The 57,671-nt window shown below is 28.7% G+C and carries 54 protein-coding genes, 1 pseudogene and 1 other annotated feature; of the genes and pseudogenes, 50 read left to right on the top strand and 5 right to left on the bottom strand.

What is annotated here, in order from left to right; translation table 11 throughout:
• Positions 1-5: 5 nt before the first annotated feature.
• From CLPUN_RS06490 to CLPUN_RS06475, 4 genes are all read left to right on the top strand, one after another.
• Entirely contained in the window at positions 6-1,712 is a 1,707-nt protein-coding gene (locus tag CLPUN_RS06490) for an adenylyl-sulfate reductase subunit alpha (protein WP_077846506.1), read from the top strand.
• The gene (locus CLPUN_RS06485; RefSeq protein WP_077846505.1) at positions 1,696-2,013 is read left to right on the top strand and encodes a 4Fe-4S dicluster domain-containing protein; all 318 of its coding nucleotides are present in this window, start codon (positions 1,696-1,698) and stop codon (positions 2,011-2,013) included. The genes CLPUN_RS06490 and CLPUN_RS06485 overlap by 17 nt, the downstream gene beginning before the upstream one ends.
• Positions 2,014-2,102: 89 nt before the next feature.
• Positions 2,103-3,002, top strand: a complete 900-nt coding sequence (gene cysD, locus CLPUN_RS06480) for a sulfate adenylyltransferase subunit CysD (RefSeq protein WP_077846504.1) — start codon at positions 2,103-2,105, stop codon at positions 3,000-3,002.
• A 1-nt stretch (position 3,003) separates the two neighbouring features.
• Positions 3,004-4,695, top strand: coding sequence for a sulfate adenylyltransferase subunit 1 (locus tag CLPUN_RS06475; RefSeq protein ID WP_077846503.1), 1,692 nt, complete (start codon positions 3,004-3,006; stop codon positions 4,693-4,695).
• Positions 4,696-4,852: 157 nt separating this feature from the next.
• On the opposite strand, the gene gdhA is transcribed toward CLPUN_RS06475, so the two are convergent.
• Positions 4,853-6,196 carry an NADP-specific glutamate dehydrogenase gene (gene gdhA, locus CLPUN_RS06470; RefSeq protein WP_077846502.1) on the bottom strand — a complete coding sequence of 448 codons (1,344 nt, stop codon included), beginning with the start codon at positions 6,194-6,196 and terminating at the stop codon, positions 4,853-4,855.
• 465 nt (positions 6,197-6,661) lie between these two features.
• Between gdhA and CLPUN_RS06465 the strand changes: the two genes are divergently transcribed.
• Both CLPUN_RS06465 and CLPUN_RS06460 read left to right on the top strand, forming a co-directional pair.
• Complete coding sequence (locus CLPUN_RS06465) at positions 6,662-9,232, top strand: MBL fold metallo-hydrolase (RefSeq protein ID WP_077846501.1); 2,571 nt, start codon at positions 6,662-6,664, stop codon at positions 9,230-9,232.
• Between the two features lie 102 nt (positions 9,233-9,334).
• Positions 9,335-9,700, top strand: coding sequence for a DUF1304 domain-containing protein (locus CLPUN_RS06460; protein ID WP_077846500.1), 366 nt, complete (start codon positions 9,335-9,337; stop codon positions 9,698-9,700).
• Here the strand turns inward: CLPUN_RS06460 and CLPUN_RS06455 are convergent.
• The gene (locus CLPUN_RS06455) at positions 9,692-10,243 is read right to left on the bottom strand and encodes a helix-turn-helix domain-containing protein (protein ID WP_077846499.1); all 552 of its coding nucleotides are present in this window, start codon (positions 10,241-10,243) and stop codon (positions 9,692-9,694) included. The genes CLPUN_RS06460 and CLPUN_RS06455 overlap by 9 nt on opposite strands.
• A 120-nt stretch (positions 10,244-10,363) precedes the next feature.
• Between CLPUN_RS06455 and CLPUN_RS06450 the strand changes: the two genes are divergently transcribed.
• The 7 genes from CLPUN_RS06450 to CLPUN_RS06420 all read left to right on the top strand — a co-directional run bounded on the left by CLPUN_RS06450 (position 10,364) and on the right by CLPUN_RS06420 (position 19,506).
• Positions 10,364-11,098, top strand: coding sequence for an AzlC family ABC transporter permease (locus CLPUN_RS06450; RefSeq protein ID WP_077846498.1), 735 nt, complete (start codon positions 10,364-10,366; stop codon positions 11,096-11,098).
• Positions 11,095-11,415, top strand: a complete 321-nt coding sequence (locus CLPUN_RS06445; RefSeq protein WP_077846497.1) for an AzlD domain-containing protein — start codon at positions 11,095-11,097, stop codon at positions 11,413-11,415. The genes CLPUN_RS06450 and CLPUN_RS06445 overlap by 4 nt, the downstream gene beginning before the upstream one ends.
• 729 nt (positions 11,416-12,144) lie before the next feature.
• Complete coding sequence (locus tag CLPUN_RS06440) at positions 12,145-14,835, top strand: sigma-54-dependent transcriptional regulator (RefSeq protein ID WP_077846496.1); 2,691 nt, start codon at positions 12,145-12,147, stop codon at positions 14,833-14,835.
• Between the two features lie 206 nt (positions 14,836-15,041).
• Positions 15,042-15,359, top strand: a complete 318-nt coding sequence (locus tag CLPUN_RS06435) for a PTS sugar transporter subunit IIA (protein ID WP_077846495.1) — start codon at positions 15,042-15,044, stop codon at positions 15,357-15,359.
• Positions 15,360-15,445: 86 nt separating this feature from the next.
• The gene (locus CLPUN_RS06430; protein WP_077846494.1) at positions 15,446-15,751 is read left to right on the top strand and encodes a PTS sugar transporter subunit IIB; all 306 of its coding nucleotides are present in this window, start codon (positions 15,446-15,448) and stop codon (positions 15,749-15,751) included.
• Positions 15,752-15,795: 44 nt separating this feature from the next.
• The gene (locus CLPUN_RS06425; protein WP_077846493.1) at positions 15,796-17,064 is read left to right on the top strand and encodes a PTS sugar transporter subunit IIC; all 1,269 of its coding nucleotides are present in this window, start codon (positions 15,796-15,798) and stop codon (positions 17,062-17,064) included.
• 156 nt (positions 17,065-17,220) lie between these two features.
• On the top strand, positions 17,221-19,506 hold the full coding sequence (locus tag CLPUN_RS06420) for a glycoside hydrolase family 2 protein (protein WP_077846492.1): 2,286 nt from the start codon (positions 17,221-17,223) through the stop codon (positions 19,504-19,506).
• 111 nt (positions 19,507-19,617) lie between these two features.
• Here the strand turns inward: CLPUN_RS06420 and CLPUN_RS06415 are convergent, their stop codons facing one another.
• Together CLPUN_RS06415 and uxuA are read right to left on the bottom strand one after the other, a co-directional pair.
• Positions 19,618-20,475: an SDR family oxidoreductase gene (locus CLPUN_RS06415; RefSeq protein ID WP_077846491.1), complete on the bottom strand. Its 858-nt coding sequence runs from the start codon at positions 20,473-20,475 to the stop codon at positions 19,618-19,620.
• 1 nt (position 20,476) lies between these two features.
• Positions 20,477-21,532: a mannonate dehydratase gene (gene uxuA, locus CLPUN_RS06410; RefSeq protein WP_077846490.1), complete on the bottom strand. Its 1,056-nt coding sequence runs from the start codon at positions 21,530-21,532 to the stop codon at positions 20,477-20,479.
• 523 nt (positions 21,533-22,055) lie between these two features.
• Here uxuA and CLPUN_RS06405 point away from each other — a divergent pair.
• From CLPUN_RS06405 to CLPUN_RS29130, 3 genes are all read left to right on the top strand, one after another.
• Complete coding sequence (locus CLPUN_RS06405; RefSeq protein WP_077846489.1) at positions 22,056-22,916, top strand: AraC family transcriptional regulator; 861 nt, start codon at positions 22,056-22,058, stop codon at positions 22,914-22,916.
• A gap of 400 nt (positions 22,917-23,316) precedes the next feature.
• Positions 23,317-23,547: a binding site (T-box leader), on the top strand.
• A 61-nt stretch (positions 23,548-23,608) separates the two neighbouring features.
• Entirely contained in the window at positions 23,609-25,516 is a 1,908-nt protein-coding gene (gene thrS / locus CLPUN_RS06400) for a threonine--tRNA ligase (protein ID WP_077846488.1), read from the top strand.
• A 60-nt stretch (positions 25,517-25,576) separates the two neighbouring features.
• The gene (locus CLPUN_RS29130) at positions 25,577-25,699 is read left to right on the top strand and encodes a hypothetical protein (protein WP_278281606.1); all 123 of its coding nucleotides are present in this window, start codon (positions 25,577-25,579) and stop codon (positions 25,697-25,699) included.
• A gap of 164 nt (positions 25,700-25,863) precedes the next feature.
• On the opposite strand, the gene CLPUN_RS06395 is transcribed toward CLPUN_RS29130, so the two are convergent.
• Positions 25,864-26,499 (bottom strand): glycosyltransferase, encoded by a 636-nt coding sequence (locus CLPUN_RS06395; RefSeq protein WP_077846487.1) that lies wholly within the window; start codon positions 26,497-26,499, stop codon positions 25,864-25,866.
• Between the two features lie 143 nt (positions 26,500-26,642).
• Between CLPUN_RS06395 and CLPUN_RS06390 the strand changes: the two genes are divergently transcribed.
• The 34 genes and pseudogenes from CLPUN_RS06390 to CLPUN_RS06230 all read left to right on the top strand — a co-directional run.
• Positions 26,643-27,026, top strand: a complete 384-nt coding sequence (locus CLPUN_RS06390; RefSeq protein ID WP_077846486.1) for a MerR family transcriptional regulator — start codon at positions 26,643-26,645, stop codon at positions 27,024-27,026.
• Positions 27,010-27,222 carry a carboxymuconolactone decarboxylase family protein gene (locus CLPUN_RS27995; RefSeq protein ID WP_077846485.1) on the top strand — a complete coding sequence of 71 codons (213 nt, stop codon included), beginning with the start codon at positions 27,010-27,012 and terminating at the stop codon, positions 27,220-27,222. The genes CLPUN_RS06390 and CLPUN_RS27995 overlap by 17 nt, the downstream gene beginning before the upstream one ends.
• Positions 27,219-28,484 (top strand): ATP-binding protein, encoded by a 1,266-nt coding sequence (locus CLPUN_RS06380; protein WP_077846484.1) that lies wholly within the window; start codon positions 27,219-27,221, stop codon positions 28,482-28,484. The genes CLPUN_RS27995 and CLPUN_RS06380 overlap by 4 nt, the downstream gene beginning before the upstream one ends.
• A 16-nt stretch (positions 28,485-28,500) precedes the next feature.
• Positions 28,501-29,379 (top strand): response regulator, encoded by an 879-nt coding sequence (locus tag CLPUN_RS06375; RefSeq protein WP_077846483.1) that lies wholly within the window; start codon positions 28,501-28,503, stop codon positions 29,377-29,379.
• Positions 29,380-29,665: 286 nt separating this feature from the next.
• On the top strand, positions 29,666-31,342 hold the full coding sequence (locus CLPUN_RS06370) for an acetolactate synthase large subunit (protein WP_077846482.1): 1,677 nt from the start codon (positions 29,666-29,668) through the stop codon (positions 31,340-31,342).
• 99 nt (positions 31,343-31,441) lie between these two features.
• Positions 31,442-32,164, top strand: a complete 723-nt coding sequence (locus CLPUN_RS06365) for an amino acid ABC transporter ATP-binding protein (protein WP_077846481.1) — start codon at positions 31,442-31,444, stop codon at positions 32,162-32,164.
• Positions 32,165-32,191: 27 nt separating this feature from the next.
• Positions 32,192-33,007, top strand: coding sequence for a transporter substrate-binding domain-containing protein (locus CLPUN_RS06360; protein ID WP_077846480.1), 816 nt, complete (start codon positions 32,192-32,194; stop codon positions 33,005-33,007).
• Positions 33,007-33,735 carry an amino acid ABC transporter permease gene (locus CLPUN_RS06355; RefSeq protein WP_077846479.1) on the top strand — a complete coding sequence of 243 codons (729 nt, stop codon included), beginning with the start codon at positions 33,007-33,009 and terminating at the stop codon, positions 33,733-33,735. Before CLPUN_RS06360 ends, CLPUN_RS06355 begins: the two co-directional genes overlap by 1 nt.
• A 2-nt stretch (positions 33,736-33,737) precedes the next feature.
• On the top strand, positions 33,738-34,370 hold the full coding sequence (locus CLPUN_RS06350) for an amino acid ABC transporter permease (RefSeq protein WP_077846478.1): 633 nt from the start codon (positions 33,738-33,740) through the stop codon (positions 34,368-34,370).
• A 344-nt stretch (positions 34,371-34,714) separates the two neighbouring features.
• Entirely contained in the window at positions 34,715-35,386 is a 672-nt protein-coding gene (locus CLPUN_RS06345; protein WP_077846477.1) for a response regulator transcription factor, read from the top strand.
• Positions 35,383-36,396: an ATP-binding protein gene (locus CLPUN_RS06340; RefSeq protein ID WP_077846476.1), complete on the top strand. Its 1,014-nt coding sequence runs from the start codon at positions 35,383-35,385 to the stop codon at positions 36,394-36,396. The genes CLPUN_RS06345 and CLPUN_RS06340 overlap by 4 nt, the downstream gene beginning before the upstream one ends.
• A 93-nt stretch (positions 36,397-36,489) precedes the next feature.
• Entirely contained in the window at positions 36,490-36,771 is a 282-nt protein-coding gene (locus CLPUN_RS06335) for a hypothetical protein (RefSeq protein WP_077846475.1), read from the top strand.
• 139 nt (positions 36,772-36,910) lie between these two features.
• Positions 36,911-37,066 carry a zinc-ribbon domain-containing protein gene (locus CLPUN_RS06330; protein WP_077846474.1) on the top strand — a complete coding sequence of 52 codons (156 nt, stop codon included), beginning with the start codon at positions 36,911-36,913 and terminating at the stop codon, positions 37,064-37,066.
• Positions 37,067-37,186: 120 nt separating this feature from the next.
• Positions 37,187-37,315 (top strand): hypothetical protein, encoded by a 129-nt coding sequence (locus CLPUN_RS29125; protein WP_278281605.1) that lies wholly within the window; start codon positions 37,187-37,189, stop codon positions 37,313-37,315.
• 463 nt (positions 37,316-37,778) lie between these two features.
• Positions 37,779-38,326: pseudogene (locus CLPUN_RS29565) on the top strand (class I tRNA ligase family protein); the annotation flags it as partial.
• Between the two features lie 413 nt (positions 38,327-38,739).
• Positions 38,740-39,618: a ComEC/Rec2 family competence protein gene (locus tag CLPUN_RS06320; RefSeq protein WP_077846473.1), complete on the top strand. Its 879-nt coding sequence runs from the start codon at positions 38,740-38,742 to the stop codon at positions 39,616-39,618.
• A gap of 231 nt (positions 39,619-39,849) precedes the next feature.
• Positions 39,850-40,617 carry an ABC transporter ATP-binding protein gene (locus CLPUN_RS06315; RefSeq protein WP_077846472.1) on the top strand — a complete coding sequence of 256 codons (768 nt, stop codon included), beginning with the start codon at positions 39,850-39,852 and terminating at the stop codon, positions 40,615-40,617.
• Positions 40,607-42,631 carry an ABC transporter permease gene (locus tag CLPUN_RS06310; RefSeq protein ID WP_077846471.1) on the top strand — a complete coding sequence of 675 codons (2,025 nt, stop codon included), beginning with the start codon at positions 40,607-40,609 and terminating at the stop codon, positions 42,629-42,631. Before CLPUN_RS06315 ends, CLPUN_RS06310 begins: the two co-directional genes overlap by 11 nt.
• Positions 42,632-43,412: 781 nt before the next feature.
• Positions 43,413-43,784: a hypothetical protein gene (locus CLPUN_RS06305; protein ID WP_077846470.1), complete on the top strand. Its 372-nt coding sequence runs from the start codon at positions 43,413-43,415 to the stop codon at positions 43,782-43,784.
• A 20-nt stretch (positions 43,785-43,804) separates the two neighbouring features.
• Positions 43,805-44,638 carry a hypothetical protein gene (locus tag CLPUN_RS06300; protein ID WP_077846469.1) on the top strand — a complete coding sequence of 278 codons (834 nt, stop codon included), beginning with the start codon at positions 43,805-43,807 and terminating at the stop codon, positions 44,636-44,638.
• A gap of 111 nt (positions 44,639-44,749) precedes the next feature.
• Positions 44,750-45,481, top strand: a complete 732-nt coding sequence (locus CLPUN_RS06295; RefSeq protein ID WP_077846532.1) for a helix-turn-helix domain-containing protein — start codon at positions 44,750-44,752, stop codon at positions 45,479-45,481.
• 21 nt (positions 45,482-45,502) lie between these two features.
• A complete protein-coding gene (cpaB, locus tag CLPUN_RS06290) occupies positions 45,503-46,228 on the top strand; it encodes a Flp pilus assembly protein CpaB (RefSeq protein WP_077846468.1) in 726 nt (241 codons plus the stop codon).
• An 83-nt stretch (positions 46,229-46,311) separates the two neighbouring features.
• Entirely contained in the window at positions 46,312-47,094 is a 783-nt protein-coding gene (locus tag CLPUN_RS06285; RefSeq protein WP_077846467.1) for a CpaE/TadZ family protein, read from the top strand.
• 14 nt (positions 47,095-47,108) lie between these two features.
• A complete protein-coding gene (locus CLPUN_RS06280; protein WP_077846466.1) occupies positions 47,109-48,494 on the top strand; it encodes a TadA family conjugal transfer-associated ATPase in 1,386 nt (461 codons plus the stop codon).
• A 16-nt stretch (positions 48,495-48,510) separates the two neighbouring features.
• Positions 48,511-48,708 carry a Flp family type IVb pilin gene (locus CLPUN_RS06275; protein ID WP_077846465.1) on the top strand — a complete coding sequence of 66 codons (198 nt, stop codon included), beginning with the start codon at positions 48,511-48,513 and terminating at the stop codon, positions 48,706-48,708.
• A 5-nt stretch (positions 48,709-48,713) separates the two neighbouring features.
• Complete coding sequence (locus CLPUN_RS06270; protein ID WP_242954061.1) at positions 48,714-49,154, top strand: TadE family protein; 441 nt, start codon at positions 48,714-48,716, stop codon at positions 49,152-49,154.
• A 14-nt stretch (positions 49,155-49,168) separates the two neighbouring features.
• Complete coding sequence (locus CLPUN_RS06265; protein WP_077846464.1) at positions 49,169-49,579, top strand: Tad domain-containing protein; 411 nt, start codon at positions 49,169-49,171, stop codon at positions 49,577-49,579.
• Between the two features lie 23 nt (positions 49,580-49,602).
• Positions 49,603-50,508, top strand: coding sequence for a type II secretion system F family protein (locus CLPUN_RS06260; protein WP_077846463.1), 906 nt, complete (start codon positions 49,603-49,605; stop codon positions 50,506-50,508).
• A gap of 23 nt (positions 50,509-50,531) precedes the next feature.
• Positions 50,532-51,446, top strand: coding sequence for a type II secretion system F family protein (locus tag CLPUN_RS06255; RefSeq protein WP_077846462.1), 915 nt, complete (start codon positions 50,532-50,534; stop codon positions 51,444-51,446).
• 129 nt (positions 51,447-51,575) lie between these two features.
• A complete protein-coding gene (locus tag CLPUN_RS06250) occupies positions 51,576-52,187 on the top strand; it encodes a prepilin peptidase (RefSeq protein ID WP_077846461.1) in 612 nt (203 codons plus the stop codon).
• Positions 52,188-52,218: 31 nt separating this feature from the next.
• Positions 52,219-52,563 (top strand): DUF192 domain-containing protein, encoded by a 345-nt coding sequence (locus CLPUN_RS06245; protein ID WP_077846460.1) that lies wholly within the window; start codon positions 52,219-52,221, stop codon positions 52,561-52,563.
• 140 nt (positions 52,564-52,703) lie between these two features.
• Positions 52,704-55,829, top strand: a complete 3,126-nt coding sequence (locus CLPUN_RS06240) for a hypothetical protein (protein WP_077846459.1) — start codon at positions 52,704-52,706, stop codon at positions 55,827-55,829.
• 12 nt (positions 55,830-55,841) lie between these two features.
• Positions 55,842-56,156: a hypothetical protein gene (locus CLPUN_RS06235; protein ID WP_077846458.1), complete on the top strand. Its 315-nt coding sequence runs from the start codon at positions 55,842-55,844 to the stop codon at positions 56,154-56,156.
• Positions 56,157-56,793: 637 nt separating this feature from the next.
• Positions 56,794-57,671 (top strand): tyrosine-type recombinase/integrase (locus CLPUN_RS06230; protein WP_242954060.1); only part of this gene is annotated, 878 nt, incomplete at its 3' end.

Below are 57,671 nucleotides of genomic sequence, written 5' to 3'. Positions count from 1 at the left end.
ATACTATGAGTAAGAAGGTTCAAGTAAAACAATTAGAGACAGACATATTAATTATTGGCGGAGGTACTGCTGGATGTTATGCAGCCTTAACAATACGAGAAAATTCTAATGCATCCGTACTTATCCTTGAAAAAGCTAATATTAAAAGAAGTGGCTGCTTGGCAGCAGGAGTAAATGCAATCAATGCATATATAGTAAAGGGAAGAACTCCAGAAGATTATGTGGATTATGCTAAAAAAGATGCAGATAATATTGTACGTGAAGATCTATTACTTACAATGTCACAAGGGTTAAATAAAGTAACAAAAAAGCTAGAAGACTTAGGACTTGTCATTTTAAAAGATGAAAATGGTGAATATGTATCTAGAGGAAATAGGAATATAAAAATTAATGGCGAAAATATTAAGCCTATTTTAGCAAATGCAGTCCAAAAGCTTCCAGAAGTAACAGTTATGAATCAAGTTAATGTTATTGATTATATTGTAAAAGATAATCATATACTTGGAGCCTTTGCTGTTTCAGCAGAAGAAGAAATTTTATATGAAATCAGAGCAAAGAAGGTAATATGTGCGACAGGTGGAGCAGCAGGTTTATATAAACCTAACAATCCAGGTTTTTCAAGACATAAAATGTGGTACCCTCCTTTTAATACTGGAGCAGGATATGCTATGGGAATAAAAGCAGGAGCTGAAATGACTACTTTTGAAATGAGATTCATTGCTCTAAGATGTAAAGACACTATAGCACCTACAGGCACAATTGCACAAGGTGTAGGAGCAAAGCAAGTAAATGCAAAAGGTGAAGTATATGAAACCAAATATGGATTAACTACCTCTGAAAGGGTTTATGGAACAGTAAAGGAAAACCAAGAGGGGAGAGGACCTTGTTATTTGAGAACAGAAGGTATTAATGCAGCTCAAGATGAGGAACTTAAAAAGGCATATTTAAACATGGCACCTAGTCAGACTTTAAAATGGATAGAATCAGGTAAAAATCCAAGTGAACAAAATGTAGAAATTGAAGGAACAGAACCATACATAGTAGGAGGACATACTGCTAGTGGATATTGGGTTGGTACTAAACGAGAAACAACAATAAAAGGTCTTTTCGCAGCTGGTGATGTGGCTGGTGGATGTCCACAAAAATATGTAACGGGTGCATTGGTAGAAGGTGAAATTGCAGGAAAAGCAGCAATAGAAGCAATAGATAGCGATAAGAAAAGTGATGTTATATTATCAAAAGCTGAAGAAGATTTACTTATAAAGAAAAAGAAAGAAGAAATTGAAAAAGTATTGAATATTGAAACGCAAATTTTTAATGAAGAACAGCTAGAAGAAGCTATGCAAAAAGTGATGGATACCTATGCAGGTGGAATAGGAAGTAATTATCAGTTTAATGAAAAGCAGCTAGAACTGGCAGCTGAAAAAATTGAACAGATTGAGAAATTAAGTGAGAGTTTACATGCAGAAGATATGCATGAACTGATGTTTGTATATGAATTAAAAGAGAGACTTACTATTTGTAAATCTGTGATTGCTCATTTAAAGGCAAGAAAAGAAACTAGATGGCATAGTTTTGCCGAGAATCTGGATTATCCAGAGAAAAGTGATAAATGGCTTAAATATGTGAATTCAAAGCTTGTAGATGGAAAACTTACAATTGTATATAGAGATTTAGTAGGAAGAGGTGAAGTCTATGAGCATAGCAATTAACAAAGAGAAATGCATTGGATGCAAAAAATGTTTATCTGTGTGTCCAGGAAGTTTAATCAAACCAAGTGAAAATGGGAAGAAAGTATATATTAAATATCCTAAAGATTGCTGGGGCTGTTCTTCTTGCATAAAAGAATGTCCTACAAGTTCAATTTCATTATATTTAGGAGCAGATATTGGCGGAAGAGGAAGTAAACTGACAGTTCAATTAGAAAATGATCTTGCGCATTGGAAAATTGAAGAAAGTAATGGAACACAACATTCAATTAATATAAATCGCAAGGATTCAAATCAATATTAATAAGCATAATGAAAAATAATATTATTTTCGTTCTAAATATTTTTAATGATTTTTAGAAATTTTTAATTAGGATAATAGGAGGATTAATTATGAGTGAATTATCACATCTTGATAAATTAGAAGCAGAAGCAATTTATATTATTAGAGAAGTAGCTGCAGAATGTGAAAAACCAGTAATGTTATATTCTATTGGTAAAGACAGTTCAGTTATGCTGCATCTTGCAATGAAGGCATTTTATCCTGAAAAGCCGCCATTCCCTTTCATGCATATTGATACAACATGGAAGTTTAGAGAAATGGTTGAATTTCGTGATAGAAAAGCAAAAGAATTAGGAATAGAAATGATTGTTCATTCAAATGAGGACGGTATAAGGCAAGGAATTAATCCTTTGGACCATGGTTCGGCGTATACTGATATTATGAAGACACAAGCTTTAAAACAAGGATTAAGTAAATATGGTTTTACAGCAGCCTTTGGTGGTGGACGTCGTGATGAAGAAAAATCTCGTGCAAAGGAAAGAATATTCTCTTTCAGAAATGAAGCACAATCATGGGATCCTAAAAATCAGAGACCAGAAATGTGGAAACTTTATAATACTAAAATAAATAAAGGTGAAAGTATGAGAGTTTTCCCAATTTCAAATTGGACTGAAAATGATATTTGGCAGTATATAAAACGTGAAAATATTGATATTGTTCCTTTGTATTTTGCAAAAGAAAGACCATGTATTTCTCGTGATGGCAATATTATTATGGTAGATGATGATAGATTGAAGTTATTGCCAGGTGAGAAGATTGAGCATAAGAAAATACGATTCAGAACACTTGGATGTTATCCACTAACAGGTGGCTTTGAATCAGATGCAGTTACTTTAGATGCGATTATTGAGGAAACCCTTAGTGCCGTATCATCTGAGAGAACAACTAGAGTTATTGATAGTGAAGCAGCAGGTAGTATGGAAAGAAGAAAGAGAGAGGGGTATTTCTAAGATGAAGAGCTTATTAAAATTTATAACATGCGGTAGCGTAGATGACGGGAAATCTACTCTTATTGGACATATTTTATATGATTCAAAGCTTTTATATGCAGATCAGGAAAAAGCTTTAGAATTAGATAGTAAGGTTGGAAGCAGAGGAGGAGCGATAGACTATTCTCTATTATTAGATGGTTTAATGGCAGAGCGTGAACAAGGGATTACAATAGATGTTGCATATCGTTATTTTACAACTGATAATAGAAGTTTTATAGTAGCAGATACTCCAGGACATGAAGAATATACTAGAAATATGGCAGTAGGTGCATCTTTTGCAGAACTTGCCATTATATTATTAGATGCAAAGCAAGGTGTACTTGTTCAAACGAGAAGGCATGCAAGAATTTGTTCTTTAATGGGGGTAAAACATTTTGTATTTGCAGTTAATAAAATGGATTTAGTAGGGTACAGCCATGAAAGATTTCTAGAAATTGAAGATCAAATTAAAGAATTAGAAAAAGAACTTTCATTAGAAAATGTTTATATAATTCCAGTATCAGCTACAGAGGGTGATAATGTTACAAAGAAGTCACAAAATACTCTATGGTATGAAGGAGAATCACTATTAACACATCTAGAAAATGTAGATATTGATAGTAAGTCAGAATCAGGTTTCTATATGCCAGTTCAAAGAGTATGTAGACCCAATCATACATTTAGAGGATTCCAAGGGGAGATTGAAGCTGGAAGTATTTCTGTAGGAGATGAAATTACAACACTTCCTAGCAATGAAAAAGCTCTAGTAAAAAGCATTCATATTACAGATAAAGAATCACAAAGTGCGGGACAAGGGCAGGCTGTTACAATACAGCTGAATAAAGAAGTAGACGTATCAAGAGGCTGTGTACTTACAAAAGGAGCAAACATTGCAACAAGTAAATCACTTAGTGCAAAAATTCTTTGGATGGATGATTCGGAATTAACAGCAGGTAAAGAATATTTTGTAAAAGTAGGAACTAAAATGTTAACTGGTGTTGTTACAGATGTAAAGTATAAAATTGATGTAAACACAGGAAAGCATTTAAAAGCTAGTTTTTTAACAAAAAATGAGATAGCTGCATGTGATATTTTACTTTCTGAAAAGATTGTAGTTGATAAATTTGATGCACATAAATCATTAGGAGAGCTAATTTTAATAGATCGTATTACAAATATGACATCAGCTTGTGGTGTTATAGAAGAAATTTATGATAATAATGATATTAAAAATGGAAAATTCTGTTTTGAGTATAATCAATTGAGAGCAAGAGGAGATATTTTTGAAGAATTCTATTATGATACAGAAACTTTATCAATATTCAAATATAAGCCAGAAGAACAAACTTATACTGTAGGTGATGAGCTTCCAGTAAAAGGTGATAGTTACGAATATCCAGAGAATTTTGATTTATTAATTCTTCGTGATAAGGTAGCAATTGAAGTGCGTGATAAGAAAATTATTAATATAAAATCAATAGATGATTATAAGTATAAAGGAGTTCCAATTATTAATGGTAGAGGATTTGAAGTAAAGGTAAATTGTGATGAAGAAGTTATAAAGTTCTTAAATGAATATAAGGAAATTGATGAAAAATCTCAAGGAGATTTCTTAAATAAGTGGGTTAGGTTTGAAACTTATAGAAAAGTAGTTTTTCATAGCACTAACTAGAATATATAATTAACAATTAAAGCTGCAGCAAATATAATAAGCATTACAGATGAAAAACAGTGGCTGTAGACAACTTTTTATAAAAAATAAATGAATCGAGATTTTCAGATGATATCGATTCATTTATTTCTGTTAATAGATTGCAAAAATTACAAAACTACACAATTCCTTGTGCTATCATAGCTTCGGCAACTTTCATAAATCCAGCTATGTTACAACCCACTAATATATTACCTTCATAACCATATTCTATAGCAGCATTTTTAGAGTTATGATAAATATTTTTCATTATATGTTTAAGCTTTTCGTCTACTTCTTCAAATGTCCATGATAATCTAATGCTGTTTTGTGACATTTCAAGGGCTGAACAAGCAACTCCGCCTGCATTAGCTGCTTTAGCTGGACCGAATAATACATTGCTTGATTGGAAGATTTTAATTGCATCAAGAGTTGAAGGCATGTTTGCACCTTCTGAAACAACTTTAACTCCATTTTCAACTAAGATTTTAGCACTTTTAGCATCTATTTCACCTTGAGTTGCGCATGGAAGAGCTATATCACATTTTATAGTCCAAATTCCTTTACAGCTTTTGTGATATTCAGCAGTTGGAACTGCGTTAACGTATTCGCTTATTCTTGCTCTTCGGACTTCTTTTATGTCTTTAACTACATCTAGTTTAATTCCATCAGCATCATAGATGTATCCATTAGAATCACATAAAGCAACTACTTTAGCACCTAATTCTTGAGCTTTTTGTGTAGCATAAATAGCAACGTTGCCTGAACCGGAAATTACAACAGTTTTATCTTTAAAGCTGTCTCCATTATCATTAAGCATTTCTTCAGTAAAGTATATTAAACCATAACCAGTAGCTTCAGTTCTTGCTAAACTTCCGCCATAAGTTAGGCCTTTTCCTGTTAAAACACCTTCATTTAATGCTCTTATTTTCTTATAATATCCATAAAGGTAGCCAAGTTCTCTTGCACCAACACCGATATCACCAGCTGGGACATCTGTATCTGATCCTATATATCTATATAATTCCGCCATAAAGCTTTGACAGAATTTCATTATTTCATTATCAGATTTTCCCTTAGGGTCAAAATCGGAACCACCTTTACCCCCGCCAATAGGCAGTCCAGTTAAAGAATTTTTGAATATTTGCTCAAACCCCAGAAATTTAATGATACTTAAGTTTACTGATGGATGGAATCTTAATCCACCTTTATATGGTCCTATGGCACTATTAAATTGAACTCTAAATCCTCTGTTTACTTGTACATTGCCATTATCATCTATCCATGGAACTCTAAAAATAATTTGTCTTTCTGGTTCAACTATTCTTTCTAATAATCCAGCTTCTATAAATTTAGAGTTCTTATTGAAAATTGGAATTAAAGAATTGAGAACTTCCGTTACTGCATCTAAAAATTCTTTTTCTGCTGGATTACTCTCTTTTACTTTTTTTAAGACAGTTGAAACATATTCTTTACCGTTCATTATATACATCTCCTTATTTCTTGTTGCTGTACTTTAATATTATATAATATAAAACAAGAAATTTTAATAAAATGAAAAATTCTTTACATTTTATTAAGAATTGTAAAAAAATTTTTATTCTAAAAATTCATAATTACTATAATAAAGTGAAAAACGTATTAATTAAATTATCACTAATAATAAATTAAATGTGATAAAATGAGTAATATATAAATTTAAGGGAAAATGTTATTTGTAGATAAGAAATTTAATTTTAACATATTTATATAAGTTCTAATTGATTTCATACATTATACATATTTATATAGTTTATTTGAAACTTATATATATGTTCTAAAAAATTTTGTTCATTAAGATTTAATTTCTATATTAGAGTGATTGGATAAGACAACCAACTAAATTATGAACTTTCTTAATTAGAACTTATATATATAAAAATAGAAAATTCCATAAAAGAATGGGGAGTTGATAGTTATTAACATAGATTTTTTAGGAGGAGCTTTGGAAGTTGGAGGAAGCTCTATTTTAATAAAGATTAATGGGAAAAATATATTATTTGATGCTGGGATTAGGCAAAGTGCGAATAAAGATAGTATTCCTAATTTTAGAGATGTTCAAACTTATGGAGGATTAGATGCAATAATTATAAGTCATGCTCATTTAGACCATATAGGATGTTTACCTATTATAAGCAAAGAATATCCCAATGCTAAAATATATATGAATAATATGACAAAGGATTTAGTTAAAGTTTTGTTATATGACAGCTTAAAAATAATGAACCATAGAGATGCAGAAATACCTTTATATGCTGAGATTGATGTGGAAAACACACTAAATAGAATATTTACGATAAATTATGAAGTGAAATTTCCTATATTTGAAGATATGTTTATTACATTTTATAATGCAGGCCATATAGCTGGAGCAAGCTGTGTTTATCTACAAAGTCCAGAGGGGGCTGTATTTTATTCAGGGGATTTTTCAGTGTTTTCGCAAAGAACTGTTGAAGGGGCAAAATTGCCTAAATTAAGACCAGATGTAGCAATAGTTGAATCTACATATGGAGATAGACTTCATTCTAATCGTGAAATAGAAGAAAGAAATCTAATTGAAGCGGTAAATGAATGTATAGAAAACAATGGTAAGATGATAATTCCGGCCTTTGCTTTAGGAAGAGCGCAAGAAGTAATACTCATATTAAAGAGTGCGATGAATAAGGGAAGTTTGAAGAATGTTAAGGTTTATATTGATGGAATGGTGAGAGATATAAATAGAGTATATAAAAATAATCCATTATATTTAAAAAATTTTCTTGGTAAAAAGATATTAAGAGGATTAAGTCCTTTTTATGATGATAACATAATTGAAATTAAGGGAACTGACAATAGAGAAGAAATATTAAATCAAAAGGAACCAGCAGTTATAATATCAAGTTCAGGGATGCTGACTGGAGGACCAAGTGCATTTTATGCAGAAAAAATAGCGCCTATGGAAAATGGATATATTGTAATAACAGGATATCAAGATGAAGAATCGCCAGGCAGAAAGATTTTAGAGCTTTTAGAAGCAGATGAAGATAGTGATAGATATTTAAATATAAATAGTCTCAATATTCCAGTTAAATGCAAGGTTAAAAAAGTTGGATTATCTGCCCATGCTGATAAAAACGAAATAAAAGGCGTTCTAGAAAGAATATCACCTAGAAACATTATATTAGTTCATGGAAATGAAGAGGTTATAAAAAGTCTTGGAAAAGAAATTTCAAATGAATTTATAGGAAGAACTTTTACACCAGCTTGTGGAGAGGAAATCACTATAAATATTAGAAATCCAAGAAAGCAGTTAAATAAAAATTTTCCATATTCCTTAAATAGAAAAGAACAATTAAGTGAAGAAAACGTAAAGGAATTACAGGAATTTGTTTATGAAAAATATAATAACAAGCTTTTAACTATTGAAGAATTGCTATATGTGTGGAGTGGTGAAAATAATTTTGGAGTTTCACAAAATTCAGAAATAGAACATAATACAGAAAAGAATAGTGAAATTAATAGTTGGTCTAATAATATTATTAATTTTAAAACTGTTATTATAAATAGCATATATTTTGAAAGTGATTTAAAAAGGCTCTTTTTATTTAAAGCAAGAACAGAAGATGATATAAAGGAAGACTTAAAACCGAAGGAATTAACGCAACAAAAACTTATGAGCCTTGCAGAAGAGAAATTTAAAGAATTTGATTATAAAAAAATTAGTATAATGCTAGATAAAAAGGAAATTATATTGAATTTTGATTTTCCTCAAGGAGTAGATCCATCTATTAAGAATATTATGCAGGATTTTTATAAGGAAACCGAGTGGAGAACAAATATGAATGAGAAAATAAATAATAGTTCTGCAGAGCTGCTTATTAAAAAATTAATAGAGCCTACAAGGATTAAAAAAATATCTTTTTATCCAGAGAAATTTTCTGTTAGCGTATTTCTTAATGGTAAAAATATAGATGAAGGAAATAAAAGCAAAGTATTTGAAGAGAAAACAGGTTGGAAGTTATGCATAGTAGAAGAAGGAAGCCTAGCAGTTAATAATGGTATGAGTAGTGATAAGTTATATTTTGAAGTTGAAGGTGTTAAAGTTGTAGAACAAAATGTAGCTATAAGTTTAATTGACAAAGCTTTTGAAAATGAAGAATATAAACCTTATAAAAAAAGTGTAAAGACCAATGAAAAGGGAAAATATATTGAACTTGTATTTATATCACCTAAAATAGGGCAGAAATTTGAAGAAAAATTAGGACATATTTCTTATGAAACAGGCTGGAGCATTGCAGTAGCAGATAAAGTAAATCAAAATGAATTATTTAATATTGCAAAACTTTTATGTGATAAAAATGATGTAGGTTTAAAGAAAAATCCATCGTATAATCCAGGTAATATGACTATTTCTTTAAATATTATAAATGGTGAAGAAAGTTTTGAAGGAATTAAAGAAGAATTTGAAAAAATTACAGGATGCAGATTGGTAATTAATTAAAATAATGGTTAGAATAAAATTGGGCATAGTTGTTTCTTAGAAAATAATAATATATAATAATTAGTATTAATTATTATATATTATTATTTAGGGGGAAATAAAATGGAATTTATTTTAAAAATATTAATTGGGATTGTTGCACTTGAGCACATATATATATTATGGATAGAAATGTTTGCATGGACTACAAAAGGAGTTTCTACTTTCAAATCATTACCTAAAGAGTTATTTCCAAAAACGAAGGCTTTAGCAGCAAATCAAGGGCTCTATAATGGCTTTTTATCAGCAGGTCTTATTTGGTCATTATTAATTGGTGATCCAATTTGGTCTAAAAATATAGCTGCTTTTTTCTTAGGCTGTGTAATAGTTGCAGCCGCTTATGGAGCAATAACAGCTTCAAAATCAATTTTTATAAAACAAGGTATGCCAGCATTAATAACTATGTTGATTTTGCTATTTTTATATTAAATAGTAATTAATTATTGTCATTTTTATCATTTGATCACTTAAATTAGAATAAGAATGGGGTTTTGAAGAATCAAAAACTATTGAATCCCCAACATTTAAAATATGTTTTGTCCCATTAACATCTAAGGATAATTGACCATTATTTACGATAATATATTCTTGAGTTTTTTCACCATGAGAGCGTGATTCGTAGGTACAATCAGCATCTAATTCAACATTAAATAGTTCGAAATTTCTGTTTGCATGACTGGTAAAGTAGCAGTACACTCTGTATTTGCCATCAAGAGCAACTTGTTCTTTAGCATCTTCTTTTTTGATACAAACATCACTTTCTAGTGGTTCATCAATAAGGTGTGTATATGGGATTTTAAGACCTGTAGCTATCTTCCAGATTGTATTAATAGTTGGGTTTGATTCTCCACGTTCAATTTGTCCTAGCATAACTTTGCTAACACCACATATTTCGGAAAGTTTACTTAAACTTAATTGTCTTTCAGTTCTTAATCTTTTTAGATTTTCGGCAATAATATTATTCAAATTCATATTTTCACTCCTTGACAAATATAACGTACAAACGTAACATATAACATGTGGAAAGTATTACGTACAATACATATATTATATATTACGATTTTGGGGATAAACAATCAAGGGGGCAAATTTATGGAAGTAGAAGAAAGAACACAGAAACCTTTAGAAACAAAGGAAAAAACAAATACTTATTATTTTATACAAGGAATAAAAGCTTGTATACCAACCATATTTGGATATCTTAGCATAGGTTTTGCTTGTGGAATTTTATCAAAATCTTGTGGATTAACTTTTGCAGAAGCAATAGGAATGAGTATTTTTGTTTATGCAGGATCAGCTCAATTTATTGCATCAAGTATGATATTATCAAATGCATCGATAGTAAGTATAATAGCTACTATTTTCTTTGTTAATTTCAGACACCTATTTATGAGTGCAGCACTAGCACCATATTTTAAGAAAAATTCATTCATGAAAAATTTATCTATAGGAGTTCTTTTGACTGATGAAACTTTTTTAGTTGCAGCAGCAGAAGGGGTTAATAGAAAAAAGATTAATTATTTTTGGATGCTTGGATTAAATATTACTGCATATTTAAATTGGATTATAGCTACAGGAATTGGAGTAATGCTTGGAAGTATTATACCTGATTATAAAGTGTTTGGATTAGATTTTGCATTAACAGCTATGTTTATAGGATTAATAATTTCATCTATAAAGGGGAGTTTAAAAACCAATAAAGCTATAATGATTATCATTACTTCTATTATAACTTTAATATTAAGTACACAAATAGTTTCAACTAGTGCTGGAATTATTATAGCAGCAATTGTTGGAGCATTAATCGGGGTGGTGATTAAAGAATGAATTTATATGTTTGGTGTGTTATTATAGGAGGATGCATTGTTACTATACTTCCTAGGGTGCTGCCTATAACAGTATTATCAAAAATAAAATTAAATAAAAAGATTGAAGAATTTTTAACATACATACCAATATCAATATTAGCTGCATTAATAGCAGTAGAACTTCTTACTGTTAACGATAAAATTTCAATTGAAGGTAATTCTTTAGAGTTAATTGCGGTAATACCTACAGTATTAATTGCTCTCAAAAAGAATAATTTATTATTGACAGTTATTGTTGGAATACTATCAATTGCTATATTGAGGTTTTTATTTTGAACGTGAACGATTTATGTAGAGATTATGGAGTGTTAGGATTATTAAGATGGAACTATATATAATAAATGAATGTGAAATTTACTGATATAGGATAATAAAATATTGGCTAGGTGTATTCTGCATCTACCATGAAACCAACAAAAATCTAAAAGTTAGATTTTTGTTGGTTATTTTTATATTTATAATACCACAGTTTGATAATTCGCATTATACTTTATGAACAGAGGATATGTTGTTATATAGATTCTAAGGAGAAAATAATATTATGGTTATTCATTTGTTATTGCAAGGAGTATAAAGAAATCAATTATAATTTATTAATTGTTTTAATATGTACTAGAAATTACTGTGAATAAGTTAAGCCCTAGAAATTGCTTGCTTAAACTGAGCTATTTTTACAAGTCATGTAGCAAGAATAACATACTAATTATACTTGATATTATGATATAATCGATCTTAAAGTAAAAATATGAAGTTATTGAAAAATAAATATTAAGGAGTGAATTATACTTTAGTGAGATTTGCTAGTAATGAATAATCTTAAGATTGCAAAAGAATGATTTATATCTATATTCAATATTGAAAAGTATTTATTAGAAAAGATGTTTAATATAGGTGAAAGTATGAATGTATATTAATATTTAAGGATAAAATTTATATATTACTTGCCAATGAAAAACAGTATTTACAATTAGATAAGAATGAAGTTAAGAAAGAAGGAATTGATTTATGAAGAGAATTGAATTAATTCGTATGAAGCTTAAAGAGAAAACTAGTGCAAATCCAAAGGGATGCTCGGCTACTGAAATTGCAGAAGATTTAAAGCTTATTAGAGGTAATGTAAGCAATGATTTAAATAAGTTAGTAAGCGAAGGAAAGGCTATTAAGGTAAAAGGGAAACCAACCTTATTTATAGCAGCTAAAGAAGATAATGTTGAATCTAGGATATCAATGATAAATAAATTTTCAGAAGCTAATCCAAGTTTATATTCAGCAATAGAACAAGCTAAAGCAGCGATATTATATCCGCCTAATGGAATGAATATATTGCTTCTTGGGGAAACTGGTGTTGGTAAGTCTACTTTTGCAGGATTAATATATAAGTATGCAGTTGAAATGAATGTAAAACTAAAGGATAGTCCTTTTATAACCTTTAATTGTGCGGATTATGCTAATAATCCTCAATTATTGCTTGGACAATTGTTTGGAGTAAAAAAAGGTGCATATACAGGTGCTGATTTTGATAAAGAAGGTCTTTTAGAAAAAGCTGATGGTGGAATTTTATTTTTAGATGAAGTTCATAGACTGCCAGCAGAAGGGCAGGAAATGTTTTTTACATTTATGGATAGGGGAGTATACAGAAAACTTGGGGAAACTGATAGTGAAAGAAGTGCAAATGTACTTATAATAACAGCTACAACTGAAGACCCAAACACAACTTTACTTCAAACCTTCACCAGAAGAATTCCAATGGTAATAAACATACCAGCTTTAAGGAATAGAGGGATGGAAGAAAGATTTAATCTTATAAAACAATTCATGATTGAAGAGTCTGGACGTTTAGGGAAAAGTATTAAAGTATCTGTAAATTCATTAAAAGCCTTTTTGTCTTATGACTGCCCCAATAATATAGGGCAGTTAAAGTCTGATATTCAGCTTACTTGTGCTAAAGCATATGCGGAATTTCTTTCTAATAGAAAAGATGATATAAGAATAAGCAGTTTAGAAATACAACCGTATATAAGAGAAGGGTTATATAAAGAAGTTGAGCATAGACAACTATGGAATAAATTAATTGATATAAATAATAGATACTGCGTTTTTGATAAAGACGAAAAACAAATGATTTTTGAAGAAAAAGAACATGATGGAAATATTTATGAGATGTTAGAAGCTAAAACTAGGGAGCTTAAAGCAAAAGGTATTAACGGTAAACAATTTGAAGAAGAAATGGAAAGCGATATAGAAGAGTATTTTAAAAATTATATGATTAAGTTCCATAATAAAGTAAATTCCACGAATTTAGAGAATATTATAGAACCATATATTATGGGTATAATAAAAAAGGTGATAAAATTTTGCGAAGCAGAATTAAAAAGAGAACTTGATAAACAAATACACTATGGTTTAGCAGTTCACATAAGTAATTCTATAGATAGAATTAAAAAAAATAAAAAAATTGAAAATCCAAAGTTAAATAAAATAAGAAAAGAGTATAATAAAGAATTTAATATTGCAATAGATGCCTTAAAGATAATAGAACAGTTAATAGATAGAGAGGTTCCTATTGATGAAGCTGGATTTATAACTATGTTTCTAATTTACAATAATGAAAAAATTAAAAACAAACATAGTAATGTAAATGTAATAATTATTGCTCACGGTGAAGGAACTGCTACATGCATGGCTAATGCAGTAAATGGACTTTTAGGAACACAATATGCAAAGGGAATAAATGCACCAATAGAAGAAAAGCCACAGGTCATATTAGAGAAGACTAAGGATTATATAAGGGAAGATAAAATTAAATCAGATATTTTATTCTTAGTGGATATGGGATCTTTGGTTACATTTGGTAGAGAAATAGAAAAAGAATTTAAATTAAAGACAAGGACAATTCCATTAGTAAGTACTTTACATTGCATTGAAGCAACTAGAAAAGCTATGATTGGGTATACCTTAGATGAAATATATAGAGATACCTTAGAGGTAAATAATTTGTATGATAATAATATATTAGATTATATTCCAGAGGCATTTGAAAAAAGAAAACTAGCAATTGTAACAGTATGCACTACTGGTGAAGGAAGTGCTAAAACAATGAAAGTATTGCTAGAGAAAACACTCAAATTTGAAAATAATTTTCTAGAAATTGCTTCTATTAATTTTATAGGAAAAGAAAGCATATACAGCAGGTTAGATAAATTATCAAATAAATACGAAATACTTTGTTTAGTTAGTCCTTTTGAGTTGGAAAGTGATTACCCGCAATATAACTTAAATGATGTAATTGAAGGTAATTGTATAGAAAACATACAAGACTTAATAAATAGAGAAAAAGTTTATACTAAGATGGAAGAAACTTTAGATCATCAGTTAAAGAATATTGAAGGGAAAGTAGTTCTTAGCGATATAAGGAGATTCACTACAACAGTTACTAAGTTACTGAATATAAAATTAACATCAAATGCAATTATAGGAATAACTCTTCATATGGCAATAATGATTGATAGATTATGTGGTAATGGAGTGATAGATACATATGCAAATATAGATGCATGTATAAAAGAAAATTCAGAATTATATAGAGTAATAAAGAGTGAATGTTCAAGGTTAAATACTAAGTATACAATTTATATTTCAGATGATGAAATATGTTACCTTATGAATTTATTTACTATGAAGAGTAGAAAAAAATAAAGCACATTGTTGATGTGCTTTGAAAGGTTTTCAAAAAGTAAAGCACATAAATACTTTTTGAAAGCTTTTTTTTGTTAAGCTGAGAAGGATAAAATACAAGGATTGAAGAAAATAAAAAAATTTAATTAATATCTTTATGTTGGCATGAAGATTGCTATATATATTATTAAGATGCAAATCAAATAATTTAAATAGAAGGTGAAGAAATGGAAACATTATTAATGGATCAAGTAGTTATGGAATTAGTTGTAAATGGAGGGAATGCAAGAAGTAAATCAATGGAAGCTATTAAAGCAGCAAAAAAAGGTGATTTGGAATTAGCGAAAGAAAAAATAAAGGAAGCAAATGAAGCTTTAAATAAAGCTCATAATTTCCAAACTAACTTAATTCAAAAGGAAGCTGCTGGAGAAGGAATAGAAATTAGCTTACTTATGGTGCATGCTCAAGATCATTTAATGAATGCTATGACTGTAAGGGATTTAGCTAAAGAAATGATTTCAATGTATGAGACCTTTAGAAAATAATTATTAAATAAAGTAAAAATAAATTTAGTTAGCAATGATAACAAGAATAAATAAAATTAATAACAAAGTTTTAGGAGGATGAAGAAATGAGATATATAACTTTAGTATGTGCAGCAGGTATGTCAACAAGTATTTTAATGGCTAGGATGCAGGAAAGTGCAGAGAAACAAGGAATTGAAGCAAAAATTATTGCTATGTCAGAATCAAAATTTGAAGAATATGAGGAGCCAACAGAAGTTTTACTTTTAGGTCCACAAATCGAATATTTAGCAGATGAGATGAAAGAAAAATATGAACCTAAGGGAATAAAAGTAGAAGTTATAGATATGATGGATTATGGAACTCTTAATGGTGAAAAAGTATTAAAAGATGCACTTGCATTATTAGATTAATTAAATAAAAACATTAAGAAAGTATTATTAAAGGAGGATTTTATATGTCAAAATTTGATGGAAAAGCTATATCTAAAAAAATCTCCCCAATTTTAAATAAGATTCAAAAAAGTAAGCTAGCTAATGGTGTTTCTGGAGGAATGATGGTGGCAATGCCAGTTACACTTTTAGGTGCATTTGCCGCATTGTTTTTAAACTTACAAATACCTGTATGGAAAAGTTTTATTGCTGCTACAGGAATTGCATATGCATTAAATATAGCAATAATGTTTTCAACAAATTTTTTAGCTGTAGTTTTTGGAGTAACTATAGCAAGTAGTTATGCAAAACAGTATAAAGAAGATGGTGCAGTGCCAGCATTGTTATCATTAGTATGCTTTTTCATAGTAACGCCATTTACTACAGATAAAGGAGTTACTACGTTTACCATGCAATGGTTAGGTGCACCTGGTATTTTTTCAGCTATTATTATAAGTTTGGTATCAACTAGAGTATACATATATATTAAGCAAAAAGGGTTTACTATTAAGATGCCTTCAACTGTACCTCCAGTGGTATCTAGTAGTTTCAGCAGCTTGATTCCTGGATTTGCAGCTATTATTGTATTTCTAATTGTAGCAGCGCTTTTTGCTGCAACTTCATTTAAAACTATGCATCAATTCATATATACTTTTGTCCAAACTCCGCTACAAGGTGTTGGTGGAAATATTATATCAATAATAATTTTATGGACATTTTCACAAATACTGTGGTTTTTTGGTATTCATGGAACGTTGGTTATTTATTCAGTTGTACTTCCAATATTTACAGCAATGGATGCTGCCCAATTAACTGCATATTCAGCAGGAGAAGCGCTTCCTAATATAACAGGTAGAGCGTTTGTGAGTACGTATACAATGTCTGCCAGTGCGATTGGCTTTGCACTTCTGATGCTATTTGTAGCTAAAAGTAAACAATATAAAACTTTAGGTAAATTAACTGCAGTACCATCTCTTTTTGGAATTAGTGAACCATTAGTTTTTGGTACACCTCTAGTTTTTAACTTTAAGTTTGTAATTCCATTTGTATTTATGAATGCAATTAATTTAACCATTGCTTATTTACTGACAGCTGTAGGAATAGTTCCAAGAGTTGCAGGAATGACTCCGATGAGCGGAATGCCAATAATATTCAGTGGATTAATGGAAGGAAGCTGGAAGATAGCTGTATTACAAGTTGCGCTTGTAGGACTATCAACATTAGTGTGGTATCCATTCTTTAGAAAAGCAGATAAAGAAGCTTATGAATTAGAGCAAAAAACAGAAAATCAATAATAGATTTTACAAGTATAAATTGTTATTAATCTCAGATTAAATTTAAGGAACTCTTTTTTTAAAAACTATAAAATCTATATAAATAAACTTAAATAAAGACCACCACTTTTTTAGTGGTGGTTGAATTTCTAATTTTGTATAATGGAGGATAATATTGTGAAAGTAATAGATTTGAATGATAAATGGTTATTTACTAAAGAAAATAGCACGAATTATATAGGAAAAGAAATTGATAAAGGTGACAATATAACTTTGCCTCATTGCTTTAATGCCATAGATGGGCAAAGCGGTGAGGGAATGTTTAAAGGGGAATGCTTTTATCAAAGAAAGTTAAATATAGCAGATGCTGAATTAAATAAATTTATATTTTTAGAAATAGGTGCTGCAAGCTTAGTTTCTAGAGTATATGTTAATGGACAATTGGCAGGAAGCAGTAAATGTGGATTTTCAATGTTTAGAGTTTTTCTAAATCCTTTCTTAAAATGTGGAGAAAACCTAATTTCAATTATAGTAGATAACAGTCGTCATGATGATGTGTATCCACTTATGGCTGATTTTTCATTTTATGGAGGCATATATCGTGAAGTAAAACTTATAACAACAGATGCTCTTCATTTTGATTTAATGGATAATAGTAGAGATGGTATATATTTAACTCAAAAGAGCATTGGAGAAGATAAATTTGAACTAAAGATAAATGGAAGAATTATAAATGAATTTAATGAAGCTAAAGCTGGAAAAATTGAATTTAAATTATTAGATAAGGAAGATAAGATAGTATTTAATAAAACAATTGATATTGAGGTTTTAAAAGAAGCAGAATTTGAATTGGTAGAAGAGATAAATACCCCAAAGTTATGGCAAGGGATAGAAAATCCTTATCTGCATAAATTTGAAGCTCAATTATATTGTGAAGGAGTACAATGTGATAAACGAAGCATAGATATTGGTTTTAGAACCATAGAAATAACTCCAGACAAAGGTGTATTCTTAAATGGTAAAGCTATTAAGTTTAATGGTGTAAGCCGTCATCAAGATTTTGCAGGTATAGGTAATGCGTTAACTAAAGAATATATGGATTTAGATATGTCAATCATTAAAGAGATAGGGGCAAATACTGTAAGACTTGCTCATTATCAACATAATGATTATTTTTACAGCCTTTGTGATCGTGAAGGAATATTATTATGGGCAGAAATTCCGTTTATTAGTATTCCAACAACTTCTGATAAGGAAAATAAAAATGCTAAGGAACAATTAGAAAGATTAATTAAGCAAGCCTATAACCATAGTTCAATTTATTGTTGGGGAGTTCAAAATGAAATTACAATAGCAATAGAAAATGAACAAATATATGAAATGGTAAAAGAACTTTCAGCTATGGCTAAAAAATTAGATTCAAGTAGATTTATAGCACAAGCTAATATTCATTCTGTAGTTAATGAAAGTCCATTAAATGAATTAACTGATTTTGTAGGATATAACTTATATTATGGTTGGTATTATAAGGAAATGCAGGAGTTAGCAACAAGGTTGGATGAATTCCATAAATCAAGACCTAATACACCAGTTATGGTTACAGAATATGGAGTTGATACTAATCCCAGACTTCATTCATATAATCCAACCGTAAAAGATTATACAGAAGAATATCAGCTCTTATTCCAAAATAATGCACTTAAAACTTTCAATAAGAGAGAATTTGTTTTAGGCGGTTATATATGGGCTATGTTTGATTTTGGAAGTGAGATTAGAAATGAAGGCGGAGAAAAAGGAAGAAATCAAAAAGGCTTAGTAACTATAGATCGAAAATTAAAAAAGGATTCTTTCTATTTATGTAAAGCTTATTGGTCGAAAGAAAATTTTGTTAAATTAGCTGGCAGCAGATTTGTAAATAGACATGAAGAATTAAATGATATAATAGTGATTTCAAATTTAGACTATGTTAAGCTTTATGTGAATGGTGAATTTGTAAGTGAAATTAATAGTAATGAACCAATGAAGAAATTTGAAGCTGTTAAATTAGTTCTAGGAGAAAACAAGATTAAAGTAGAATCTTTTGATAAGGCTGGAAATACTTATAGTGATGAAATGATTTTGAAGCATGTTAAAGAAGTGGATCAAAGTTATATTCTTGAAAAGCCACAAGAAAAAACACATGTTACTAACTGGTTTCAAAAGTTTGATTTAACCAATGTTCAAGAGGTAGCTGTTAAAGAAGGTTATTACTCAACCTTTGATACAATTGAAGAACTTTATAAGGATGAGACGGCAAAAGCTATATTTAAGAAATATTTTGGAGATGTAGCTGAAAGTCAACAATTCCAAGTTATGACGGGGTTAATGACTATAGATAGTATGTCTAAGAGATCGAGATTTAATATACCTAAAGAATTGTTAAGTGTTATTAATAAAGAATTGAACGTTATAGCAAAGAAATAAAAAATAAGAAAAATTAAGTATAGAGTTATAAATAAAAGGCTTTCATTTTATTACAAATGGAAAGCCTTTTATTTATTATGGCAATTATATAATTAATTTTAACGAGTAAATTTAAACACCTGAGTAAGCAGAGAATCCACCATCAATTGGAATAACTATGCCATTTACAAAGCTTGAAGCTTCTTCATTTACTAAGAAAAGAAGTGCACCAATAAGTTCTTCAGCTTCACCAAATCTTCCCATAGGAGTAGCATTTAAAATTTTGTGAGAACGCTCAGTATAGCTTCCATTAGCATTTTTTAGAAGCGCTTCATTTTGTTTTGTCACAAAGAAGCCAGGAGCTATAGCATTAACTCTTATACCAACCTTTGACATATGAACAGCAAGCCACTTAGTAAAGTTTGATACTGCAGATTTTGCACCTGAGTATGCTGGGATTTTTGTAAGAGGAGTAAAGGCATTCATTGATGAAACATTAATAATGCTGCAGCCTTTCCTTCCAATCATATCTCTTGAAAATTCTTGGGATGGAAGTAATGTTCCAAGGAAGTTTAAATCAAATACAAATCTGATTCCATCTTCATCAAGATCGAAGAAAGTTATAATATCTTTGTTTTCTTCTTTTAAATCTTCTTCGTATAAATATTCTTTAGTAGTTGTTCCTTTAGGATTATTTCCACCAGCTCCATTTATTAAAATGTCACATGCGCCCAAATTATCTAATATAGTTTTATGAGCTTTTTTAAGGCTTGCTTTATCAAGTACATTAGCTTCAACACCTATTGCAATTTTACCATTAGCTACAACTTCAGCAGCTTTTCTTTCAGCACTTTCTAAGCTTCTATCGAGGATTGCTACCTTTGCACCACATTCAGTTAAAGCATCAACCCAAGAGCTTCCAAGCACTCCGGCACCACCAGTTATTACTACAACTTTATTATTTAAATCTATATTAGAAGGTAAGTTCATTTTATTTATCTCCTTTACTAGTTTTTTCAAGAGTTTCCCATATTCCAGTGATATACATAGCACCTAAAGCACGGTCATATAAACCATATCCAGGTCTTCCCGTTTCACCCCAAATCATTCTTCCGTGGTCAGGACGAAGGTATCCATCAAAGTGATTTTTATGTAGCACCTTCATAATTTCAACGATATCTAAAGAACCGCAAGGTGAGTAGTGAGCACTTTCTTCAAAGCTTCCATCTTCAAGAAGTTTTACATTTCTAACATGCATGAAATGAATACGTCCTTGGCTAGAATATTTATCTACCATTTTAACAATATTATTAAAACTTGCTGATCCAAGAGAGCCTGTGCAGAAAGTTAAACCATTGTACTTGCTGTCTACTAACTTTAAGAATCTATCTAAATTCTTTTCATTTGTGATTATTCTTGGAAGTCCAAAGATATTATATGGTGGATCATCTGGATGAATCGCCATCTTAATATCACATTGTTCAGCAACAGGTATAATCCGTTTAAGGAAGTATTCTAAATTACTCCATAAAGCTTCTTCATCTACCTTTGAGTATTGCTTAAATAAATCAGAAAGCTGATCCTTTGTATAGCTGGAATCCCAGCCTGGAAGGGATAATTCCCCAGTAAGAGGATCCATTTTTTCAAGCTGATCTTTATAATAAACAAGAGAAGTAGAACCATCTTCTAAAACTTTATCAAGCTGAGTTCTTGTCCAATCAAATACTGGCATGAAATTGTAGCATATAACCTTAACGCCAGCTTTTGAAAGACTTCTTATATTTTCTTTATAATTTTCAATGTACTTGTCTCTTGTGGGTAATCCTAGCTTAATGTCTTCATGTACTGGAACACTTTCTATAACATCAAAATGTAAACTGACATTTTCTACTTCAGTTTTTAATGTTAGAATGCTTTTTAGGCTCCATTTTTCGCCTACAGGAACATCATAAATTGCAGTTACAATACTGTGCATGCTTGGAATTTGTCTGATGTATTGAAGCTTAACGGCATCGTCAGCTCCATACCATCTAAATGATAATTTCATAATATTAATCCTCCAATTCTAAATGATCATTAGTGTTAAAAAACAGATGACTTCAGTTATTTCTTTAAGCAGTATACAAGTATTTTCTAATTTTTTTCATCTGCTAGTTTTTAATAAAACTGCATGAAATTCTTGCAATAATAATTATGACTTATATTATGATAAAAGTCCCTTGAATCTGTAAGTGTATCAATAAAATGAGATAACATTTCGTATTTTCATATATTTATTAAGAAAATAGATAACAATAAAATTCAAAAAATGGGAGCATTTTTTGCAATGCTATTATAGATGATATTTACTACTTTTTCAGCTAGCCTAAGGTCACTGTTTGAGATATAGTCACATAGTGTTTTACAATGTTGAAAACAAATATGTTTATTGCTATAATTATAAATGATATGTAGTTAAAATAATATGTTATTATTGCTATATGACTTGCAAAGATTGCTCATAAAAATAATATGTAGATAAAATTATTAAACTATTATAGATATAAAATAATAGTAAGAAGGTATTGCTAATGAAAAATAAAACACATAAATACTTAACTCGACAATATATGTTTTCAAGTGATTATGAAATATTTCACTATTTAAATAAAGACATCCAATCAATAAGTCTCCATCATCATGATTTTTATGAATTATATTTTTTTATTTCAGGAGATGTGACATACTTAATTGAAGGAAAAAGCTATTTTTTAAAGCCTGGAAATATAATTTTAATTAATTCAAAGGAACTTCATCAAGCTAGGATAAACTCAAAGGATGCAGAGTATGAGAGAATAGTTCTTTGGATAAATAAAGCATTTTTAAAAAAGCTTTCAACAGATGAAACGGATTTGTCGTTATGTTTTGAATATTGTAATAAAAAAAATGTTTTAAGTTTAAATTTTGAAAAACAGCAGAATATAAGATTACTTCTTAATAAATTAATTAATCTTGAAAATTACAAAGGATTAGGCAAACAATTGCTTTATAAAGCATATATTACGGAACTGATAGTACATATAAATAATTCAGTTTTTAACGATGATATTGGGTTAAATATAGAGATAAAAAAGAGTAACTTAATTGATAGGATAATAGAATATATTAATAATCGCATAGATGAAGATATTACTATAGATGAAATTTCTGAATACTTTTTCCTTAGTAAATTTCATCTTTCAAGGGAATTTAAAAAATATACAGGAACAACTATTCATAGATATATAGTTCAAAAAAAGCTTATAGAAGCAAAGGAATTAATACTTCAAGAAATGCCTATTATTGATGTGTATAAAAAATGTGGTTTTGGTGATTACTCTAATTTCTTTAGAGCATTTAAAAATGAATATGGAATCACTCCCAAACAGTTCTTTGAGGCTTTGAAAAAGTAAATAAAATGTTTTATCCCAATGGTTGCATTTACTTTTGCTGGAATAGAATTAGTTGATTTAACAACTGGCGAAACTGAAGATCTAGAACGTGTTATTTCAAAGGTTATTAATAATATTTTCATGCTAAAAGTCTAATTTATATATGTTACTAATGTATAAATATAGGAAATAACTTGAGTTAGAGGTGTCAGAGGAAATGATCTAGAGCATAATAAAATTATATATGAGAACTAAAATTTATAGTATATACTTAGATGCTTACTTTATCCCTCTGTTAATGTAAACTTATATGATAAGTAAATTTTATTAAAATAATAAAAACTATTTACAACATGTTACAAAAGTGATATTATTTATCACAATAAGAGCTAGTGCACAAAACTCTTTAGAATTTAATATAAAATAAGCAATGAAAGGGACAAGTATTATAGACTACAGTTTTCAGAGAGGAGATGCCACCGACTGTAAGCATTTCTAAATATGACTATGAGAAAAACTACCCTGGAGCTATGGTTGATTAGCTATAATTAGCAAAATGCCATCGGTGGAAGTCGTTAAAATATTTGAGAAGAATTGAATTAGTTTAATTCAATTTGGGTGGAACCACGGATATTATGCATTCGTCCCAAGCTGGGATGAATGCTTTTTTTGTATAAAAATTAATAAAATATTGTAAAAGGAGGTAATAAGTTATGATAAGTATAAAACTTAAAGATGGATCAATAAAAGAAATATATGAGGATTCTAATATTTATGATCTTGCAAATTCAATTAGCAAAAATTTAGCTAAATCAGCAATAGTAGGAGAAGTAAATGGTACCTTAGTAGATTTAAATTATAAACTAAAAGACAATGATGAGGTAAGCATTTTAACATATGATGATGAAAAAGCAGTTGAAGTAATTAGACATTCTACTTCTCATATTATGGCTCAAGCAGTTAAGAGAATTTATAATAATTCAAAACTTGCTATAGGACCTTCAATAGAAAATGGATTTTATTATGATTTTGATATTGAAAATCCATTAAGTGCTGAAGATTTAAATAAGATTGAAGCAGAAATGAATAATATAATTAATGAAAATTTAAAATTTGAGAAAATTGATGTTTCTAGAAAAGAAGCAATAAGGCTAATGGAGGAAAAAGGAGAAACGTACAAAATAGAGCTTATTAATGATTTACCAGAAGGTGAAGATATATCTTTGTATAAGCAGGGAGATTATATTGATCTTTGTAGAGGTCCTCATATTCCTTCTACAAAATATGTTAAAGCATTTAAATTAACAAGCGTAGCTGGAGCATATTGGAGAGGTAATGAGAAGAATAAGATGCTACAAAGAGTATATGGTGTAGCATTTTCTAATAAAACAGAATTAGAAAGTCATTTGCATAATTTAGAGGAAGCTAAAAAAAGAGATCATAGAAAGTTAGGAAAGGATTTGAAATTATTTACTTTTACTAACGAAGGTCCAGGATTTCCATTTTTCTTGCCTAAAGGGGTAATTCTTAAAAATACTTTAATTGATTTTTGGAGAAAGCTGCATTCAGAAGCAGGTTATGTTGAGATTGAAACACCAATAATGCTTAATAAAAAGTTATGGGAAACTTCAGGACATTGGTATCATTATAAAGAAAATATGTATACTTCAATGATTGATGAGGAAGAATTTGCATTAAAACCAATGAACTGCCCTGGAGGAATGTTAGTTTATAAATCTGAAGCTCATTCATATAGAGATTTTCCAATGAGAGTAGGTGAACTTGGAAGAGTTCATAGGCATGAACTTTCAGGAGCATTACATGGACTTATGAGAGTAAGAGCGTTTACTCAAGATGATGCTCATATATTTATGTTACCAAATCAAATAAAATCAGAAATAAAAGGAGTTATTGATCTTATTGATAAGGTATATTCAAAATTTGGATTCAAATATAACCTTGAACTTTCTACAAGACCAGAGGATTCTATGGGAAGTGATGAAGATTGGTGGTTTGCAGAAAGTTCTTTAAAAGGTGCATTAGATGAGTTGAACTTAAATTATAAGGTTAATGAAGGTGATGGAGCCTTTTATGGACCTAAAATAGACTTTCACCTTGAGGATAGCATAGGAAGAACATGGCAATGTGGAACAATTCAATTAGATTTCCAATTACCTCAAAGATTTGAATTAGACTATATTGGAAGTGATGGAGAAAAACATAAACCAATAGTTATTCATAGAGTAATATTTGGAAGTATAGAAAGATTCATAGGTATATTAATTGAACATTTTGCAGGAAAATTCCCAACATGGATTGCTCCAGTTCAAGTAAAAGTTCTACCTATATCAAATAAATTCAATGATTATTGTGACAGTATTAAAAAGGAATTGAATATAAATGGAATAAGAATTGAAATAGATTATAAAGATGAAAAGATAGGATATAAAATAAGAGAAGCTAGAAATGAAAGAGTTCCTTATATTATTATCATTGGAGAAAAGGAGAAAAAAGAGAACAAAGTTTCATTGCGCAGTAGAAAAAATGGAGATGAAGGGACTTTAAAATTAGAGGATTTGATTGAAAGAATTAGTAAGGAAATTAAAAATAAAGAATTATAAACAAAAGTAATTATTGAAAAAGTAGCTATTATGTGAAGTAATCAGAAATAGGAGAAGTTGATGATAGACGGTCAAAGTAAATATGAAATTCAGCCTATAAGAGAAGTTATATTAAATATTTCAAATGAATTTTTTATGAATCATTTAATGTTAATGCTATACTTACAAAGGCAATTCCAATAGCAAATGAACTTATTATGGCATTAAACAAGAAGGGATAGAAATTTATTAACAAAAAAATTATGGTATATGATGATTATTATTAAAAATAGAACTTATAAAGGAATGCATAAAATTAGACTATAATAATTAGGGCTTCTTAAAGGAGCCCTAAACCAAAGTATATATTAAGCAAATTTTTCAGGAAATTGCTTAACAATTCCATTTGAAATTATATCAGCAAACTTAATCATATGATCTTCACCTTTATCATAATTTTCAATATCAGCTTTCCAGTCTTTATTTATTCTAGCAACCACTTGAGCAGTGACTAAATCCAAGTGTTTATGTAACATATCTTTTAATTCTGAATTAGATAAATTTTTATTTGCACTAGACAGAAAGTCAGAAATTTCATCTGCATTTTTGTACCATAAATTATTATATTTATCTAAGGCTGCTTTATTATTGCTTTTAGCAGCATCAACAACTTGACCTCCAAGTGAAATATGCTCTCTTAAAAGTTGTGAAAGCTTATTTCCACCATCTTCTCCATAATAAGGCTTTATTGAAGCACCAATATCATCTTGATTTTTAAGTAATCTTTGAAGAGTAACATCTTTATCAGGAAGTGATGCTAAATCAGAAATAATAAAACTTCGGGTCCATCCAACATGATCAATCCAAAGTTTTCTTTCAGCCATCTTAAGATTTACTATAGAATTCTTTAAGGGAATATCAGTGTCCATGGCAAAGACCTTAACAGGCAGTAAAAATGTGATAAATAACATAAACAATGATAAAGTTCTAAAAATTTTTTTCATTACAGTACACCTCTCTTATTTTTATATTCATTTAATTTTCTCCTATACTTAAAAAAGTATGCTTGGTATAATAAGTAAAATAATTTTATTATTGACTTAAAGTGAACTTTAAGTGATATTCTTTTTTTACTAGGAGGAAGTTTATGTTAGAACTAGAAATAAGTGGGGTGTCAAAATTGACTAAATTAAAACCTCATACACTTAGATATTATGAAAGTATTGGACTTATTAAGGATATAAAAAGAAACTCATCGGGAAAAAGAGTTTATAGTGAACAGGATTTAAAATGGCTTGACGTAATAAACAGGCTTAGAGAAACTAGAATGAATATAAATAAGATGAAAGAATATGCAAGATTAAGGCATATGGGAGATTGTACAGTTTCAGAAAGAAAACATATTATGAAGGAGCATTTGGAAACAATAAATACAGAAATTGATAAATTATTAGAAGCAAGAAATTATGTTAAAAAGAAAATTGGGATTTATAATGAAATGGAGGAACAGATTAATGGAGAAGGAAAGTAGATTTGAAAGAGGATATAAAAAATTACTTGAGATAGATGGAAAAGCAAGACTGGAAGTAGAAAATAATTTAAAGGATATATGTCCAGGCTTAGGAAAATACATTATAGAATATAGCTTTGGTGATATATATTCAAGAGAAGGACTGGATTTAAAATCAAAAGAAATTGCAGTAGTAGCATCACTGATAGCACAATGAAAGAAAAATTAAAAGTTAAAACTAAAATTTGTTTGAAAAATAGTATACTTTTTTCTATTATGATCAGTATTTTTGCTCAAATATATATTTATCCTTTTAATAGTAAATTCGTTTTAAGTCTTGGAGTTATTGCAATTGGCTTTATATTTTCTATTAGTAAAAAAATATATCCATTTTTAATTGGAATAATTGCTGGTATTTTTACTGCATTTATACGTAGTATTGGATTAATAAGATCTTCGGATATGTATTCCAATGATCTTATAATTCAGTTTATTCCAGCAGTTATATTTTATATTTCTTATGGAATTCTAGGAACAATGTTTCCTTTGAATAAGGCTAATAAATCCATAGTGAACTTATTTTTTCATTTAATATGTTTTGATATAATATGTAATATTATAGAGATATTAGTCAGAAGTATGTTTTCTATATCAACTATAAAGGTGATTTTAATTACTGGATTTATTAGAGCATCTATTCAATGTATAGCTTTTTTAATATATAATTATCAAAAATTATATATTAAAAAAGCTGAACACCAAAAGCGTTATTCAGAATTAAATTTAATGGTTTCAAAGATACATGCTGAAGCATTTTATTTGCAGAAATCTACTAATGATTTAAATAATGTTATGAAAGACGCATATAATTTATATGAATTGACTAAAGGTAAATCACAAGTTTCAACTAAAGCATTAGCAATTGCGCAAAATGCTCATGAAATTCGTAAAAATAATGATCGTGTACTCAAGGGAATTAATCAATTAATAGAAAATGTGGAAAAAACAGAATATATGTCTATCTCGGAAATTTTTTCTATAATATCTGATAATACGAAAAGGCAGATAGAGAGTTTTAATGCTAATGTTTATATAGAATTTAAATTAGAAAAGGATTATTATATTAAAAGGTATTATGATATATTCTCTATTTTAAATAATTTAATTATTAATGCAATTGAAGCTTGTATTAGTAAAAATATAATAAGTGTAATTGGAGAAATATCAGAAGAAAAATTATTGCTTTTAGTTTCAGATGATGGAACAGGAATTGACGAAGATATATTACCATATATATTTAATGTTGGATTTTCAACTAAATTTAATAATGATACTGGGGCTATGTCTACAGGAATAGGATTGTGTCATGTGAAAAATCTTATAGAAGATTTAGGTGGAACAATAGAAGTAAAAAGCAGTATTAACCAAGGTACAGAATTCATAGTTAAAATACCAATTTTAAAATTAGAAAACCGTTAATGATTAAGGGGGTTTTATGGAAATAACATTTATAATTATTGATGATGATATAGCAATATGCAAAATTTTGGAGCAAACAATCAAAAATAATCAATTAGGAAAGGTAATATCAATATTGACGACAGGAAAAGAGGCACAAGACATTATTGTAGAATTAAATCCAGATATTGTTTTGATTGATTTGTTATTACCAGAGGTAGATGGTATTGAAATTGTGAAGAACACTGTTAACAATGGATATAATGGTAAAATTATAATGTTATCTCAAGTTGAAGAAGTAGAAATGATTTCCAATGCTTATAAAAGTGGAATACTTTTTTATTTGAACAAGCCTATTAATATGATTGAGACTGTAAGTGTAATTAGCAATGTAAAAAAGCAAGTTGAATTAGAAAAATCTATTTCAATGATTAAAAGTGTAGTTCTTCAAGAGAAAGTTAAAGATGCAAAAAAGGAAGTAAAATATTCTCTAGAAGAAAAATTAATACAAATTTTTTCTGATATAAATATTGTAGGGACAGCTGGAGTTGATGAACTAAAACTTGTAATATTAGAAATAATCAATAAAAAGCAAATGAATCCATCAAGACCATATCAGCTAAAAGAAATTTATATGGAGGTTTCAAAAAGGTTATATGGTGATTCGTTAGCATTGATTAATTTTAGATCAATGGAACAACGTATTAGAAGAACAATTAATAAAGCTATGACTTCAGTAGCTGATTTAGGTATAAATGATACAGAGAATATTATATATAAGGAATATGCATCATCTCTTTTTGAAATTAAACAAGTGGAACAAGAGATGAAATATTTAAAAAATTCGTCAGGAAGTCAAGGGAAGATAAATACTAAAAAATTTATTGAAGGTATATTAATTAAAATGACAAAGTAAAAATGTACAAGCTACAAAAAACTACAGAAAACACAAAATAATAAAATTTATTGACTATAGTAATGATAATATATATAATTTGTTTAATGTTTAGAAAGCAACGGAGCTTTGGCATATATGCCAAGGCTCTTTTTTTATACCTAGAAAAATAAAAAGTTGGTTATATAAAATTTTTGAGAATATTAAATTGAAAGAATTTTACCACAAAGTAATTGTAGCGTAGACATTTTATTATAAAGTAAAAGCTCATGTGGTAGAAATTATTAGTTAGAAATGGAGAAAAACGATGGATAAAAAAAGTTGTGAAATAGGACAAGTAAGTTTGAATACTGCCCAGCTTCTAGTTAAATGCTTAGAAGAAGAAGGGGTTAAATATATATTTGGTATTCCAGGGGAAGAAAATTTAGAGGTCATGAATGCAGTATATGATTCTTCTATTGAATTTATTACAACTAGACATGAACAGGGGGCTGCGTTCATGGCTGATGTATATGGCAGATTAACTGGAAAAGCAGGTGTTTGTTTAGCTACACTTGGACCAGGGGCAACAAATTTAGTGACTGGTGTTGCAGATGCGCATAGTGATGGGGCACCACTTATTGCCATTACAGGACAAGTAGGTACAGAAAGAATGCATATTACATCTCATCAATTTTTAGATTTGTGTAAAATGTTTGAGCCAATTACAAAGAGGACAAAGATGATAGTACGTCCTAATACAGTAAATGAAATTGTTCGCATTGCATTTAAATATGCAGAAAGTGAAAAACCAGGAGCATGTCATATAGATTTGCCTGTAAATATAGCTAAAATGCCTGTTGATTCAAATGAAAGACCTTTGATGAAAAAGATACCGCCAAAAGAATTTGCAGAACTTGAAACAATTGAAGAAGCAGCAGCAGAAATATTTAAAGCAAAAAATCCAGTAATACTAGCAGGAAGCAGTGCAGTAAGAGGATATGCAAGTGAAGCTTTAACTAAATTTGCAACTGATTTAAAGATTCCTGTAGTAGTAACAATGATGTCAAAGGGAATTATACCTTGTGATAATCCTTATTTTATATCTACTATTGGCATTCCACAAAAAGATTATGTAAATAAAGTAATTGAAAAAGCTGATCTTGTAATAGCAGTTGGTTATGATATTGTAGAATATGCTCCATCAAAATGGAATCCACATGGTAATATAGAAATTATACATATTGATAATAGACCTGCGCATATTAATAAATTATACCAAACAAAGGTAGAAGTAGTTGGTGATATTTCAGAATCTCTATTAAATATAGAAAGAAGAACTACAGCGAAAAAAGAGCCAGAATGTGCCTTAGCTATAAAGAAAAAGATTATGGCAGAGTTTGCAGGCTATTTTGAGGATATATCATTTCCTATGAAACCGCAAAAGATTTTAGCTGATATTAGAAAGGTAATGAAGCCAGATGATATAGTTATTTCGGATGTTGGTGCACATAAAATGTGGATTGCTCGTCATTATGAGTGCTATAAACCAAATACATGCATAATATCTAATGGATTTGCAACCATGGGAATTGGTGTACCAGGCGCAATTGCAGCAAAATTGATTAATCCAGATAAAAATGTTTTAACAATTACTGGTGATGGTGGTTTTATGATGAATAGTCAAGAAATTGAAACAGCAGTTCGTATTGGAACACCATTTGTAACATTGATATTTAATGATAGTAACTATGGTCTTATTAAGTGGAAACAAATAGATCATTACGGGAAAAGTTGCTATGTGGATTTTACAAATCCTGATTTTGTAAAATTAGCAGAGAGTATGAATGCGAAGGGATATAGCATTGAAAAAGCAGAAGATTTAATTCCAACATTAAAAGAAGCGTTTAAACAAACAGTACCAGTAGTTATTGATTGTAGAGTTGATTATGATGAAAATGTAAAATTGACTGAACATTTAAAAGAAATATATGAAAACTTATAAGAATAATAATTAAAATTAGAAATATAGCAAAGAGGCTATATAATAGTAAGAATTTCTATTGTATAGTCTCTTTTTTTATATTAAAGGGGAGGGACATAAATGATAAAGTTAGAAAATGTAGTTAAAAATTTTGGTGATGTTCATGTTTTGAAAAATGTAGATTTAACAGTTAATGAAGGCGAAAAATTAGTAGTAATTGGCCCAAGTGGCTCAGGAAAATCAACCCTTATAAGATGTATGAATTATTTAGAAGAGCCTACTTCAGGGAAGGTTACTGTAGATGAATATGATTTGAATTTAAAGAAAAATTTAGCCAAGGTTAGACAGTCTACTGCAATGGTTTTTCAACAGTTTAATTTATATCCACATATGACTGTGTTAGAAAACCTTACACTAGCACCAATAAAGCTGCAAAATGTAAGTAAAAAAGAGGCAGAAGAATCTGGTTTAAAGTATTTAGAAAGAGTAGGTTTAAAAGAAAAGGCAGATGCTTATCCAAGTCAATTATCAGGAGGGCAGCAACAAAGAGTAGCTATTGCAAGGGCATTAAACATGCATCCTAAAATAATGTTATTTGATGAACCTACATCAGCGCTAGACCCTGAAATGATTCAAGAAGTATTAGATGTTTTAGTTGGATTGTCAAAAGAAAATATAACAATGGTGGTTGTAACTCATGAAATGGGATTTGCAAAACAAGTTGCGGATAGAATTGTATTTATAGATGGAGGTCAAATAATTGAGGAAGGCTCTCCCAAAGATTTCTTTCTAAATCCAAAGAACAATAGGACAAAAAGCTTTTTAAATAAAGTTATAAGATAAAAAATTATAAATAGGGGGAATTATATTATGAAAATGAAAAAAGTATTTTTAGCATTAGGATTAGGTATTTGTATAACGATGACAGGCTGCGGAGCAACGAAACAAACAGGAGGCAGTACATCAAATGATAGTGAGGCAAAAGAAATACAAGCTATAAAGGATAGAGGAGTGTTAAAGGTTGGAGTAAAGGTTGATGTACCTAAGTATGGTTATAAAAATCCCAAAACTGGACAAATAGAAGGTTTTGAAATTGATTTATCTAAAGCAATAGCAAAGAAAATATTAGGGGATGAAAATAAGGTTGAATTTCAAGGGGTAACAGCTAAAACAAGAGGTCCACTTCTTGATAACGGAGAAATAGATATGGTTGTAGCTACATTTACAATAACAGAGGAAAGAAAGAAGAGTTATAATTTTTCAGACGCATATATGAAAGATGGAGTTGGATTGCTTGTTAAAAAGAGTCTTGGAGTATCATCACTTAAAGATTTAAATAATAAGACAATTGGTGTAGCTCAAAGTGCAACAACTAAAGCTGCACTGCAAGATGAAGCTGGTAAGCAAGGAATAACACTAAAATTCTCCGAACTTGGTGGATATCCAGAACTTAAAGCAGCATTAGATTCAGGAAGAATTGATTGTTTTGCAGTAGATGCATCCATTTTAAATGGATATGTTGATGATTCAACAGTAATATTAAATGATAGATACAATCCTCAAGAATATGGTATTGCAAGTAAAAAAGACAATACTGAACTTGCTAAAGTTATAAATGGAGTAATAAGTGAAATGAAATCTTCAGGTGAGATTGATAAATTAATTGCAAAGTGGGAAATTAAGTAATGAATGGACCTTTTTCAATATTTAAATGGGAAGCGGTTTTCAAAGACTTTAGCATATTTCTTGAGGGATTTTTAACAACACTTGAAGTTTCAATATTAGGGCTTATTCTTGCACTAATATTAGGAATTATATTTGGTATACTTTCTACAAGTAAAATTAAAATTTTTAAAATTATAAGCAGAATATATGTGGAAGTAATTCAAAATACACCACTTGTAATTCAAGTATTCTTCTTATTTAATGGATTACCATATGTCAAAATTGTATTACCTGTATTTTTAATTGGAGTACTTGGAGTTGGAGTATATCATGGTGCATATATATCAGAAGTTGTAAGGACTGGTATAACATCAATAGCAAAAGGGCAATTTGAAGCTGCAAAGTCACAAGGCTTTTCACATATTCAAACTATGAGATATGTAATATTGCCTCAAACGGTAAAGATAATAATACCACCACTTGCAAATCAATTGGTAAATTTAATAAAAAATACTTCAATATTAGCAATGATTGCAGGAGGAGATTTAATGTATACAGCTGACTCATGGTCAAGCGCAAATATGTATTATGGACCTGCATATGTTGTAACTGGAATTTTTTATTTCCTTCTTTGCTATCCACTAGCAATGTTTGCAAGAAAACTTGAATTAAAAGAAAAAAATAAAGTATCAATTAATATTGAGGATTCTATAAAAGGTCAGGTTATTGCAACAGAAGGGGGGCTATAATAATGTCAATGGTATTTAATCAAGCTAATATGATATTTCTTTTAGAAGGAATGAAATTGACTTTAACTATAGCGCTTATATCAATTGTATTAAGTATGTTTTTTGGAACAATCCTTGCCATATTAAGAAATTTTTCTAAAGGTATATTTGCTAGATTTGCGACAATATATATAGAAATCTTTAGAAACACTCCATTATTATTATGGATATTATCTATTAGATTTTTAGTGCCAATAAGACCTATGTATTCAGGAATTTTATCTTTTACACTATTTACTTCAGCTATTATGGCTGAAATATTTAGAGGTGGAATGAATTCGGTAAGTAGAGGGCAATATGAAGCAGCTTATTCACAAGGTTTTTCGAAGTTTCAAACATTAAGATATATAATATTACCACAAAGCTTTAGACGTTGTATCCCAACATTTTTGTCACAAGCAGTTACCGTAATAAAAGACACCTCATTTTTATGGGCAGTTGGCATTGAAGAATTTACAGGAAAAGGTATGATTCTTATGGGAAGCTTTGCTACATCATTTCAAATATTTTTATTATTTGGAGCTTTAGCTGGAATGTATTTTATAATTAATTTTACAATATCATGTGGTGTTAGAACTATTAAGACTGAGTATTAAACAATTAGAAGAGTAAAAGTTAAATTAACAAAATATTAACTTTTACTCTTTTATTTATTTTGATAAGTTAGGTGTTTTTTGCATCTATAATGTAATAAACAATATAGGAAATTCAGTAAAAGTGATTTTATCAAAAAAATAGACGATGAAACTTCTGATGAAGAATTTGCTCAGAAGGTTGATAAAATTTTAGAGCCATCATTTGTAATTCCAAAAGAATAATATATAATTAATGATATAAAGTTGTAGGAGTAGATTAGAATGGAGAGAAGAAGGGAATATATAAAATACTCTTTTATTAATAGAAAGGGAAATATTGAATAATAGTTTTAAAGGAGATTTATATGTCAAAAATTATGATAATAGAAGATAGTGAAAATATTAAAAAAGAACTTATTGAAATTTTAATGCGTTATGGATATGAAGCTTATGCTCCAACAGATTTTGAAAATATAGTGAGAATAGCATTAAGGGATCAACCAGATTTGATTTTGCTTGACATAAATCTTCCATATTACGATGGATATTATATATGTAGAGAAATTAGAAAAGAAAAGGATATCCCTATAATAATTGTTACAAGCAGAGATAGTGAAATGGATGAAATTATGAGCATGAATCTTGGTGCAGATGATTTTGTAACCAAGCCTTATAATACTCAAATACTTCTTGCAAGGATAACAGCGGTACTTCGAAGAACATCGGGAAATAATTTAGATTATGAAATAGTGGAACATAAAGGATTAAAGCTTAATATCACTAATGGAAGCATAAGTTTTAGTGAAAGTAAAGTTGATCTTACTAAAAATGAACTTAAAATACTGCATTGTCTTATGAAAAATAGAGAATGCATAGTTAGTAGAGAGGATTTAATGGATTATTTGTGGAATTCAGATCTTTATGTTGATGATAATACATTATCAGTAAATGTAACTAGGCTTAGAAAGAAGCTTCAGGAAATAGGCTTTAAAGATGGAATAGAGACAAAGAGGGGATTGGGGTACATACTATTATGAAGATAAAAGAGTACTTTCTTTCAAAAGCACCATATATAATAATCAATTTAATAATATACCTATTAATTTTAGTTTTGATGAGCATAGCAACGATGCCTTCATTAATAATGTTTATAATTTTTATTATTTGGTTTTCTCCTTTGATAATTTATATGATAATGGATTTTGTAGCAAAGAAAAGATTTTATGACGATATTACAGGAATAATTGATAAATTAGATAAAAAGTATTTATTACCTGAAGTAATAAAACGTCCTAATTATTATGAAGGAAAAATTATTTATGATGCGTTAAGTGATTGTAATAGAAATATGCATGAGCATGTTAATTTTTATAAAAATCTTCAAAGAGAATATAGAGAATATATTGAAACTTGGGTTCATGAAATAAAAACTCCAATATCATCTTCAAGACTAATTATAGAAAACAGCGAAAGCAAAGAAAAAAACGTTTTAGGAGATGAGCTTAGAAAAATTGAGGAGTATATAAGTCAGGCTTTGTATTATTCAAGAAGTACAGATGTAAGCAATGATTATATAGTAAGAGAATTTGAAGTAAAGGAAGCTGTTAAGGAAATTATCAGAAATAATAGACGTGATTTTATAAATAAAAAAATTGCAGTTAATATTGAAGAGGTTTCAGGGAAGGTAATAACTGATATTAAATGGGTTAAATTTATTATTAATCAGATTATTATTAATTCTATAAAATATAGCAAGGATAGTAACGCTATTTTAAATATTTATACAACAGAAGGTACAGATAATATAATAGTAACTATTGAAGATAATGGAATAGGAATTTCTCAAAAGGATGTAAATAGGGTTTTTGATAAGGGGTTTACCGGATCTAATGGAAGGAAATATGGTAAATCTACAGGCATAGGTCTTTATTTATGTAAAAAACTTTGTGAAAAATTAGGACTTGGAATATCATTAAGTTCTATAGAAAACCAAGGAACAAAGGTTAATATAATTTTTCCTTTAGGGAATTTCACAAACTTAAAATAATATATAATTTCATTTCTATTTTTATACAACTCCTAAATATTGTATAAAATAATACGATAAAAATAATAAGTTGCAATTAAGGGAGGATGTGGAATGAATATTGAAGTTTATAATAAAATAAATAAAAAAAACATTAAGAAAGCACGTCAAAAATTAGTTGATAAAAAGGAAAAGCAAAATTTTCGTGCACTTATAAATATGCATAAAATAAAAAATGAAAAGTATTATGATGTATATGCGATAGCTGTTAAAATATCACGTGGAGAAAGTGTTAGTTCAGATGAATTAAAATATATAAGAGAACATGCACCAGGTATTTTAGAAGATGCAAGAAAAGAATTTAGAGAAAACTTGGAAAAAGAAAAAAATGAGTAATAAAATGCTTGCAATTTATTTTGTATGTGCTATAATAAATATTGTAATAAAAAAGGTTTTTAATAGATAAGTACATTTCTCCTTTTAGAGAATTATATGGATCGAAATTAATCTTTGGAATAAAAGGAGGAATTTAGTAATGGAAGATAAAACTTTAGTATGTAAAGATTGTGGAAATGAATTCATATTCACAGTTGGAGAACAAGAATTCTACAAAGAAAAAGGTTTTGAAAATGACCCAGTAAGATGTGCTGATTGTAGAAGAGCTAGAAAGCAACAAAATAACAGAAGATAATTTTAGTTATTTCAAGAGTTATAATATTTTTATTATAACTCTTTTTTATGCAAAAAAATAATTTAAATTTCTGCTTGACAAAAATTTGATTATTTAATATACTTTTGGGAAATAAAGGCAATGAAGAGAAGAGTAGTTATTTTAGAAGCTTACAGAGAGTTCCTGTTGCTGAAATGGAACAGTGGAAATTTTAACGAAACAAGTCTTGGAGCTGCATACGGATCTTATTTAAACATATTAATAAAATAACCAGCTAATGATGTAAAGTCGAGTTATTAAGTGAAGAAAAATTGTTGCATCAATGGAGCTGCTTAGTGAAAATGCTAGTGAAGTATAACATAAACAGTATATCAAGCTAAATGTTATTTTATGAATATATATTAATGAATAAGTGATACTATGACGTTTGTTCACGTTACAGAACTAAAGTATAATTTGTACTTGATAAGGTTAGTATGGAGACATACTGATGAAATAGGGTGGTACCGCGATATAAATTCGCCCCTACAAATTATTGTAGGAGGTGTTTTTTTTTATACGTTTTTTTAATATATAAATCAGTTATAAAATTTTTATGATATGAAAGGTTGACGAAAAATTAGCGTTAGATGAAAAAGATGACAATTTAAAATTCGAATGAGACAGCAACAAAGCTGCTTTTAAGTTTTTAGTTGCGCTTTTTTAGATATGTATATTTTGAGGAGTGTTGGTTATGGAAGAATGGAAACTGAAACGACCTATATTTCCTAAAAAAGCTGTTATAACCGCAGGTATGCCGTATGGAAATAAAGAATTACACTTTGGTCATGCTGGTGGGATGTTTGTGCATGCAGATACTTTTGCAAGGTTTTTAAGAGATAGAATTGGACATGAAAATGTTATATTTGTATCAGGAACCGATTGTTATGGATCAGCTATATCAGTAAAATATAGAAAACTTGTAGATGAAAATAATTATGAAGGAACTATAGAGGATTATGTCCGTGAAAATCATGAAAAACAAAAAGATGTATTAGAGAAATACGAAATGTAATAAATTGGTATTTGGAATTAGATAAATATAATGAAATATTAAATGAAAGAGTAAATTACCTAAAAATGCATTCTAATTGGCGTAAATACTCATTAAACACAATTGAAGAATTTTTGAAGCTGCCAATTATATATGTAAAACGTAAGCAATTAAAAGATATTTCAGATTTAAATGATAAGTTACCGAAGTATACAATTATTGATGAACCAAAGAAGCCGTATATATCTTTATACATGCATTTCATGCTGTAAGAACTTCAATTACTTTAATTCATCCTATTGTTCCAAGTAGTTGCGAAATGGTAAGGGAATATCTAAATGTAAATGAACAAATTTGGAGTTGGGATTACATTTTTAAATCAATAGATACATTTGTGGAAGATTTAAGTACACATAAACTTAAATATTTAGAACCTAGAATTGACTTCTTTAAAAAGCATGAAAGTCAAATTACAAATTAATACATTTTTGCGATGTTTATGTTTATGAATTATACAAACAATGTTTAAAAATAATTAGAAATTATTAAAAGATTATTGTAAAATGATATATTTATTATTTTACAATAACCTTTTATTTTGCGCATATTTGACAAAATTCTCTAATATTATACAATTGTTCTTAGAGAGGGGATAGTAATAATGAAAAAAACTAAAAAAGCATTAAGTATACTAATAACTGCATTATTTTCAATGTTTTTATTTTCATGTGCAAAACCAGTAACAACAGAAAATATAAAAATTCATTATATAGATGTTGGGCAAGGAGATAGTGAATTAATTCAAATTGGAGATAAAAATATTCTAATAGACGCAGGTACTTCTGATAAAAAAGCTTTAGATTATCTTAAAGCTATAGGAATTAAGAAAATTGATTATGCAATTGCCACACATCCACATGAGGATCATATTGGCAGTATGGATGATGTTATAAAAGCTTTTGATATTGGAACTTTCTATGCACCTAAGGCAACTGCAACAACAAAGACATTTGAAAATATGGTAAAAGCTTTAAAAGCAAAGAATTTAAAGATGACAGTGCCAAAGGTCGGAGAAGAAATTACTATAGAAAATGCTACATTAACGTTTTTAGCACCTAGTAGTGAAAACTATGAAGATTTAAATAATTATTCTATAGTGGTTAAATTAAAGTATGGAAATAATTCATTTATATTCATGGGAGATGCAGAAGATGTAAGTGAAGGTGAAATATTGCAAAAGCAATTAGATATTAAAGCTGATGTCCTTAAGGTAGGGCATCATGGAAGTCGTTCTTCAACAACTCAAGGATTTTTAGATAAGGTAAATCCTAAATATGCAGTAATAAGTTGTGAAAAAGATAATGATTATGGTCATCCACATAAAGAGACTTTAACTAAAATTAATAGTAAGAATATTAGTGTGTTTAGAACAGATTTAAACGGTACAATAATAGCTACAAGTAATGGAAAGGAAATTTCTTTTAATGTAAAGCCTGTGGATAAAGCTTCTGATGTTCCAGGAACTGCAAAGAAAAAATAGGATAAAGATGTAAACAGTAGTAGAATTATTTTACTACTGTTTTTGGTTGTTTAAGAAAAGCTTTGAATTGATTTTATAAATACTTTCATTTGTAATAGGTTTAATTAGCAAACCTTACAAATTTGTAAGGCAGCTGAAATATAATTCAATATGATAAATCTGCAAAAGGGTTTAGAATTTAATCATAGGATTAAGTAATTTTAACTATATGAAAAATTAGGAGGAAAAGTTATGGAGAATATATTAAATGTACAAAATGTAGAAAAGTATTATGGAAATAAAGAAAATGTGACAAAAGCACTTGATAATATAAGCTTTAGAGTAGAAAAAGGTGAGTTTGTTGGTATAATGGGACCATCAGGAAGTGGAAAGACAACGCTTCTAAATTGTATATCAACAATAGATAATGTTACAACAGGAGCTATTGAAATTGACTCGGATGATATTACAAGATTAAAAAGCAAGAAATTAGAAAAATTCAGAAGAGATAAATTAGGATTTATATTTCAAGATTTTAATTTATTAGATACATTAACAGCGTATGAAAATATTGCATTAGCATTAACTATAGGTGGTAAAAAAGGAAAAGAAGTTGATGAATTAGTTAAAAAGTCAGCTAAAAGTTTAGATATATCGGAAGTTTTAGAAAAATATCCATATCAAATGTCAGGAGGTCAAAAGCAAAGAGTAGCAGCTGCTAGAGCAATAGTTAATAATCCAAAACTCATTTTAGCAGATGAACCTACTGGAGCTTTAGATTCAAAATCGGCTAAATTACTTTTAAATTCAATTGAAAAATTAAATGAAGAATTAGAAGCAACTATTTTAATGGTAACCCATGATGCTTTTACTGCAAGCTATGCTCATAGGATATTATTTATAAAGGATGGTAAGATTTTTAATGAATTAATTAGAGGAGAAGATTCTAGAAAAGATTTCTTCAATAAAATAATAGATATTGTAACTCTTCTTGGAGGTGACTCTAAAGATGTATTCTAAAATGGCTTTAAATAATGTAAAGAAAAGTTTTAAAGATTATACTATTTATTTTTTAACATTAACCTTTGCAGTATGTATATTTTATAGTTTCAATTCAATTGATTCACAATCTGTAATGGCCGATATGAATAAAGGTCAAAGAGAATATGTTAAAATCATGGGACAAATGATTTCTATAATATCTATTGGTGTATCTGTTATTTTAGGAGGACTGATAATATATGCAACAAAATTCTTAATTAATAGAAGAAAAAAAGAATTTGGTATATATATGATTCTAGGCATGAGTAAAAGAACGATGTCAAGTATATTATTTTTTGAAACACTGTATATAGGAATAATATCCTTAGTAGCAGGATTGTTGCTCGGAATGTTATTTGCACAAATATTATCAATATTTACCGCTAAACTTTTTGCGGTGCAAATGACAAAATATAGTTTTGTTATTTCAACTAGTGCGATTTTGAAGACTATTTTATACTTTGGAATAATGTATTTATTGGTTATGGTATTTAATGTGGTTATTGTTTCAAGATATAAGTTAATAGATTTATTATGTGCAAGTAGGAAAAATGAAAAAGTTAAGACAAAGAATTCTTATTTATCAACATTTGTATTGATTCTTTCAATGATTATGCTTAGCTATGGTTATTATTTAGTAAATATAGTTGGATTAAATTTTTACGATAATAGGTTTAAAATGTCTATTGTACTTGGAATTATAGGAACAGCACTTTTCTTTTATGGAATTGCATCAGTTATATTTTTTATACTTCAAAAGAATAATAATATATATTTAAGTGAATTAAATATTTTTATTATACGACAAATCTCAAGCAAATTTAATACTAATTTTATTTCAATGACAATAATCTGCTTAATGCTATTTGTGACAATAGGAACTTTATCAACTGGAGTTAGTGTAAAAAATTCCTTAGAAGATAATCTAGTAAATCAAACACCATTTGATGCTTCCATAAGGGTGGTTGATAAAAATAGTAATATTATTTCGCCAATTGATGCTTTAAAAAAAGCTAATTATGACTTAGAGAGTAATTCTAAATACGTTATAATTAACACATACGAACATGATGCAAGCAGTAAAGAATTATTAAGCAAATATGCAGCAACGGAGGATGAAAAACAAATATTAAATTTTAAAATGTTTGAGAAATTGAGTATGTTTAAGATATCTGAATATAATGAAATTAGAAAATTAAAAGGTGAAGATTCTATAAATTTAAAAGAGGATGAAATATTAATATCTTCTAATTATGAGCCATTAAAGAAAATTTTAAAGGACTTTATTGAAAAAGAAAATTCAATAAAAATAGGAGATAAAGAATTAAAAATAAAAGAAAAGAAAATTCAAACTGAAGCTGTTTCAACATCACCTACAAGTGATATTATGTTCACTTTGATTGTGCCTGATAATTTAGTGAGTGGATTAAAAGTAGGTGAGCAATTATTGGATCTAAATTTTTCGGGTAGCAATAAAGAACAGGCAAAAAAAGAACTGACTACTATATTAAATAATTTTGTTTACAATATTGGTAATGCTGAAAAAGTAGATTATATTATTGAAGGTGGAACTAGAGAGATGGCATACGAGGCTAGTAGAGGATTATCTGCAATAATATTATTCATAGCTGTATATATGGGAATAGTATTTCTACTTGCAAGTGCAGCAGTCCTTGCCCTCCAACAATTATCACAATGCAATGAATCAATGGAAAGATATAAGTCATTAAGAAAAATTGGTGCAACTAAGAGAATGATTAATAAAAGTATATTTAAACAAGTTGCAATATTTTTTGCAATGCCATTGGCACTTTCTATAGTTCATTCATATGTTGGAATTAATGTAGTAAATAATTATTTGATAGCTTTAGGTTCAGCAAGCCAGTTAAAATCAATCTTAGTAACAACTTTAATAATGGTTATTGTTTATGGTGGGTATTTATATGCAACATATATAGCTTATAGAAATATAGCTAATAATGAATATAAGTAAGACTCCGAATCTATGATTTGGTTAGTCGAACTTATTCAGCAAACGAATGTGAGTCGAGTTTCCTCTAAGACTCCAAATCTATGATTTGGTTAGTCGAACTTACTCAGCGAACGAATGTGAGTCGGGTTTCCGCTAAGATTAAAAAAGTTAATGCCCCAATTTTACATTTGAAGGTTTGATTTTCAGGATAAAATTGAATATTAAATAAGGTTATTAAAAGTCTTTTGTATAGGTGTGAATTATGTATCTATACAAAAGACTTTTATTAATTAAATTTAAAACAATTAATTATTATACAATATATTTACTATAAAATCAATGAAATTATCGTAAAAGGTGTAAAAATAGTAGTGAAAAGATAAAATGCATGAAAAAAATGCACTTGAGACTAAAATAGCGTACTTTAAGAAAAAAGTATTTAGTTATTTAAAATATTAGAGAATATTTCATAAGGTAAGCGAAAAAGTGTTGAAATTAAAAAAAATATAGGAAAGAAAACCATTTGATACATAAAAATGGAAGCAAAATTAAATGTGATTCAAATAAATGACAAAAAATACTATTTAAGGAAGAATGTATTAAAATTAAATTGATTAATATTATAGAAGGATACAAAGGAGCAAGTAGTTTAAATGAAAATAAAAAGGGTAGAGCATATAAAAGTTAAGAATTTAGAAGTTAAAATTACTTTTAATAGCACGTATAGTGAAGTGAGATAAGCATAATAGACGTTTAATTTAACATCTATTTTAATTATAAATATTAGGGGAAGGACGGAAAAATGGGGAGCATAAACAAGAAATTTGTGATTTTAGTAGACCTAATCAGAAACATAAATATATTAAATATAACATTAATTCTCACAATAGGATTATCATTTTTAAAGATTAACAAATATATTATATTTATACTTGTAATGTTAATAGCAGTTGTATTAGCAGAAATAACACAAAAAACAATAGTGAAATATCTAGGTGATAATAAGTCAATATTACAAAGCAAAGTTTTTATTTTTTTTACAGTTTTTCTAAATTTAGCATTTTTAGTATATTATTTTTTAAAAAAAGACTATGAGATGGTGATTTTGTTAATTACATTTTTTTGTGGATATGCATTGTGGAGAAAATTGATGAATAGAAAAAGTAAAGATTAGATTTATTATGGAGAAAAGATATGGGTGAAAAGGAAAAGAATTTTTTGGGGTTCTTAGTTTTATTTATTTCAATAGTAATATTTGTTGTAGTGACTTCTTATACAATTGATTTTGACATGATTAAGGTAAATGGATTAGCCAATAAAATGATGAACTATTTAAATGAGAATCAATATGAAGAGTTTTTTAAAAATTTAGAGTATGATAATTTTTCAAGACTAGATAGATTTACAGAATATCAAGAAAATATAAATCAAATACTTGGAGAGATGACAAATTACAAAAATATTGGAACTTATAGAAATAAAAATGCCAATGGAGAAGATTTTATATTAATAGAATATGATGCGAATTTTTCAAAGATTCCAGATAAAACTGTAAAAATAAATTTAATATTTATATATAAAAACAGTGATTGGAGGGCTTCCGAATATAAAGTTGGATTAGGAAATATAAACAATGATGTTGAATTAGTAAAAGATATAAATTATATAAATTATAATTTAAAAGAAGAAACCAAAGAGGTTGATGAAGCACGAAAATTAGTTAATAGTGTTGTACAAGATTATGATAATGAGGATTATAAACAAATATATAAAATATTAAATAATGAATTGAAAGGAAAGGGGGATGAGAGTGAATTTATTAGTTATTTGGAAAGTCAGCATAATAAGTATGATAAAATTTCTAATGCTAAATTTAATGGATATGAAATAGGAAAAGATAAAACAGAATATAAGTTTTATTATTATATCAAGGATGAAAATGATAAAAATATATACATAATATTTTGGGTTCAAATAAAAGATAAATCATATTTATTAGGAATTAGCTTCAGTGAAAATGTATGGTAAATAATTAGGAGATAAATTATAAAATTTAAAAATTTTATAATTTATCAATACAAATATTTTAGATATTAAAATATATGGAAGGTAATGGAGAGAATTTTGGAAGAGTATAATATGAAAATTAAAAAAGAAGAAAAAGGAAATTTTGTTGAAGATAAGTTGCCCGAAATCACATTAGATTGCTTAAAGAAAATAAAATCCACATTCGTGGTATTGAATAATAGTTTTTTTACTATAAGTGACAAAAATTTAGTGGTTTTGAAGTGCTTTATAAGTAAGAATTCGGATATTAATATAACTAAATTTTTGCCTTTAATAGGAAGCAGTTTAAAGGAAGAATCTTATGGTAAAACATCTATACTCTATGCAAGTATAAAAAATGAAACAGTTAAAATTAGTAATAAATTGAAGAATAAAAAAGGAATTATCACTGTAGATTCGATTGCAACACCAATAAAATATAAAAATCAAATAATTGGCTATATAAGTCTTACAACAATGAATACTGAACTGTTAAAGATATTACATATATTCATGGAAAGCTTGTGTTTAAATATAGAAAGGGAGCTTGAAAAAGCTTTTATTAAAGAAGAGTTAATTAAATATTTACGTTTAATAAACATAGAATCAAAAGCACAACTTGAAAATTACTTGTCAGATAAAGAAACATTAGTTACAAAGTACCTGTTAATGTCATATTCAAATATCGAGATTGCAGATACACTTTCCATTTCAGAATCAACTGTTAAAACGTACTTAAGGAGAATATATGAAAAATTAGGAACAAGTAATAGGATTGATACTGCTATTGCAATAATATGTGGAAATATCTTGGAAAAGTTATAACATAATAGAAAGGTGAGTTAAATGTCATTTTATACAAAATTAAAAATAGTTTTAATTATGATTATTTCAATAATGGTTTCATTTTTTACATATACATATCTTAAAAATTTAAAGGATAATGTAACAGTTGTAATTGCGATGCAAGATATAGATGCCCATACAATAATAAAACCAGAGATGATACAAGAAGTTGAAATAAGTAGAAAAGATAAAGAAATTTTAGCAAAAGATGGTTTTGCAACAAAAATAGAACTTGAAAATGCTATTTCAAACGTAAAAATAGAAAAAAATAAAGTGATAATTAAAAATGAAGATGTAATTGCGGGAACAAAAGAAGAGATGATTGAAAAAAAAGCAATGTTAGAAAATGGTGAGATTAATAATTCATATTTTGTTTCAGATAATAAGAGAATTACTACCGTATCATTAGATTCAGAAGGTGCGGTAGGAAATAAATTGAATATAGGTGATTATGTCGACGTTATTTTTTCACTTACAGGAGATGAAAAAACTAGTTTTTCTGCGACTATTATGCAGCATGTTGAGATATATGATATAGAGGGTAGTGGAAGTTTAGAAGCAGCGAAGAACATATCACTGATTGTAACTCCACAACAAGCAGCAGATATTACATATGCTAAAAGACAAGGAAAAGTTGATTTGGCTCTTGATTCTTTAAATGGTAATAGCCAAACAGTTTCTATTTCTAATATAGATAAATTAAAAGAATCAGTAAATTCTAAATAGTATGTAGGTAGATAATTAAAAGCCAATGCAGACAATATAAATAAAGATAATTAGTGAAATTTAAACTAGATGGAGAAAGAAGTATGAATATGGATGTAAGCAAAAAAAATAAATTAATTGTATTTTATTCACCACAGGGAGGAGCAGGAAAATCAACGCTAGCAGTAAATACGTCAATTTTTTCGGCAATGTTTGGCTCTAAAACGCTGTTAGTGGACATGTCGATATATGGGAGCGTGGTATCTTCGTTGAAAATTCAGCAAAGTGGTAATTTGGGATTAACCTCTGTTATTACCCTACTTGATTTGGATAAAGGGACAACTGCTTCTTCTAATCTTAATGAAGTCATTAAAAATTCAATTCGAGAAAATATACCTGTAGATAATTTGGATGTTATCATTAGTGCCAATCCTATAAAAATGGAAGCTATGAATGAAAATTATACAAAGAAATTAATGGAAGCTATAAGAAGTCTTAATTATGACAATATTATTATAGACACATCATCAGAACTTAATGAAAAAAATTTCACATTACTAGAAATGGCTGATTACGTTGTAATGCCTCTAATACAAGATATTTCATGTGGATGGAAGACGGTTTTATTTAAAGAAATATCAGAAAGATATATTGCAAATAGCGATAAGATTGGGTTAATTGTAAACAAATGTAATAAGTATTCTGGATTTAATAATACAGAATTTGAAAGTGAAATTGGCTATAAGGTTATTGGTGAAATTCCATTATTCCTAAAAAAGTATCAAAATTATGTTAATGAAGGTATATCAATTAACTTAATAAAAAATAAAAAAGCGTATAAAAGCTTTTCTAATGCAGCAAAACATATTTTAGAAAATGTTAAGTAATGAAGGAGGGCTATATGAGTGTTGAAAATTTAATTAAGATAAGACAACTAGAATTTGAAAATAGTATTAATGAAAGTTCTAATTTTGTTGAAAATAAAATCGAGGCAATTGATGATAAAAATGAAAGTAAGTTGTTAATAGAAAAAAAAATTAGAGAAAAAATTATTGAAAATTATAGTTTTAATGAGATTAATTCCATTGAAAAATTTAGCATAATAAGAAATGCGGCCTGGTCCATGATAGAAGAGGAAATAGATAAGAATAATTTTTCTATTTATTTAGATTCATATGATAAAGCAGAAATAATAGAACAAGTAATTCACACAATTTTTGGGTATGGAGTATTAGATCCTTTGATATCTGATCCTTCTATAACTGAAATAATGGTGAATGGTGTTAATAAAATTTTTGTTGAAAGGAATGGAGTTATTGAAAGGGTAGAGAATAAGAGTGGCGAATTTTTAAAATTTAATAATAATGATGAATTATTAAATGTTATAGAAAAAATAGTTGCTCCGATTAATAGAAAAGTTGATGAAAGTAATCCTATAGTGGATGCAAGGCTTCCAAATGGATTTAGAGTTAATATATTATTAAGTCCTATATCATTAGAAGGTCACATTATTACAATAAGGAAATTTCCAGAGTCACCTTACACAATAGAAAAATTAGTTGATTTTGGAATGCTGCCAAGTAAAGTAGCTAATTTTCTTGAGAAATTAGTAAAAAGTAAGTACAACATTATCGTTTCAGGAGGAACAGGTGCAGGAAAAACTACATTTTTAAATGCTCTAAGTAATTTCATTGACGGAAATGAAAGAGTTATTACTATAGAAGATGCAGCAGAATTAAAGTTATCTAGCTTGAATAATATTGTAAGATTAGAGACTAGACCTCCTAATATAGAAGGAAATGGAGAAATAACAATGAGAGAACTTGTTAGAAGTGCTCTTAGAATGAGACCAGATAGAATAATTGTTGGAGAAGTTAGAGGAGGTGAGGCTTTAGACATGTTACAGGCCATGAATACTGGACATGATGGATCATTATCCACTGGACATGCCAATTCATCTATAGATATGCTTATGAGACTTGAAACCATGGTATTAATGGCAGGAATAGATTTACCATTGATATCCATAAGACAACAAATAGCATCAGCTGTAGATTTAATTATACATTTGAATAAATTACAGGATGGAAAGAGGAGATTAGTTGAGGTAACTGAAATATTGGGAGTAAATGAGGAGGGATATATAACACAAAATATTTTTGAATTTAAAAGATATTACAATAATGAAAATGGAATTGGAAATTTACAATATACCGGAAGTGCAATGAAAAACTTGAATAAGTTGGAATTCGCAGGTATACATTTTGATGAATTAATGAATGAATAGATATGGAGGAAAAAATATGTTGAATAAATTAATCTTAAAGTTTTATATAAAGGGATATAATTTTATAAAAAACGATAATAAAGGACAATCTTTGGTGGAATACGGTTTAATAATAGCACTAATAGCAATAGTTGCAATAGCGCTGCTTACAGATATAGGCAAAGGTATAACACATACTTTCGAAAAAATAAAGGGCGCACTTCCAACTAGTTAATGAATATGAAAATATATTTTAACAAGAAAAAGTTAATTAATAGTAAAGGGCAATCTTTAGCTGAGCTTGCAATTACATTACCGTTAATTTTAATGTTAATATTTACAATGATGGCTTTTGGCTTTTATATTTACGATATGACTGTATATACTTTTGCATCAAATAAAGCATTAGATAAGGGGATAGGTATAGTGATTTCTGGAAAGTTATCACAAGCTGATATTGAAGATATTAGAAGCGACGCATTAAATTATGCAAGTAAAGCAGTATTTGTATCTAAGCCTAATATAGAGGTTAAAAATGAAGAAAATAAATCTTTAGGGGAAACAAGATTAACAGTATCAGTAGAAAGTAAATATAATTTTAGTATTTCCTTTGTTAACAATATATTGGGGAGTGAGCCTAAAGTATTATCTAAAAATACATATATCTACAAATCGTCGTAAAGGGGTAGATTTTTATGAAGTGTAACTTTAAAAATAACAAAGGAAATACATTAGTTTTGGTATGTGCTGCACTACCAATGCTTATAGGAGTTATTGGATTATGTATAGATGGAAGCTTAATGGTATATTATCAAACCAGATTAATGGCTGCAACTAAGTTTGCAGCTGTATCTGCTTCTTCACATAATAAAATTGTCCAAGAAAAAACTATAATTAATGCAACTGAAGATCAAGTTAGAAGTGCTCTTATAGAAAATTTTAGTCAAGCAAAATTAATAAGTTTTACTATTAATCCAGCCTCCAAAAATAAATGTACAGTTATTGCAGAAACGGAAGTAAATTTTGTTTTCATGAAAATGTTTCTGACTGATAGTAAAGATTACAAAAAAACAATACGTGAGAGTTACGATGTTACAAGAAAATAGCTTTAAATAGAATGGAGAATATGATGGAATCTTTAGTTATATCAATGTTCATAGGTATAATAATAATTGCCGTTTTTATACCAATAGATAAAATCAGAAGCAAAAAAAATTTGCATAAATTAATACTTTTTTTAAATCAACGAGAGTATAAGCCAAGAACTAATGCAGAGTCATTTAAAGATAGAGTTTTTATATTTGCTGAAAAGAAATACAAGAAACTTAATATAAAGATAAGTGAAGATAAGTATAATATGTATAAAAATAAATTAATGCTAGCAAATTTAAGTGATAAATTAAGTGTGGAATGTATTTTAGGAATGAAAATTTTAACTTCGATTTTAGTATTTTTGTATGTTGGTGTATTAGCAGCTATTGACGTTTCTTTAATGATGTTCATATTACTTATAATAGCAACAGTATTAGGGTATTGTTGCCCAGATAGTATGCTTAATATTAGAATAAAAAAAAGGCAGCAGCAATTGCAAAGGGAATTACCTAACGTTTTGAAAACTTTAGCAATAACTACAGAAGCTGGCTTAAACTTTTGGGAAGCCATTAAAAAAGTATGTGAGATAAAAAAAGGAGTTTTAATTGACGAATTTAAAAATATGTTAGATGAAATTAATATGGGGGCGTTACAAAAAGATGCTCTGATGAAACTTTCAGAAAGATGCGGAGTTACTGACATAACTATTTTTGTTTTTACAATAATGCAAAGTTTGGAAAAGGGTGCTAAAGGAGTAACTAAAGCTTTAAACGAACAAGCTAATGAAGTTTGGGAAATTAGAAAAAGTAAAGCAAAAGAATTGGGACAAAAAGCATCAGTTAAACTTTTCTTTTCAATGTTAATTTTTGTTTTTCCATGTTTATTAATTTTTTTACTTGGTCCAGCAGTTATGTCTATATTAAAGCTCTTTACAAATAACTAAGTGTACAAAAAAGGGGAGATAAAATGGAATTATTTTATATAAGCTTTTCTGCAGGAGCACTAACTTTTTTAGTTTTAAGTATAATTGAATATATAATACTGGGAGATAGAGGAAGAGAAAAGCAAATATCTAATTATTTTAAATATATTAAAGGCAATACTAGTACAGAAAAGAAAAAGAAAGTACAAATACTAAACAATAATCAGAATAGTAAAATATCAAAAAAAAAATATATTATATATGCAGTACCAGTGTGCATGTGTATTTTTGTAATTATTTACATATCGTCAAAATCAATTGTATTATCATTTATTATAAGTCTTTTAGGGGGAATATATCCTAAGGCAATAATAAGTAATAAAAATAAAAAGAGAAAGGAAATCCTTAACTTACAATTAAGGGATGCTTTAAATTCAATTGTGATGTCATTAAGAGCAGGTTTATCAATTAATAGTGCACTTATTAAGTGTTCAGAGGATTTGGAAAGGCTGTATTCATTAGCAAAAGAAAAACCTATGCTAGAGGAATTTAATAAAATAAAAAGTGATTTAAATATGGGAATGTCTGTTGATGAATCACTTGGGAATTATATGAAAAGAATGCAAATGGAGGATGTAAATGACTTTGTAAATTCTGTAATAATTGTTAGACAAAAGGGAGGTAATCTTGTCGAAGTAATGACAAATGTAACTCAAATGATTACTGATAAGCTTGCAATGAGAAGGGAAATTGGGACATTAATTGCAAGTAAAAAATTAGAAGCTAAAATAATGACATTAGTTCCAATATTTATAATAATAACTTTATCAATTTTTTCTTCAGATTATATGAAGCCTTTGTATGAATCCTTTATAGGGCAAATATTGATTGTTATGGGATTTATTTTTTTAGTGATAAATTATTTTGTTTCAAACAAAATAGTAGATATACAATTGTAAGATTACAATAAACTTATAGTGTATTTCACTTAAGTTAACTATAGTAAAAAATATAAATAATATAATTTTACAGAATAATAGAGAGTAATTAAAACTATTTATTAATATAAGGTAAAGGAAATGAAAAATATGAATATTTGGTTAATTGTAATTTTATTAGGTTTATTTATTGGAATTTGCATAGGTACGAAATTTTCTGAAAAAGAAAAATATTTGAAGCTAATTTATATTGCCATTAATTTTACTATACATATATTGCTATATAGTATGTATGGATTAACGCCTAAATGTATTCAAATGATATTTTTAAGTATTATTTTAAGCTACATAAGCGTTATTGATTTAAAGTATAATATTATTCCCAATAAAGTTATAGCTATAATTTTTATATTTGGAGTGCTTTTTAACATTATAAGTAATACAGTAGCAGTTAGAAATATGGTAATAGGATTTTTTATTATAAGTGTTCTATTACTCATTATTTCAATTATCCTCAAAGGCAGTATGGGTGGCGGTGATATAAAACTTATGGCAGCAGCAGGTGCATTTCTAGGCTGGGAAAAGATTGTTGTGGCATTTTTTATAGCGTCTTTAATTGCATCTATTACATCAATAATACTTATTCTTTTAAGAAGAATAAAAAGTAAAGATATGATACCATATGGACCATTTCTATCTATGGGAATTTTCATAACAGGTTTATATGGAGAAAAAATTATAAGTTGGTATATAGGAATTTAATAAATGAAAAAGTAAGATATGAGGGGAATTAATGGAGATAATAAATAAAAATAATAATAAACTTTTAGCTAACAGAGTTATTGAAGCAGGCACATTTATAACTAGATTAAAAGGACTAATGTTTGAAAAAAGACTGGAAGATAATACAGCAATGTTTATATATCCTTGCAACTCAGTTCATACTTATTTTATGAAGTTCTCTTTAGATATACTTTTTGTTTCTAAAGAATTTAAAGTTTTGCATTTAGTTGAAAATATGAAGCCAGGAAATATAAGTTGTTTCGTTAGAAAATCAATGGGGGTATTAGAATTGCCAGCAGGTACAATAAAAAAAACAAATACTAAAAAAGGTGATTTTTTGCATATGATCAATTAAATAACTAAGAAAATAATTTGAAAAATTTTCAAAAGTTGACCTAAAGGTGGACATACAAATAAAAAATAATATGATATCCTTGCTATATGTGTCACATAAATATTAAAAAATGAGGATAAATTTAACAAGGAGGGGTAAATTTGAAAAGAAAAAACGTATTATTTCAAAAGATATACTTTGTTTTAATTTCGATAATGTTATTTACGACTATGATAGCAGGAATACAAGCAATGGCTTCAACTAATAGTGCAGCAACGGATAGTGAAGAAAAAAAAGTACGTTGGGAAAGTACTACAAAGGATGGAGATATAAAAGCACCAGAAGGAGTAACCGGAGATGGCGGAAAGTGGGAGAGTTCAACCTATACACCATCAGATGGGAACATAAGTAGTGAAAATATAGAAAAAAAATCAATGAGTGCTGCAGAAGAATATGGAGCAATAGCAGCAGGATTAATGGGGTTACTAGCCATAAGCGCAGCTAAAAGTGGAGCAGCATCAATGCCAGAGGTATCAGAAGGAAATGGAATATGGGTACCAGAAGCAGATAGAGATGCGGTAACAAAAATGATAAATAAGGCAGCAAGTAAAGAGTATTACATAGATGCTAATGGCTTTGTAAAAGAGGTACCAGGAGCAGCAGAAAATTTAAATAAATCAAGTACATACTCATCAGTGTTAGATAGATTAATAAATGGAGATGAAAAAGTAGTAATAGGTGTAAATGATGGCTGGGTATCATATGGGAAAAATGGTCTAGAAGCAAATGCCTTTACAGGAGACAATAGTGGTATAACAATAGGAGACAATTGGACATCACAAGTAGTAATGGTAACTGGAAAAGATACAGTAGGGTCAAGTGCAGATATAACATTAGCTCATGAATTGACACATGCATTAAGAGGTGAATTAGGGCTAAAAAGCATAAATACAGGTGGAGGAATAAATCATGATGAAGAAGCCAGTACTATTGAAGTAGAAAACAGGATTAGAAAAGAACTAGGATATGCATTAAGAACAGATGGAGATAGTGTTGATGGTGGAGATGAAAGTTACGGAAATTATAATAATGCTTCAGAAGAAAAAGGCTGGTATGACAATATAGATAAATTGGAAGGCAGTAAAACATTAGCAGGTAATGCATATTCAAAGCTTGCTTCTTATGGTGCACCAGGTAGTAACTATGGTCCAGCTCATCCAGATGCACCCCATGTGACTATTGATGTTCCTAGCAAGGAAGCTGTTGAAGTTATTAATGAAATAAAAAAACGTAAAAAGAAAAGACGACGTCCAAAATCAGATTCTGGCTCTAGTGAAGCGGGTTATAATTATGATGAGTCAGATTGGGATGATGTTGTAGAAAGTGTTGAATATACATTAGATAAATGGGATGATGATAATGACTACAAATGGGATTGGGGCACGTTTTGGGATTCAGGTAATAAGATTTCAAATAAAGAGGCAGAAACTGTTCGATCAGAAGTACAATCAGCAGTTTCAAAATATATAGCAGAAGACCTTGGTACTCATGATACATATTCTTTACATGAGATATTTAAATCTAGCAGTAAGGGAAACGCAAAGTGGAAGCAAGGCAATGATGGTAGTTGGTATTATTATGTTAAAGGAGAAAAGAAAACAGGATGGATACAAGACAAAGGAAAATGGTATTATTTAAATTCCAACGGTAAAATGGAAACTGGGTGGGTAAAAGACAATAAAGATTGGTATTATTTAGATACTGATGGCAAAATGGTAACAGATGACTGGAAACAAGATCAATATGGAAAATGGTATTACTTAGATACTAATGGTAAAATGGCAACAGACAAATGGAAAAAAGGTAAAGATGGCTACTTTTATTGTTTAGATTCTAGTGGTAATATGGTAAAAGAAAACTGGGTACAAGACAAAGGAAAATGGTATTACTTAAATCCTAAAGGGCAAATGTTAACAGGGTGGCAAGAAATTAATAATCAAGAGTACTTTTTTGATTGGTCTACTGGTGAAATGAAAACAGGGCTTATAAAAGACGGTGATGGCAAACTGTATAATTTAGACGATGATAGTGGCGCAGTAAAAACAGGATGGATGAAAAAAGATGATGATACATGGTATTATTTTGGTGGGGATGATGGTGAAAGTATAACTGGATGGATAAATGATAATGGTACAAGCTATTATTTAGATGAAAATGGTAATATAAAAACAGGGTGGTTCCAGTATGGTGAATCATGGTACTATTTGGACAGTGATAGTGGTGTAATGCAAACAGGATGGAAGCAATATGGAGATTCATGGTATTACTTTAATCCTAGAGGTGACATGAAAAAAGGGTGGTTAGAGGAAAAGGGTAACTGGTACTATTTAAATTCTGAAGGGGAAATGTTAACAGATACATGGATACCAGATGAAGAAAATAGTGAGGAATGGCACTATGTAGGATCTGATGGTATAATGCAAATTGATGAAGAGATAGATGAGATTGATGACATTTATGAGATTTATGAAGGTGGTTTAATTGAAGTACTGCCAATTAAAGTTACTGATGGAGCAGCCGTAACTTATGATGGATTTGAACTTCCTGATGGGAATAACGATAACACAATAGTTGCTAGACTTTCCAATGGCACAAGTGCCTATATATTTAAGAGTGTGAATGCATTTCTTAAATTCGAGGCGCTTAATAGTATGGGAGAAAATAATGGTGAAGCAGGTGTTATATATGTAACGGAGGAACAAGAGGAACTTGCAGATGCAGGAGCTGATATTTTAACTGGTGAATTTGCTGGGAATTTTGTTCCAATTATAGTTAATGGGATAAAAGCATACAAAAGTCTTAAGACTGGTGAAATAATATATAGTAAAAGTTTTAGTGCTAATAGTGGAGTAGGAGATGCTTTTGAGGGGGCAGGTGAAGCTGGCTGGGATATGTTGAAAGGCGGAGGTTATATTAATGGACGAAGATATTCCCAACATGCTATGGAAAGAATGGCGCCTGATACACCACAAGTTAGAGCAGAACTAGAGAAAATCGCAGCCGATTTAGCAAAGGGAAAGGGATTAGAACCACAAACAAAGGCATATTCAGATTTTGTAAAGAAATATGTCGACCCAAGAAATATACCTCCAAGTGCAATTGAAGATGCAATTAAGAATACTACTTCAGCACCGGGTAAGTATGCCGATACATTTATACATGAAACTGGGGATGTAACAGTTGTAGTAAATGGAGTTGGAGATGTAATAACTGTAATACCAAAATAAAGGAGTAATAACATGTATATTAAATATGATGAATTTGAATTATTAGAGTTGTTTTGTAATGAACCTGTTAGCATTGGAGAATTAGAAGCTGGTGAGCTTATTTATTCTTTAAATGATAATAAAGGATTTGAAATAGTTATGTCCATGGACGTATACAGAAAAATATGTGAAATAACAATAACCTATCAACAATTAACAGTTTTTACTTGTAAGATTGAAAATGTAGAATGTATTAATAAAGTAAATGATGAAATGGTGATAAATAACAAAGAAAAAAGCATACTAAAAGTTAAATTTAAAAAGCAAATTGGGGTTGAGTTATTGTAGAAAAACTCAAAATAATCTCAATACAAAACATAGGAAAAACTAACTTAAAAAGTTTTTAGGTGGGTAATAACATTACAAATTGATTAAGCTCAATAACTATGCAAAACAAAAACACTGCATAATTCAAATTCTGTAGTAAGTTTGCAGACTACCACATGAAAATTATACTCTAAAAACTGCAAACAGCCATCAAAAAGAGGTTCTATCACTAGTTACTACACATTCAGCAAAAACTTCTTTTGATGGCGAATTCAAGCTAATAGTAAAACTCTAATGGATGCTAATGAAGTATCTATTGGAGTTTTTCTTTCTAAGGGCTAAGTTGGATATAATAGGACATAGCTTGGGCGTACTTTGGACGTAGGAAATTTAGTAAAATCAATAACTTGGGTGTATAGGTCTAAGTTTGAAGGTAATTCAGCTATAGAAAAAAATACTCAATAATAAAATGAACTTGATTGAGATTACACCCTTGCGACCAAACTTAGTTGTATCAACGGTTTGCTATGACCCCAATATAACCAATTTGTGACCTAGATAGAACCTAAAAATAAAAAATCAAGACTAACATTGGATAATAATTTCCTTTGTTAGTCTTTTCTTTTGCCTAAAAATAACAATGAAAGGAAGAGAAATAATGATAAAAATAGTAGAAGAATTCAAAACACACATAATGGAGGATGGAAAAAGTACTAATACAATACAAAGCTATGTAGGAGATGTAACAGCATTTCTAAAATATCTTGGAACAATGGGAGTAGAATTTGACGGAATACTAAAAAGGTTCTACATCACCAGCTATAAAAATTATCTCATTAATAATAGCTATGAGCCTGCTACTATCAATAAGAAAGTCAATAGTATTGGAGTTTTCAATAATTTTCTAATATCAAAAGGATACATGCAAGAAAATGTAATTAATTTGAAAAAAGATAGGGTGAAAATAGCTGTAGGTTCAGAGCATCAAGTGGAAGTATATTCAGATAATCAGCTAGAAAGGCTTCAATTCTATATTCAAAATCAAAAGAAAATAAGCATAAGGGATAAGATGATAATTCAACTTCTAATGTTCACAGGGGTAAGGGTTAGTGAACTTTGTGACATCAAGTTAAAGAATATAGATTTCCTAATTAGTCAAATAAAAATCATTGGTAATGGAGGTAAAGTAAGAGAAGTTCCAGCAAAATTTGAAGTAATGGACAATATAGAAGAATATATTTCTGAGAGGAATAATAGTCCATACAAAGATTCTGAATATCTAATATTGGGACAAAGAGGAGCAATTCAAAGAGATGCAGTAAACACACTTCTTGAAAAACACACGTTGATAGGCAATTTTGAAATGAAACTAAAACCTCATACCTTTAGACATACCTTCTGTACGAGGCTTTTTATATCCAAATTAGGCAAGAAAGAGAAAAGACCATTAGGAATACCTAATATTGAAGACCGCATTATTCAAGAATGCATAAGAATGGTTATAGAACCTATTTTAGAAGCACAATTCTTTGAGCA

The sequence above is a fragment of the Clostridium puniceum genome, from assembly GCF_002006345.1.
Classification (GTDB): domain Bacteria; phylum Bacillota; class Clostridia; order Clostridiales; family Clostridiaceae; genus Clostridium; species Clostridium puniceum.
The sequence above is the reverse complement of the archived record's forward strand: the minus strand, read 5'-3'. Positions and strand labels throughout refer to the sequence as shown.

What these genes read in the sequence shown, in the direction of transcription:
- CLPUN_RS06405 (WP_077846489.1), top strand. Translation starts at nt 22,056, where the DNA reads ATGAAAAATAAAACACATAAATACTTAACTCGACAATATATGTTTTCA.
- CLPUN_RS06270 (WP_242954061.1), top strand. Translation starts at nt 48,714, where the DNA reads ATGAAAATATATTTTAACAAGAAAAAGTTAATTAATAGTAAAGGGCAA.
- CLPUN_RS06320 (WP_077846473.1), top strand. Translation starts at nt 38,740, where the DNA reads ATGAAAAAAACTAAAAAAGCATTAAGTATACTAATAACTGCATTATTT.
- CLPUN_RS06415 (WP_077846491.1), bottom strand. Translation starts at nt 20,475, where the DNA reads ATGAACTTACCTTCTAATATAGATTTAAATAATAAAGTTGTAGTAATA.
- CLPUN_RS06265 (WP_077846464.1), top strand. Translation starts at nt 49,169, where the DNA reads ATGAAGTGTAACTTTAAAAATAACAAAGGAAATACATTAGTTTTGGTA.
- CLPUN_RS06375 (WP_077846483.1), top strand. Translation starts at nt 28,501, where the DNA reads ATGGAAATAACATTTATAATTATTGATGATGATATAGCAATATGCAAA.
- CLPUN_RS06425 (WP_077846493.1), top strand. Translation starts at nt 15,796, where the DNA reads ATGTCAAAATTTGATGGAAAAGCTATATCTAAAAAAATCTCCCCAATT.
- CLPUN_RS06445 (WP_077846497.1), top strand. Translation starts at nt 11,095, where the DNA reads ATGAATTTATATGTTTGGTGTGTTATTATAGGAGGATGCATTGTTACT.
- uxuA (WP_077846490.1), bottom strand. Translation starts at nt 21,532, where the DNA reads ATGAAATTATCATTTAGATGGTATGGAGCTGACGATGCCGTTAAGCTT.
- CLPUN_RS06310 (WP_077846471.1), top strand. Translation starts at nt 40,607, where the DNA reads ATGTATTCTAAAATGGCTTTAAATAATGTAAAGAAAAGTTTTAAAGAT.
- CLPUN_RS06285 (WP_077846467.1), top strand. Translation starts at nt 46,312, where the DNA reads ATGAATATGGATGTAAGCAAAAAAAATAAATTAATTGTATTTTATTCA.
- cpaB (WP_077846468.1), top strand. Translation starts at nt 45,503, where the DNA reads ATGTCATTTTATACAAAATTAAAAATAGTTTTAATTATGATTATTTCA.
- CLPUN_RS06485 (WP_077846505.1), top strand. Translation starts at nt 1,696, where the DNA reads ATGAGCATAGCAATTAACAAAGAGAAATGCATTGGATGCAAAAAATGT.
- CLPUN_RS06340 (WP_077846476.1), top strand. Translation starts at nt 35,383, where the DNA reads ATGAAGATAAAAGAGTACTTTCTTTCAAAAGCACCATATATAATAATC.
- thrS (WP_077846488.1), top strand. Translation starts at nt 23,609, where the DNA reads ATGATAAGTATAAAACTTAAAGATGGATCAATAAAAGAAATATATGAG.
- CLPUN_RS06435 (WP_077846495.1), top strand. Translation starts at nt 15,042, where the DNA reads ATGGAAACATTATTAATGGATCAAGTAGTTATGGAATTAGTTGTAAAT.
- cysD (WP_077846504.1), top strand. Translation starts at nt 2,103, where the DNA reads ATGAGTGAATTATCACATCTTGATAAATTAGAAGCAGAAGCAATTTAT.
- CLPUN_RS06260 (WP_077846463.1), top strand. Translation starts at nt 49,603, where the DNA reads ATGGAATCTTTAGTTATATCAATGTTCATAGGTATAATAATAATTGCC.
- CLPUN_RS06280 (WP_077846466.1), top strand. Translation starts at nt 47,109, where the DNA reads ATGAGTGTTGAAAATTTAATTAAGATAAGACAACTAGAATTTGAAAAT.
- gdhA (WP_077846502.1), bottom strand. Translation starts at nt 6,196, where the DNA reads ATGAACGGTAAAGAATATGTTTCAACTGTCTTAAAAAAAGTAAAAGAG.
- CLPUN_RS06450 (WP_077846498.1), top strand. Translation starts at nt 10,364, where the DNA reads ATGGAAGTAGAAGAAAGAACACAGAAACCTTTAGAAACAAAGGAAAAA.
- CLPUN_RS06315 (WP_077846472.1), top strand. Translation starts at nt 39,850, where the DNA reads ATGGAGAATATATTAAATGTACAAAATGTAGAAAAGTATTATGGAAAT.
- CLPUN_RS29125 (WP_278281605.1), top strand. Translation starts at nt 37,187, where the DNA reads ATGAAGAGAAGAGTAGTTATTTTAGAAGCTTACAGAGAGTTCCTGTTG.
- CLPUN_RS06335 (WP_077846475.1), top strand. Translation starts at nt 36,490, where the DNA reads ATGAATATTGAAGTTTATAATAAAATAAATAAAAAAAACATTAAGAAA.
- CLPUN_RS06460 (WP_077846500.1), top strand. Translation starts at nt 9,335, where the DNA reads ATGGAATTTATTTTAAAAATATTAATTGGGATTGTTGCACTTGAGCAC.
- CLPUN_RS06295 (WP_077846532.1), top strand. Translation starts at nt 44,750, where the DNA reads ATGAAAATTAAAAAAGAAGAAAAAGGAAATTTTGTTGAAGATAAGTTG.
- CLPUN_RS06360 (WP_077846480.1), top strand. Translation starts at nt 32,192, where the DNA reads ATGAAAATGAAAAAAGTATTTTTAGCATTAGGATTAGGTATTTGTATA.
- CLPUN_RS06370 (WP_077846482.1), top strand. Translation starts at nt 29,666, where the DNA reads ATGGATAAAAAAAGTTGTGAAATAGGACAAGTAAGTTTGAATACTGCC.
- CLPUN_RS06455 (WP_077846499.1), bottom strand. Translation starts at nt 10,243, where the DNA reads ATGAATTTGAATAATATTATTGCCGAAAATCTAAAAAGATTAAGAACT.
- CLPUN_RS06390 (WP_077846486.1), top strand. Translation starts at nt 26,643, where the DNA reads ATGTTAGAACTAGAAATAAGTGGGGTGTCAAAATTGACTAAATTAAAA.
- CLPUN_RS06245 (WP_077846460.1), top strand. Translation starts at nt 52,219, where the DNA reads ATGGAGATAATAAATAAAAATAATAATAAACTTTTAGCTAACAGAGTT.
- CLPUN_RS06380 (WP_077846484.1), top strand. Translation starts at nt 27,219, where the DNA reads ATGAAAGAAAAATTAAAAGTTAAAACTAAAATTTGTTTGAAAAATAGT.
- CLPUN_RS27995 (WP_077846485.1), top strand. Translation starts at nt 27,010, where the DNA reads ATGGAGAAGGAAAGTAGATTTGAAAGAGGATATAAAAAATTACTTGAG.
- CLPUN_RS06475 (WP_077846503.1), top strand. Translation starts at nt 3,004, where the DNA reads ATGAAGAGCTTATTAAAATTTATAACATGCGGTAGCGTAGATGACGGG.
- CLPUN_RS29130 (WP_278281606.1), top strand. Translation starts at nt 25,577, where the DNA reads ATGATAGACGGTCAAAGTAAATATGAAATTCAGCCTATAAGAGAAGTT.
- CLPUN_RS06350 (WP_077846478.1), top strand. Translation starts at nt 33,738, where the DNA reads ATGTCAATGGTATTTAATCAAGCTAATATGATATTTCTTTTAGAAGGA.
- CLPUN_RS06345 (WP_077846477.1), top strand. Translation starts at nt 34,715, where the DNA reads ATGTCAAAAATTATGATAATAGAAGATAGTGAAAATATTAAAAAAGAA.
- CLPUN_RS06275 (WP_077846465.1), top strand. Translation starts at nt 48,511, where the DNA reads ATGTTGAATAAATTAATCTTAAAGTTTTATATAAAGGGATATAATTTT.
- CLPUN_RS06395 (WP_077846487.1), bottom strand. Translation starts at nt 26,499, where the DNA reads ATGAAAAAAATTTTTAGAACTTTATCATTGTTTATGTTATTTATCACA.
- CLPUN_RS06490 (WP_077846506.1), top strand. Translation starts at nt 6, where the DNA reads ATGAGTAAGAAGGTTCAAGTAAAACAATTAGAGACAGACATATTAATT.
- CLPUN_RS06250 (WP_077846461.1), top strand. Translation starts at nt 51,576, where the DNA reads ATGAATATTTGGTTAATTGTAATTTTATTAGGTTTATTTATTGGAATT.
- CLPUN_RS06430 (WP_077846494.1), top strand. Translation starts at nt 15,446, where the DNA reads ATGAGATATATAACTTTAGTATGTGCAGCAGGTATGTCAACAAGTATT.
- CLPUN_RS06305 (WP_077846470.1), top strand. Translation starts at nt 43,413, where the DNA reads ATGGGGAGCATAAACAAGAAATTTGTGATTTTAGTAGACCTAATCAGA.
- CLPUN_RS06355 (WP_077846479.1), top strand. Translation starts at nt 33,007, where the DNA reads ATGAATGGACCTTTTTCAATATTTAAATGGGAAGCGGTTTTCAAAGAC.
- CLPUN_RS06440 (WP_077846496.1), top strand. Translation starts at nt 12,145, where the DNA reads ATGAAGAGAATTGAATTAATTCGTATGAAGCTTAAAGAGAAAACTAGT.
- CLPUN_RS06255 (WP_077846462.1), top strand. Translation starts at nt 50,532, where the DNA reads ATGGAATTATTTTATATAAGCTTTTCTGCAGGAGCACTAACTTTTTTA.
- CLPUN_RS06365 (WP_077846481.1), top strand. Translation starts at nt 31,442, where the DNA reads ATGATAAAGTTAGAAAATGTAGTTAAAAATTTTGGTGATGTTCATGTT.
- CLPUN_RS06300 (WP_077846469.1), top strand. Translation starts at nt 43,805, where the DNA reads ATGGGTGAAAAGGAAAAGAATTTTTTGGGGTTCTTAGTTTTATTTATT.
- CLPUN_RS06330 (WP_077846474.1), top strand. Translation starts at nt 36,911, where the DNA reads ATGGAAGATAAAACTTTAGTATGTAAAGATTGTGGAAATGAATTCATA.
- CLPUN_RS06235 (WP_077846458.1), top strand. Translation starts at nt 55,842, where the DNA reads ATGTATATTAAATATGATGAATTTGAATTATTAGAGTTGTTTTGTAAT.